Raw genomic sequence first — 56,093 nt, 5'->3', positions numbered from 1 at the left:
GCGGAGCACGGGTGGACCACGCGGCACGTCGGCGACGACCCCACGATCGACTCCGACGTCGACGAGGACGGCGTCGCCCCCGTCACGCTCCTCCGCCTCGACGCGGAGGACGGCACCCTGGCGGGCGTCACCCGCGCGCTGACCGTCGACGCCGGAGCGCTCCCCGCCGACGCCGGCAACGGCGTCGGACCCGTCGATCCACCGGTCGCTCCACCGGCCACTCCCGGTGACGGCGAGGGCGAGGGCGAGGGCGACCCCGAGGTCGTCGCACCCACCGAGCCCGGTGACAGCGGGAACGGAGGCGCGCCCGTGGTCGACCCGCCCGCCGCACCCGGCGACGGCGACGGGGACGGGGACGGGGACGGCGAGGGCGACGGGGACGGCGACGGCGACGGCGACGTGGTCACCGGACCGCTCCCGGATGACCGCCCGGGTACCGGGACGGCGGGCGGGACCGGCGCGGCGACGACCGCGGCGGCCGAGGCGAGCCCGCACCGGCAGCTCGCCTTCACCGGCGCCGCCGTCACGCTCGGCGCGGCGCTCGCCGCCTTGCTCGCCGTCGGCCTCGGCGGCCTGGCGGTCCTCCGTCGGCGCCGCGAGGGCTGACCGGCACCCCCTTGTCCACGGCCCGGCCACCCCCTCCCGGGGCGGCCGGGCCGTGGCCTGTCCGGAGCACCCGTCGGTAGGCTGGCGGCGGATCCGTGCCCCGGACCTCCTGGTCCTGATCGAAGGAGATGCCATGCCCGTCGCCACCCCCGAGCAGTACGCCGAGATGCTCGACCGCGCGAAGACCAAGGGGTTCGCCTACCCCGCCGTGAACGTCTCGTCGTCGCAGACCATCAACGCCGTGCTGCAGGGGCTCACCGAGGCCGGCAGCGACGGCATCATCCAGGTCACCACGGGTGGCGCCGACTACTTCGCCGGGCAGACGGTCAAGAACCGCGCCGCGGGAGCGTTGGCCTTCGCCCGCTTCGCGACCGAGGTCGCCAAGAACTACCCGGTCACCGTGGCCCTGCACACCGACCACTGCCCGAAGGACGCCCTCGACGGCTTCGTCATGCCGCTGATCGCCGCCTCCGAAGAAGAGGTCAAGGCGGGCCGCAACCCGATCTTCCAGTCGCACATGTGGGACGGTTCGGCCGTGCCCCTCGACGAGAACATCGAGATCGCGCAGCAGATGCTGAAGCGCACCGCCGCGATCAACGCGATCCTCGAGGTCGAGATCGGCGTCGTCGGCGGCGAGGAGGACGGCGTGCAGCACGAGGGCTCGAACGAGGCCCTGTACACGACCGTGGGCGACGTCGAGAAGGCCGTCGAGGCCCTCGGGCTCGGCGAGCACGGCCGCTACATCGCCGCGCTCACCTTCGGCAACGTGCACGGCGTCTACAAGCCCGGCAACGTCAAGCTGCGCCCCGAGCTGCTCGGCGAGATCCAGCAGGGCATCCAGCAGCGCTTCGGCACGGCAGAGAAGCCCCTCGAGCTCGTCTTCCACGGCGGCTCCGGCTCGACCGACGACGAGATCGCCCGCGCCGTCGCCAACGGCGTCGTGAAGATGAACATCGACACCGACACGCAGTACGCCTTCAGCCGGTCCATCGCCGACACCGTGCTCAAGAACTACGACGGCTTCATCAAGGCCGACGGCGAGGTCGGCAACAAGAAGCAGTACGACCCCCGCGCCTGGGGCAAGGTCGCCGAGTCGGCCATGGCCGCCCGCGTCGTCGCCGCGACGAAGCAGCTCGGCTCGCACGGCCAGTCCCAGAGCTGACGCCCGACGGCACGACGGAGCCCCCGCGACCAGGGTCGCGGGGGCTCCGTCGTGCCGTGCGTCGCCTAGGAGAACGGACCGGGAGGGGCGGGCATGGAGCGGAGCGCCTCGACGAAGGAAGCGTCGCCCATGACGACGGCGACGACCGCGACGGCCTGCGCGAGCGTGAACGCCACCCCCGCGACGAGGGGCACCCAGAACGCGAGGCGCCCCGCCCGGAGGCGGCGGCGCGCGACGACGACGGCCAGGACGAAGAGCGCGACCGCGAGCACGGCCGACAGCACCCCCACGCGCTGCAGGGCGTCCTGCGCCGTGAAGTCGTCCACCGGGAACCCACGGTCGCGCAGCAGTGCCAGCAGCGACACGGCGAACGTCGAGGCGCCCAGGACCGCGACGACGACGTTGTAGGCCCCCAGGCCGAACAGCACCATCGTGACGATCCGGTCCGCGCGCGATCCGGGGCGCTGCGTCGGGGAGGCGGCCGGCGCGGCGGGCCGGTCGGCGCCTCCTGCGGTCGGGACGGGCTCGGCGACCGCGACGGGCTCGACCGGGCTCACCCAGCCGGGAGGCGCGTACTCGCCGTACTGCGGGCGCGGCCGGTCACCGGCGCCCTCCGGCCCGCGATCGCGTGCGGTGCCGTCGGTCATCGGGTGCGGCCGCCCAGGGCGCGCTCGTCGACGGCCCCGGTGGAGTCCTTCCGGAGCTCCTTCGGGAGGGAGAACATGAGGTCTTCTTCCGCGGTCTTGACCTCGGAGACGTCGCCGTAGCCGGCGTCCGCGAGGTCGTCGAGGACCTCCTGCACGAGGACCTCGGGCACGCTGGCCCCCGACGTGACCCCGACCGTCTCGACGCCGTCGAGCCACTCCTGGCGGATCTCGCTCGCGTAGTCGACGCGGTAGGCGGCCTTGGCCCCGTGCTCGAGGGCGACCTCGACGAGGCGCACGCTGTTCGAGCTGTTCGCCGAGCCCACGACGATCACGAGGTCGGCGCCGACGGCGACCTTCTTGATGGCGACCTGTCGGTTCTGCGTGGCGTAGCAGATGTCGTCGCTCGGCGGGTTCTGGATCGACGGGAAGCGCTCGCGCAGACGGCGCACGGTCTCCATCGTCTCGTCGACGCTGAGGGTCGTCTGCGACAGCCACACGAGGTTCTCGGGGTCGTCGACGACGAGGTCGTCGACCTCGTCGGGGTTCTGCACGAGGGTGGTCCGGTCGGCCGCGTGGCCCATGGTGCCCTCGACCTCTTCGTGGCCGGCGTGGCCGATGAGGATGATGTGACGGCCCTGGCTGCCGAAGCGTACGGCCTCGCGGTGCACCTTCGTGACGAGGGGGCAGGTCGCGTCGATCGCCTGGAGCCCCCGGTCGGCGGCACCCTGGACGACGGCCGGCGAGACGCCGTGCGCGCTGAACACGACGTGCGAGCCCTCGGGGACCTCCTCGACCTCGTCGACGAAGATCGCGCCCTGGGACTCGAGGGTCGACACGACGTGCACGTTGTGCACGATCTGCTTGCGGACGTAGACCGGGGAGCCGTAGTGCTCGAGGGCCTTCTCGACGGCGATGACCGCGCGGTCCACTCCTGCACAGTAGCCGCGTGGTGCCGCGAGCAGCACCCGCTTGGGTCCGGGGACGGGGGTATCCTTTAGCCTGTTGCGCACCGCGGGCACGCGTGGAGTCGGCAGGTCGATGGCGAGGGCGCCGTTGGTGATGTGGCTCACCCCCCGATCCTAGGTGCGGCTGCATGGTCGTGCACTGAGAGGGTGCCGTTCCCGCCCCGTCCGCGGTGCCGGAGCGACCGCGCCGGACCGCCCCGAGCCACGCCGACCGACCAGACAGGAGCCGCGATGACGATCGTGCCGCCACCGCCCACGGCCGACGCTCCCTGGCCCGTGGGCCTGCTCGCCGCCAAGCTCCGCGACTGGATCGACCGCCTGGGCACCGCCTGGGTCGAGGGCCAGGTCACGCAGTGGAACGTCTCGGGCGGCAACGTCTACGGCAAGCTGCGCGACCTCGAACAGGACGTCACGGTCTCGTTCTCGATCTGGTCCAGCGTGCGCTCCCGGGTGCCCGCCGACCTCAAGCAGGGCGACCACGTCGTCGCCGCGGTGAAGCCCAACTACTGGCTCAAGGGCGGCACGCTGACCCTGCAGGTCTTCGACATGAAGCACGTCGGCCTCGGCGACCTGCTCGAGCGGCTGGAGCGCCTCCGGGCGCAGCTCGCCGCCGAGGGCCTCTTCGACGCTTCGCGCAAGCGACGCCTGCCGTTCCTCCCCGGCTGCATCGGCCTCGTCACCGGCAAGGACAGCGACGCCGAGAAGGACGTCGTCCGCAACGCGCAGTTGCGCTGGCCCTCCGTGGCGTTCCGGGTCGTGCACGCCGCCGTGCAGGGCGATCGCACCGTGGGCGAGGTCACGGCCGCGATCGAGGCGCTCGACGCCGACCCCGAGGTCGACGTCATCATCGTCGCGCGCGGCGGCGGCGACTTCCAGAACCTCCTCGGCTTCAGCGACGAGCGCGTCGTCCGGGCCGCCGCCGCCGCGACGACCCCGATCGTGAGCGCGATCGGCCACGAGGCCGACCGCCCCCTGCTCGACGAGGTCGCCGACCTGCGGGCCTCGACCCCGACCGACGCCGCCAAGCGGGTCGTGCCCGACGTCGGAGAAGAGCTCGCCCGCGTGCAGGAGGCCCGCAGCCGCCTGCAGCGACGGCTCACGATGCTCGTCTCCACCGAGATCGACCGCCTCGGCGCGGTCCGCAGCCGCCCCGTCCTCGCCTCGCCGCAGACCCTCGTCGACCAGCGCGCCGACGAGGTCGTGCGGTACGTCGCGCGGGGCGAGGAGCTCCTGGAGCGCACGATCGAGCGCGCTCGCACCCGGGTCTCGGAGCTCACCGCCCAGCTGCGCGCGCTGTCGCCGCAGGGCACCCTCAGCCGGGGGTACGCCATCGCCCAGCTTCCCGACGGCACCGCGCTGCGCTCGCCCGACGACGCCCCCGACGGCACGGCGCTCGTGCTCACGGTCGAGGGCGGCAGCGTCGACGCCGTGAGCCGCGGCGGTGCCGGCACCGCGCCTCCTGCCGGCCCGGCGCAGACCGGCGCCTCCCCCACCGTCCCGTCCGCCGACGCTCGATAGGATCCCCCCGTGGCACAGTCCCCCTCCCCCGAGACCACCAGCGACGCCCCCGCCGACGTCTCGACCCTCAGCTACGAGGCCGCCCGTGACGAGCTCGTGGCGGTCGTCGCCGAGCTCGAGCAGGGCGCCTCCACGCTCGAGCGCTCGCTCGCCCTCTGGGAGCGCGGCGAGGCCCTCGCCGGCCGCTGCGAGGAGTGGCTGCTCGGGGCCCGCGAGCGCCTCGAGGCCGCACGGCGTCAGGCGCCCGCCTCGTGAGCAGCCCCGCGGGCGGCCCGCCAGGCCGGGCCAAGCCCCCGCGCGTCGTCGCCGAGCTCGGGCGGCCCGAGACCCCCGCCGAGACGGCCGATCGCAAGGCCGAGGCCTCGCGCAAGCGCCGGGCGAACCAGACGGCCCGCAACCTCGGGCTCTCGCTCGCCGCCTCGCTGCTCATCGTGCTGGTGCTCGTGCTGGTCGTCGCCCGGCCCGACACCGACCTCACCGAGACGGTCGACCACCGCGCCGTCGCGCAGCAGGCGCAGGCCAGCCTCGACGTCCCGCTCGTCGAGCCCGATGTGCCCGACGACTGGTCGGCCAACGCCGCCGAGGTCCGTCGCGGCGGCGCCGACGGGGTGCCCGCGTGGTACGTCGGCTTCGTCACGCCCGAGCGGCAGTTCGTCGGCTACCTGCAGGGCGTCGACGCCAACCCGACCTGGCTGTCCCAGCAGGTGGAGCAGGCGCTCGTGACCTCGACCGTCGCGATCGGCGGCCTCACCTGGGACGTCCGTGACCGCCGCGAGGCCGACGCCACGGGCAACCACGCGTACTCGCTGACCACCACGCTCGGGCGGAGCACGTTCGTGCTCTTCGGCACCGCCGACGACGCCGAGTTCCGTACGATCGCCGAGGCCGTCGCCGCCGAGGCGCAGGCAGAGCAGGAGACCCCGTGACCACCGACGCCGTACCCGCGCCGCACCGCACCCCCGGCGAGACCTGGGAGCGCATGCTCGCCGGCAACGAGCGCTTCGTCTCCGGCACCCCTCAGCACCCGCACCAGGACAGCGACCGCCGGTCGTCGCTCGCGGGCGGCCAGCGCCCCGTCGCCGCGCTCTTCGGCTGCGCCGACTCGCGCCTCGCCGCCGAGATCATCTTCGACGCGGGGCTCGGCGACCTGTTCGTCGTGCGCAACGCCGGGCAGGTCGTGGGCGACACCGTCCTCGCCTCGCTCGAGTACGCCGTCTCGGTGCTCGAGGTGCCGCTCGTCGTCGTGCTCGGCCACGACAGCTGCGGCGCGGTCGCCACCGCGATCTCCAGCGTCGAGGGAGGTGCGGCCCCGGGGTCGCGCTACCTGCAGGGCCTCGTCGACATGATCCTGCCGTCCGTGCGCCGTGCGCGCATCGAGGGCGGACCCGTCGACGCGCTCGACCCGCGCGAGGTCGGCCGCTTGCACATCCACGCCTCCGTGGCCTCGCTCGTCGAGCGTTCGGAGCTCCTGTCGACCGCCGTCGCAGAGGGTAGGTTGGCCGTGGTCGGTGCGAACTACGACCTCGCCGACGGGCGGGTCGACGCGTCGACCGTCGTCGGCCGACTCTGACCCGACGACGAGGGCGCGGCACATCCCGCCGCGCGCCGCACGCCCAGTGCCCCCCGAGGGCCGACGGAAGGACCACGACGACGTGACCACGCCCGAGACCGAGTACCGCACCGAGCACGACACGATGGGCGAGGTGCGGGTCCCCGCGTCGGCGCTCTACCGTGCCCAGACGCAGCGCGCCGTGGAGAACTTCCCGATCTCGGGCTCGCGTCTCGAGGCCGCGCAGATCGTCGCCCTGGCGCGCGTGAAGCGGGCCGCGGCCGTCGTCAACGGCGAGATGGGGATCCTCCCCCCGGCGATCGCCGACGCCGTCGCCGCGGCGGCCGACCGCATCGTCGCGGGCGAGCACCACGACCAGTTCCCCGTCGACGTCTACCAGACCGGCAGCGGCACCTCGTCGAACATGAACATGAACGAGGTGCTCGCCACCCTCGCGGGCACGGTCGAGGGCACGGCCGTGCACCCCAACGACCACGTGAACGCCTCGCAGTCCTCCAACGACGTGTTCCCCACCTCGGTGCACGTCGCCGTGACGGGTGCGCTCCTCGAGCAGCTCGTGCCGAGCCTCGAGCACCTCGCCGAGTCGCTCGAGCGCAAGGCCGAGGCCTGGGCGGGCGTGGTCAAGGCGGGCCGCACGCACCTCATGGACGCCACCCCGGTGACGCTGGGGCAGGAGTTCGGCGGGTACGCCCGGCAGGTCCGCCTCGGCATCGAGCGGGTCCGGTCGACCCTGCCCCGCGTCGCCGAGGTCCCCCTCGGCGGCACGGCGACGGGCACCGGCATCAACACGCCCGTGGGCTTCCCGCAGCGGGTCATCGCGCAGCTCGCCGCCGACAGCGGGCTGCCGATCACCGAGGCCGAGGACCACTTCGAGGCCCAGGGTGCCCGCGACGGGCTCGTCGAGGCCTCCGGCGCCCTGCGCGTGCTCGCCGTGAGCCTCACCAAGATCGCCAACGACCTCCGCTGGATGGGCTCCGGCCCCAACACGGGCCTGGGCGAGCTGCACATCCCCGACCTGCAGCCCGGTTCGTCCATCATGCCCGGCAAGGTCAACCCCGTGATCCCCGAGGCCGTGCTCATGGTCGGCGCGCGGGTGGTCGGCAACGACGCCACCATCGCCTGGGCGGGCGCCTCGGGCTCCTTCGAGCTGAACGTCGCGATCCCCGTCATGGGCACGGCCCTGCTCGAGTCCGTCCGCCTGCTCGGCAACGCGTCCCGCGTGCTCGCCGACAAGACCGTCGACGGCCTCGTGGCCGACGTCGAGCGCGCGCGGGCCCTGGCCGAGTCCTCGCCCTCGATCGTCACGCCGCTCAACCGCGTCATCGGCTACGAGGCCGCCGCCAAGGTCGCCAAGCACGCGGTCGCCGAGAAGGTCACCGTCCGCGAGGCCGTCGTGGCCCTGGGCTTCGTCGAGCGCGGCGAGGTCACCGAGGAGCAGCTCGACGCGGCGCTCGACGTGCTCAGCATGACCCGTCCCGGCTGAGCCGGAGGGAGCAGGACCGCGTCACGGGGGCGCGACGATCGTGAGGACGGTCGTCGCGCCTCCTGCCGTCTCGGCCAGGGCCACGGCCCACCAGCCCGCCAGGAGCGCCGGGCCGTACGGGACGGCGAGCGACCGCGGCGGGTCCGGGAGGGCGCGTGCCGCCCGACGCCGGCCCCGCGCGGCGACGGCGACCGCGCTGACCCCACCGCAGACGGCGGTCACGAGCCCCGCGAGGAGCGGCCCGGCGGGGTCGAGCAGGGCGGCGGCCCCCGTGAGCACCGCGGCGAGCTTGGCGTCGCCCATGCCCAGGCCGCCGCAGATCGCCACGGCGACCAGCAGGACCCCGACCGCGGTCGCCGCCGCGACCGCCCTCAGCACGGTGACCGCTCCCCCCGGCGCCGCACCGAGCACCGCGAGGCACGAGGCGAGCAGCCCCAGTGCCCCGGAGGCCACGAGGGCGTTGGGGAGCCGACGCCGTCGCACGTCGGCGACGACGAGGGGCGGGGTGACGAGGGCCAGGGCGAGGACGACGGGCAGGAGCGAGGGGTGCACGCGGCCAGCGTCCCCGAGGGAGCCCCACCGCGGGTCGGCCTCCGCGCCGGTCGTGGACGGGGCCCCTCGCCGCCTCGCGGTGGAGGAGTCGAGGGACCCGTGCCGACGGACGGAAGGACGGACGGACGGTCGGATGGACGGTCGAGCGCCACTGGCCAGGCGTCAGGCCAGCTCGTTCGTCTCCAGCAGCTCCGTGACGAGCGCCGCGATGGCCGACCGCTCCGAGCGGGTCAGCGTGACGTGGGCGAAGAGCGGGTGGCCCTTGAGCGTCTCGATCACCGAGGCGATCCCGTCGTGCCGGCCGACCCTCAGGTTGTCGCGCTGCGCCACGTCGTGCGTGAGCACCACCCGGGAGTTCTGCCCGATGCGGCTCAGCACCGTGAGCAGCACGTTGCGCTCGAGCGACTGCGCCTCGTCGACGATCACGAACGCGTCGTGCAGCGAACGACCGCGGATGTGCGTCAGCGGCAGCACCTCGAGCAGGCCCCGCTCCACCACCTCTTCGACGACGTTCTGCGAAACGACCGCGCCGAGGGTGTCGAAGACCGCCTGGCCCCACGGGCCCATCTTCTCGCCCGCGTCGCCCGGCAGGTAGCCGAGGTCCTGCCCGCCGACGGCGTAGAGCGGACGGAACACCATGATCTTCTTGTGCTGCTGCCGCTCGAGCACGGCCTCCAGGCCGGCGCAGAGGGCCAGTGCCGACTTGCCCGTGCCGGCGCTGCCGCCGAGGGACACGATGCCCACCTCGGGGTCGAGCAGCACGTCGACGGCGAGCCGCTGCTCGGACGACCGGCCCTGGAGCCCGAAGACGTCCTTGTCGCCGCGCACGAGCTTCGCCTCGCCCCGGGCCACGACCCGGCCCAGCGCGCCGCCCCGCTCGGACCTCAGCACGAGGCCCGTGCCGACCGGCAGCTCGGCGACCGCGCGCGACGACAGCCGCTCGGTCTCCCACAGGGTCGCCATCTGCTCGGCCGAGACCTCGAGGTCGGCGAGGCCCGTCCAGCCGCTCGCGACGACCTGCTCGGCCCGGTACTCCTCGGCCGTCAGCCCGATCGAGGCCGCCTTGACGCGCATCGGGAGGTCCTTCGAGACGACCGTGACGTCGAGGCCGTCGGCCGCGAGGTTGGAGGCCACCGCGAGGATCCGCGAGTCGGCGTCGCCGCCCTGCAGCCCGCTCGGCAGCACCGACTGGTTCGAGTGGTTGAGCTCGACGCGCAGCGAGCCGCCGTCGCCCATGGGCACGGGGAAGTCCAGCCGGCCGTGCTCGGCGCGCAGGTCGTCGAGACGACGCAGGGCCTGCCGGGCGAAGTAGCCCAGCTCGGGGTCGTGCCGCTTGCCCTCGAGCTCGCCCACGACGACGACGGGCAGGACCACGTCGTGCTCGGCGAAGCGCGTCAGCGCGGCGGGGTCCGACAGGAGCACCGACGTGTCGACGACGTAGGTGCGCTGGCCCACCGACCGCGCCCTCCTGCCGTCCGTCGTCGCCTGCTGCTGCGGGGCCTGGGGGATGTCGAACGCGGTCACGACCACTCCGTCTCCGGGTGCCCGTGCACCCGTGTGCCTTCGGCAGGACGGCCGCGGTGCGTCTCGAGCCGAACGTGCGTGGCCGTCTCGACCGGGCGCGGTGCCCGGTGAGCCGAACCTACGACGTGGGGCGGTCCTCCTGTCGTCCCGACGCGCCGTCGCGCGTGGCCGGAGGGTGAACGATCGGCGACGCCGGAGCGCACGGACGCAGGACCGGGAGCGCTCAGCTGCCGTAACGGCGGTGCCGGAGCGCGTAGTCGCGCACGGCGCGGAGGAAGTCGACCTCGCGCAGGTCGGGGTAGAACGCCTCCACGAAGTAGAACTCGCTGTGCGCGCTCTGCCACAGCATGAAGTCGCTCAGCCGCTGCTCGCCCGAGGTGCGGATCACGAGGTCGGGATCGGGCTGGCCGCCCGTGTAGAGGTGGTCGGCGATGAGCTCGGGGGTGAGCACCTCGGCGAGGGCGTCGAGCGTGCCGCCGGCGGCGTCGTGCGCGCGGACGATGCTGCGCATGGCGTCGGCGATCTCGCGGCGCCCGCCGTAGCCGACCGCGAGGTTGACGTGCAGCCCCGCCTTGTCGGCGGTGCGCTCCTGGGCCGCGCGCAGCGCGTCGCAGAGCACCGGGGGCAGGCCGTCGGTCGCGCCGACGTGCTGCACGCGCCAGTCGCGCTGGCGGCTGAGGCCGTCGGCGACGTCGGCGATGATGCCGAACAGCTCGTCCAGCTCGCGCGACTGCCGGTTGCCGAGGTTGTCGGCCGAGAGGAGGTACAGCGTGACCACGCCGATGCCGAGGTCGTCGCACCAGGAGAGGAACTCGGCGATCTTCGCGGCCCCGGCACGGTGCCCGTGGGCCGCCGTCTCGAGCATGCGCAGCTTCGCCCAGCGGCGGTTCCCGTCGACGATCATGGCGACGTGGTGCGGCAGCTCGGCGCCCTCGAGGCTGCGGCGGATGCGCCGCTGGTACAGGCGGTAGAGCAGCCCGTCGCTCTGGGGCGGACGTCTGCGGGCTCTCACACGCCTACGGTAGCCCACCCGATCGGGGGCGTCGGTGCCGCCCGCGCGACCCGGCCGACTTCCCAGCCCGGGCCTCCTGCCGCTCGCCTAGGCTGCGAGCGTGACCGACCCCACGACCCCCCGTCGCGCTGCGGCCGAGGCGCCCGCCGAGCCCGACGACGGACCGGACCTGCCGAACCTGCCCCTGCTCGACGCGGCCGACGACGCGGCCCGCCGGGCCGCGATCGAACCGAAGCCGACCTGGCGCGGCTGGATCCACGCCGGCACCTTCCCCGTGGCGATCGCGACGGGCGTGGTGCTCGTGGTGCTCGCCCAGGGCGCCGCGGCGACGTGGGCCTGCGCCGTGTTCATGACGACGTCGCTGCTGCTGTTCGGCATCTCGGCCACCTATCACCGGTTCCCGTGGAGCCCGCGGGCCCGGCTGCTGCTGAAGCGGCTCGACCACTCGAACATCTTCCTGCTCATCGCCGGCACGTACACGCCGATCGCGGTGATCGCCCTGCCCCCGGCCAAGGGCACGCTGCTGCTCGTGCTGGTCTGGACGGGCGCCTTCTTCGGGATCCTCTTCCGCGTGTTCTTCGTGGGGGCGCCGCGTTGGCTCTACACCCCGCTCTACGTGCTGCTCGGCGTCGGCGCGCTGGGGTTCCTCGGCGACCTCTTCGCGGCGAACGTCGCCACGACGGTGCTGATCCTCGTCGGCGGGCTCTGCTACATCGTCGGGGCGACGTTCTACGCGCTGAAGGCGCCGAACCCGGCTCCGGGCCGGTTCGGGTTCCACGAGCTGTTCCACGCCCTCACCGTGGTCGCGTACCTCTGCCACTGGACCGCCGTGCTGCTCGTGGCCCTCGACCCGCCGAGGTTCTGACCCGAGGGGTCAGCGGCCCGCAGGAGGCGCGTCCGGCCCGTCGGGACCGCTCGCCCCGTCCGCGCCCCACGTCCCCGGCGCGTGCTCCTCGGGCCCGGCGTGCCCGACGCGCTCGTCGTGCTCACCGCGCTCGTCGTGCTCGGCGAGGGCATCGCGTTCCGCGCGCTCGGCCGCGATCCGTTCGCGCACCTCTCCCCGGTAGCGGGTGCGCCGTACGCGCCGGGTCATGTCGACGACGAGGAGCACGACGGCGATCGCCACGAGCGCCATGGCGACGAACCCGACCCAGCCGGGCGTGACCTGGGCCTCGTCGACGGTGCTGGGAGGCAGGGTGGGCGACGGCACGGGCTGGGCCAGCGCCCAGGCCACGACGCCGTCGGTGACGTGCGCGATCGGGCTCATCGGGCCTCCTGCCCTCGGGTGGCGTCGCCCGCCACGGGACGCTGCACGAGGCCGGCCAGGCCGTCGTCCTCGACGCCCGCGAAGAGGTCGTCCTCGTGCTCGGGCGCCTCGACGTGCGAGTGGACGAGCTGGAAGTCCTCCGTGGGCCAGGCCGCGACCTGCAGGTCGTTCGGCCAGAAGAAGAACGGGCTGTCGAGCGGCACCTGGCTCGCGTGGGCCCGGAGGGCCGCGTCGCGGACCGGGAAGTGCGCGGACACGTCGACGTGCGTCGTGGCGAGGTCGGGACGGCTGCCCATCCACTCGAGCATCTCGCCGAGGCGCTCGACGAGGGGCGACTCGGGCTGCTCGCGCTCGAGGTGCGCGAGCATCGCGCGCAGGCGCGCGACGTTCATGATGCGGTCGTAGTAGACCTTCTGCACCTGCCACGGCTCACCCGCGTCGGGGTAGCGGTCGGGGTCAGCGGCGGCGCGGTACGCCTCCATCGACGCCTCGTGGGCGCGGATGTGGTCGGGGTGCGGGTAACCGCCGTTCTCGTCGTAGGTGACGAGCACGTGCGGCTTGAAGCGGCGCACGATCGCGACGAGCGGCTCGGCGCTGGTCTCGAGCGGGATCGTCGCGAAGCCGTTGACGGCCACCGGCTCGCCCTCGGGCGGCAGGCCCGAGTCGGCGTAGCCGAGCCACAGGTGGTCGACGCCCATCGCCTCGCGGGCACGGGCCATCTCGTGCACGCGGAGGCCGGCGATGTCGCGCTCCGCGTGCGCACGAGCCTCGATCGCCTCGTTGAGGATCGACCCCTGCTCGCCGCCCGTGCAGCTCACGACGAGCACCTGGGCGCCCTGCTCGCGGTAGTGGGCGTAGGTCGCGGAGCCCTTGCTCGACTCGTCGTCGGGGTGGGCGTGGACCGCCAGCAGGCGCAGTGTCACGGGGGGTTCCTCGCTGTTCGCTCAGGAGAGCCGTTGCTACCCTGGGCCTCCAGGATAAACGGACGGAGCCTGACCGGATGCCCGAGGCCGACAGCACCGCCGCACGGCTCGACGCGCGGTACGGGCGCTCCCCCGACCGCCGACGCCGCCTGCGCCTCCTGGGCTGGACGGCCGGTGCGGCCGTGGTCGTCGTGTCGCTGCTCTGGGTCGTGTTCGTGGCCTTCGACGGCGACGGCAGCCGCCTCGAGGCGCGCGACACGGGCTACGAGATCGTCGACGACCGCGCCGTCGACGTGCAGTACACGATCAGCACCGAGCCCGGCACGCCGGTGCGCTGCGCCGTGCAGGCCCTCAACGACGTCCAGGCGATCATCGGCTGGAAGGTCGTCGACCTGCCCCCGACCGAGGCCCGCAGCACCACCTACACGACCTCGCTGGCGACCACCGAACGGGCCGTGACCGGGTTGATCTACCGCTGCTGGCTTCCGTAGACTCGGCCGGAACGCCATCCGAGACCGGCCGAGGGGCCGGTCTCCGTGTTCCTGTGGGCGATCTGTCCCGGCCCGACGCCCTGACGTCCGGCACCTGCGGCCTGCCGCAGCGGACGCATCGGCGCACCACGCGAACGGAGAGACGATGAACGACAACGACGCCACGACGTGGCTCACCACGGACGCCCGCGACCGGCTCCAGGCCGAGCTCGACCAGCTGAGCGGCGAGGGACGCCGCGAGATCGCCTCGCGCATCGAGGCGGCGCGCGAGGAGGGCGACCTCAAGGAGAACGGCGGCTACCACGCCGCGAAGGACGAGCAGGGCAAGATGGAGGCGCGCATCCGCACGCTGACCAACCTGCTCAAGCACGCCACGGTCGGCGAGGCCGACGGCGACGGCGGCGTCGTCACCCCGGGCACGGTCGTCACGGCGACCATCGCCGGCGACGAGAGCCGGTTCCTGCTCGGCAACCGCGAGATCATCGCCCCCGGCAGCGACCTCTCCGTCTACAGCGAGACGAGCCCGCTCGGCCAGGCCATCAACGGCCTCGCCGTGGGCACGGAGACGAGCTACACGGCCCCGAACGGTCGCGACATCGCCGTGCAGGTCGTCGCGGTCGAGCCGTACGTGCCCTGAGCCCGCACCGACCACGCCACGACGGCCCCGCCCCCCGAGGAGCGGGGCCGTCGTGCGTCGTGCCGGGGCGCAGGAGTCGCGGGCGACGCCCTAGAAGTCGGTCACGGGGTCGTACCCCGCCTCGCGCAGCCGCCGCAGCACCTCGTCGACGTGGTCGGGTCCGCGCGTCTCGACGCTGATCTCGAGCTCGACCTCGCTGATCTGCAGGCCGCGACCGTGCCGGGTGTGCAGGACCTCGACGACGTTGGCGCCGGCGTCGCTGAGGATCTCGGAGACGCGGGTGAGCTGGCCGGGTCGGTCGGGCAGCCCGATCCGCAGCCCCAGGTAGCGCTCGGCGGCGACGAGGCCGCGACCGATGACGCGTTCCATCATGAGCGGGTCGATGTTGCCGCCGCTGAGCACGATGACGGTCGTGCCGAGGTCGCGCAGCTCGCCCGTGAGCACGGCGGCGACGCCGACGGCGCCCGCGGCCTCGACGACGAGCTTGGCCCGTTCGAGCATGACGATGAGCGCCCGGGCCACGTCGTCGTCGTCGACGGTGACGACGCGCTCGACGGTGTCGCGCACGATCTCGAAGTTGAGCACCCCGGGCCGTGCGACGGCGATGCCGTCGGCGATGGTGGGCTGCGCGACGACGTCGGTCCGCTCGCCCCGCTCCATCGACAGGGCGAAGGGCGCCGCGGCGGCCACCTGGACCCCGATCACGCGGACGACCCTGCCCGTGCCCGCGGTGCGCTGCGCGACCGCGCTGGCGATGCCCGAGATGAGGCCGCCGCCGCCGATCGGGACCACGATCGTGTCGACGTCGGGCACCTGCTCGAGGATCTCGAGGCCCACCGTCCCCTGGCCGGCGATGACGTCCGGGTGGTCGAAGGGCGGGATGAAGACGGCCCCGGTCGTCTCCGAGAAGTCGCGCGCCGCGCGCAGGGCCTCCTCGACGGAGTGCCCGCTGAGCACGACGTCCGCGCCGTAGTGCTTCGTCGCCTGCAGCTTCGGCAGGGCCACGCCGACCGGCATGAAGATGGTCGCGGCGATGCCGAGCTCCTTCGCCGCGAGGGCCACCCCCTGGGCGTGGTTGCCGGCGGAGGCCGCGACCACGCCGCGCTCGCGCTCCTCCGCCGTCAGCTGCGACAGCCGGTTGACGGCCCCCCGGATCTTGTACGAGCCCGTGCGCTGCAGGTTCTCGCACTTGAGGTGCACGGCGGAACCGAGCACCTGGGCCAGGTACTGCGAGCTCTCCATGGGCGTGCAGCGCGTGACGCCGGAGACGCGCTCGCGCGCGGCCTCGAAGTCGGCGAGGGTGGGACCGGCGATCGTGGGCTCAGGCATCGGTGGCAGCTCCTGCGGTCTCGACGAGGGGTGGAGCGGGCGTCGTCGGGGCGGGCGCGCCGGGCTCGGAGCGCCACCGCCCGCCGGCGAGGTGGTCGACGACCTCGTGCACGACGGCGAGCACGGGCACGGCGAAGAGCGCGCCGGGGATCCCGGCGAGGAGGGCGCCCGCGGCGACGCCGAAGACCACGGCCAACGGGTGCACCTTGACCGCGCTGCCCATGACGAACGGCTGCAGGAAGTGCCCCTCCAGCTGCTGCACGATGATCACGACCGCGAGCATCGCGACCGCCACCACCCAGCCGTTGTAGACGAGGGCGATGAGCACCGCGACGGCTCCGGTCACGACGGCGCCGACCACGGGGACGAACGCGCCGAGGAACACCCCGATGGTCACCGGCACGACGAGCGGCAGCCCCAGGAAGAAGGCTCCGGCCCCGATGCCGATGGCGTCGACGGCCGCGACGAAGATCTGCACCTTGACGAAGTTGGTGAGGGTCGTCCACCCCGCTCGACCGGCACCGTCGACGGGCACGCGGGCGCTCTGCGGGAAGATCCGCACGAACCAGCCCCAGATGTCGCGACCGCCGACGAGCACGAAGATCGTGGCGAAGAGGGTGAGCACGAGCCCGGCACCGACGTGCCCGACGGTCGTGCCGACCGAGAGGGCGCCGCGCAGCAGCGGCGCGCTGTCCTGCTGCAGCGTCCGCAGCGCGTCGCCGAGGTAGCCGTTCAGCTGCGCGTCGGTGACGTGCAGGGGCGAGTCGAGCAGCACCTGCTTGAGGTCCGCGTAGGCGTCGATCGAACGGTCGCGGAGGTCCGGCCAGCCGTCGCGCACCTGCACGACGACCGCGTAGACGAGCCCCGTGACGATCGTGATCGTCCCGACGAGGGTGACCACCACGGCGAGCCACTTCGGCCAGCGGTGCCGTTGCAACCACGACGAGAACGGCACCAGCAGGGCCGAGACCAGCAGGGCCACCATGAACGGGATCACGATGATCCGCAGCTGCACCACGAGCCACACGAAGACCGCGACGACGGCCACGACGACGAGGATCCGCCACGACCAGGCCCCCGCGATGACCATGCCCCGCGGCACGGACGGGTCGACGAGGACGCCGGCCGGGGCCGAGGGCGGGGCCGGGGGCACGACGGGAGGGGGCGTGACGGGGGCGGGCGGGCCTCCTGCCGGGGGACCAGCGGGACGCTCGCCCTCGGGACGGGGCGCCAGGGCACGGCGCAGCCGGGACAGCCGCTTCATGGGGCCAGTGTAGGGCCGGGTCGATGCCTGACATGGCATGTGTCGGCGGCCCTCGCTAGGGTCGCCGTGTGGCCGTCGACCAGCTCTCCCTGCCCCTCGCCCGACGGGTCGCGCTGGCCGCCCAGGGCTTCGGCCGGCCGCGACCGGCCGCGGTCGGCACGCGCCAGCTCGTCGGCGCGGTGGGGCGGCTGGGCCTGCTGCAGATCGACTCCGTGAACGTCTTCGAGCGCAGCCACCACCTGCCCGTGCTGGCCCGGCTCGGCCCCTACGACCGGGCGCAGCTCGACGGCCTGGTCCTCGCCCCGCCCGGCCGCTTCGTCGAGTACTGGGCGCACGAGGCGGCCATCGTCCCCGTCGACACCTGGCCGCTGCTCCGCTGGCGCATGGACGCCTACCGCGAGGCCTGGTCGCAGGGCGACTCCTGGCTGTCGGCGAACCCCGGCACCGCGTCGTGGCTGCTCGCCGAACTGCGCGAGAAGGGGCCGCTGCCCGCGAGCCTCGTCGAGCACGACGCGAACGTGCGCACGGGCCCGTGGTGGGGCTGGGGCGACGTCAAGCGCGGCCTGGAGGCCCTCTTCCGCACGGGCGACCTCGTCAGCGCCGGGCGACGTCGCTTCGAACGGGTCTACGCCCTGCCCGAGCAGGTGCTGCCGCCCGAGGTCCTCGCGCGTCGGGTGAGCCGACAGGAGGCGCACCTCGCCCTGGTCGAGCACGCCGCCCGGGCGCACGGGGTCGGCACCGCGGACGACCTCGCCGACTACTTCCGCCTGCGGGCCGCCGACGTCGCGCCGGCCCTGCGCACGCTGACCGAGGCCGGCGTGCTGCGACAGGTCGCCGTCGAGGGCTGGAGCCGTCCGGCCTGGCTGCACGCCGGGGCACGGCTGCCGCGCGCGATCGACGCCGACGCCCTGCTCTCGCCGTTCGATCCGGTGGTCTGGCACCGGCCGCGGGCCGAGCGGCTCTTCGGGTTCCGCTACCGCATCGAGATCTACACCCCGCGGGAGCGCCGCGTGCACGGCTACTACGTGCTGCCCGTCCTGCAGGGCGACCGGCTCGTGGGGCGCGTCGACCTCAAGAGCGACCGTCAGGCCGGCGTGCTGCGCGTGCAGGCCGCCTGGCGCGAGCGCGACCTGCCGGTCGACGTCGGACGCGTCGTGCGCCTGCTCGACGAGGCGGCGGCGTGGCAGGGGCTCGGGGCGATCGAGGTCGTCGACCGGGGCGACCTGGCCGCCGAGCTGCGCTCCGCCGTCGCCGGCTCGCCCTGACGCCGCGTCAGAACTGGACGCGCGGTGGCTCGGCGATGGCCGACGGCTGGGACACCTCGAAGAACTCGCGCTCGGCGTAGGCCGGCCCCCGGGCGAACAGCTTCGCCGGGAACGACCTCGCACCCGCGTTGAGCTCGCGCACGCTGCCGTTGTACGAGCGGCGGGCGGCCTGGATGCCGTCCTCCGTCTCGACGAGCTCGGACTGCAGCCGGAGGAACGCCTGGCTCGAGAGCAGCTGGGGGTACGACTCGGCGACCGCGAACACGGCCTTGAGCGACGTCTGCACCTCCGCCTCGGCCACGCTGGCCTCGGTCGGCGTCGTGGCGCTGGTCGTCTCGTCGCGTGCCGTCAGGAGGCGCTCGAAGACCGCGGTCTCGTGGGTCGCGTAGCCGTGGACCGCCTCGACGAGGTCGGGGACGAGCGCTCCCCGGCGGGCGAGCTGCGTGGTGATGTCGCTCCAGGCGTCGTCCACCCGCACGCGGCGGGCGATCAACGTGGTGCGGGCGGACCAGAACCAGATCCCCACGATCACGGCCAGCAGGACGACGACGCCCACGGTCACGAGGATGCCGACGGTGGCGGGTTCCATGACTGATCACTCCCTCGGTGCGCAGGGCCTCCTGGTGGTGCGCCGTCGGATTCGGCGCGGGAGCCCCTCGAACACTGTAGGACAGCGCCCTCCGGGAGAACGGGACGAGACCCGTTCTCTGGGCGAACTCACGCCCTGCCGTGCGTCGCCCCGACCGCGACGGCGGACCTGTCCACCCTCCGAGGTCCTCCCTCCGACCGATTGACGTGACCCCCGGAGTGGGGCTGAATGGGAGGACGTGAACGAGACGCGCACCCCGACCACGCTCCGGACCGCACCTGCTGGTGCGACCCGGGACACGGTGCTGCCCGGCTCCCCCCGGGAGGTCCGCGGGCAGGCGCCAGGGGGCCTCCGGCGTCTCGTCGCGGGGCTGCTCCTCGCCCTGGTGCTGGCCTCGCCCGCGGTGCCGGCCTCGGCCGCGCCGTCCCCGCCGGCGCCCGCGCCCTCCTTGGGCGCGCCGACGCCGAGCCCGACCCCCACGCCGACGCCGACGCCGACGCCTCCGACGGTGGACCCGCCGGGCGACCAGCGGACCGGGACCGTCCGCCTCCGGGGCACGGCCGCGCCGGGCAGCCGGGTCCACGTGCTCGGTCCCGCCGGCACCGACGCGTGCACCGCCGCGACGACGCCCCTGGGCACCTGGAGCTGCGTGGCGACCCTCGGGACCGTCTCGCGCGGGACCGTGACCGTCCAGGACGTGACGCACCCGCGGCTCCTGCCCGTCACCTCGGCGCCCTTCTCGGTGCTCGTCCCGCCCACCGTGGAGGGCGGTGCGCTCGTCCTGGGCCGCCTCGGCGGGACGGCCGAGGCAGGGGCGACCGTCACGGTCGCCGCTCCGGGTCGGCCCACCGTGACCGCACGCGCCGCCGCCGACGGCCGCTGGACCACCCTGCTGCCGGCACGCGGCTGGCCCACCGGCACCGTCGTCGCGACCGCCACCCAGTCCACGCCGGCCGTGCCCGACGTGCCCGTGTCGGGAGAGGCCACCGCCACCGTCGTCCTCGATCGCGACGCACCCGCCGCGCCCGTGCTGACCGCCCCCGCGGCCGGCACGAGCGTCGGACGACAACCCGTGACGTTCGAGGGCACGGGCGAGGAGTCGGCCACGGTCACGGTCTACGTCGACGGCAGCGCGGTCTGCCAGTCGCCCGTGCTCGGCGGCACCTGGCGCTGCTCGTCGGAGGGCGCGCCCCTCCTCGTCGGCACGAGGAGCGTGCAGGCGGCCCAGATCGACGCCGCGGGCAACCAGGGCCCGCCCGGGGCGGGCGTCACGCTGCGCGTCGGCGCGGCTCCCCCGGGCGGCGCGGCGACCCCGCCCGGCACCCCGACCGAGCCGTCGGGTCCGGGAGCGAGCGCGCCCCCGGCGACCACGCCTCCGGGCGGGGCACCGGGCGCGCCCGGCGACGGCACGGACGACGGGGCCGGGGACGGGACCGACGACGCGGGCGCCGGCGCCGGCAGCGGCCCTCCCGGCGGCACGGGCCCCGGCAGCTCCGGCGGCGGCGAGCCCGACGGCACGGGGACCAGCGCCGACTCCGGCTGGACCGTGGCGACCGGGTTCGGCGACCAGCTCCCGAGCCCGAGCCAGGCGACCACGGGGCCCACCTGGCTGCTCGCTGCGGCCCTCGCCCTCGCGTTCCTGCTCGTCGCCGTCCTGCCGGCGCGGCTCGCTGCGGCCGCGGTGCGCGGTCGCCGGGCCGTGCACGCCCGCCTCACGGGCCGCAACCGCGCGCGCGAGGTCCCGACCTCGTTCAACGAGAAGGGCCTCGACCCGCGCGTGGCCACCGTCCTGACGGTGCTCGCCGGTGCGGCCGTGATCGCCCTCGCGGCCGGCGTCGACGGACAGCTGCGCTACGCGCGGCTCTTCGGCGGCATCGCCCTCGGGCTGCTGGTCGTGAACTCCGTCTGCCTCGTCCTGCCCGCCGTCGCCGTCGCCCGCCTCCGGGGTCGACGGTCGCTCCGCACGGTGGTGCGCGTGTCCCCCCGCCTCCTGCTCGCCGCGGCCGTCGCCGCGGGCGCCACGCGCCTCCTGTCGCTCGACCCGCCCTTCGTGCTCGGCGCACTGGTCACCGCGGCGGTCGTGCTGCGACCCGTCGACGGGACCGTGCCGGCCGACGAGCGCGCCGACGTGCGCACCCGTGGCCTGGCCGCGCTCGCCCAGCTCGCAGCCCTCGTCCTCGTGCCGATCGGCGCCTGGGCCCTGCACGGGGTCGTGGGGACGTCCCCGGGCTTCGGACCGCAGCTGCTCCGCGAGACGCTGGCGACGGTGTGCCTCGCCGGACTCGGCTCGCTCGTGCTGGGCCTGCTGCCCGTGGGAGCCGCGCCCGGGCGCGCGCTCTGGGCGTGGCACCGCCCGGCCCACCTCGCGACCGCGCTCGTCGGCGTGACGGCCGCCGCGGTGGTCTTCGTCGGCAACCCCGCCGCGGCGTTCCCGGTCGTGCCGGTCGTCGTGGCCGCGGCGCTCGTCACGGTGGTCGCCGTCGCCGCGTGGCTGTGGGTGCGCTTCGTGGAGCCGGTCACCGCGACGCCCTGACCGCCTCGCTCGCCGACCGCGTCGGGACCCGGTCGAGGGCAGGAGGACGGGCGTGCCCCCGCAGGGACTCGAACCCTGACTGAGGCGATTTTAAGTCGCCTGCCTCTGCCGATTGGGCTACGGGGGCCCTCGTCGAGGATACCGAGCCGCGAGGTGGTGCCGGCCGCGCGCGTGGCGTGACCCGCCGGGCACGACGACGCCCGTCCCTCCAGCAGGAGGGACGGGCGTCGGTGAAGACGACGGGCGGTCAGCTCGCGGCGACCGCGCCCTTCTTGGCGGTGCCGTCGTCCTCGACCGGGTTGGCGTAGGCGGGACCGGCCTCGCCGGCGGGCTGGCCGGGCGTCGGTGCCGGCGCGGCCGGGGCGGCCTCGGCGGCCGGCTTCGGGCGCGACGCGTAGCGCTCGAACGCGGCGCGGGGCTGCTCGCGGTCGTCGAGCGAGACGACGTCACGGCCGAACCAGAAGTTGTTCACCCAGCCGGTGACGACACGGAACTTGCGCTCGAACGAGGGCATGGCCATGCCGTGGTAGCCGCGGTGCGCGACCCAGGCCGGGAACCCCTTGAGGGCGAACTTGCCCGACTGGAACACGCCCGTGCCGATGCCGAGACCGGCGACGGCCCCGAGGTTGTCGTGGCGGTAGTCGACCAGCTCTTCGCCGCGCAGGTCGGCGACGATGTTCTTGGCGAGGCGCTTGCCCATGCGGACGGCGTGCTGGGCGTTCGGCACGCAGAAGCCGCCGACGCCCTTGCCCGTGAGGTCCGGGGTCGCCGCGACGTCGCCGCAGGCCCACGCGTCGGGCACAGCGACGTCGCCGTCGACGATGCGCAGGTCGGGGCGCACCGTGATGCGGCCGCGCTCCTCCAGCGGGAAGTCGGTGCTGCGCACCATGGGGTTGGCCATGACGCCGGCCGTCCACACGATGAGGTCCGACTCGAACGACTCGCCCGTCGACAGCTCGACGACGCCGCCGACCGCGGACTTCAGCTGCGTGTCGAGGTGCACCGTGGCGGCGCGCTCGGCGAGGTCCTTGAGCACCCAGTGGCTCGTCTCGAGCGACACCTCGGGCATGATCCGCCCCATCGCCTCGATGAGGTGGAAGTGCGTGTCGTCGATGGTGAGCGTCGGGTACTGCTGCAGCAGGTCGCTGGCGAAGCTGCGGAGCTCGGCGAACACCTCGATGCCCGCGAAGCCGCCACCGACGACGACGACCGTGAGCAGGCGGTCGCGCTCGGGGCCCGCCGGCAGGTTCGCCGCGGACGCGAAGTTGGTGAGCAGCTTGTCGCGGATCGCCGCGGCCTCTTCGATCGTCTTGAGCCCGATGGCCTCGTCGGCGACGCCCGGGATCGGGAACGTGCGCGACACGGCGCCCGCGGTCATGACGATCTGGTCGTAGGACTCCTCCCACGGCTCACCGACCTCGGGGGTGATGGTCGCGGTCCTCGTCGCGTGGTCGACCTTCGTGACCTTCGCCGTGACGACGCGGGTCTTCGTGAGGTGGCGACGGAGCGAGACGACCGCGTGGCGGGGCTCGATGGACCCGGCGGCGACCTCGGGGAGGAACGGCTGGTAGGTCATGTAGGGCAGCGGGTCGACGATCGTGACCGTCGCCTCACCCCTGCGCAGCCACTTCTCGAGCTTCCAGGCGGTGTAGAGACCGGCGTAGCCGCCGCCGACGATGAGGATGTTGGGCACGGTCGAGAACTCCTGGGCTCGGGGACGGACGCGCCGAGTTTACCCCTGTCGGCGGATCCTCATGACCTGCCGCCCGCCCGCCACCAGGACCGCCACCAGGGCGAGGCCGAAGCCGAGGAGCACGCCGAGCGGGACCAGCGTGCCGCGCACGGTCTCGACCGAGGGACGCAGCCCCGCGAGGGACGTGTCGTCCCCGGCCGCGGCCGTGGGGGCCGGGACGGGCTGCACCGGCGGCACGGTCGCCTGCACGGGGACGTCCGCGCGTCGGTGGAGGCGCACCCACTCGGCGAGGTCACCCATGGGGTTCGCACCGACCGGGGCCACGGTCGCGCTCACCGCGGCCGAGGCGTCGACGAGGCCGTGACCGTAGAGCGGGTCCGGATCGCTCGTGCCCCGGCTCTCGGCGGTCGCCACGACGCGCTCGATGACGTCGTCCGCGTCGAGCTCGGGGTGGGCGCTCCGCACGAGGGCGACGATGCCGGCCACGAGGGGCGTCGCACCGCTGGAGCCCTGCCAGAGGTAGTGCACGTCACCCGGCCCGACACCGACCAGGTCTTCCGCGGGGGCGGCGACGCCGATCGTGATGCCCTGGCTCGACGCGTCGAAGCTCGCCGTGCCCTGCCGGTCGACGCCCGCCACCGTGAGCACTCCCGGCATCGTGGCCGGGGCCCCCACCTCGGTCGTGCCGCTCCCCCGGTTGCCGGCGGCCGCCACGACGACGACGTCGTGCTCCATGGCGTACAGGAACGCGTCGTCCCAGCTCGTGGGCCAGTCGAGGGTGTTGCGGGTCAGCGACATGTTGATGACGTCGGCACCGGCGTCGACGCTCCACCGGACCGCGTCGGCGATCTGCTGGTCGCTGTCGGCGGCCGCGGCGCCGAAGCCCACGGAGACGCTCAGGAGCTCGGCCTCGGGGGCGACCCCCAGCACACCGTCCCCGGTGCCCGTGCCGCGACCGGCGAGCAACGAGCCGACGAGGGTGCCGTGGCTGGAGTCGTCACCGACGGGGCGCTGCCCGTCGGCCGACCCCTGGCCCGAGAAGTCGGTGCCGCCGACGACCGCGCCCTCCAGCTCGGCCACCGAGCCGTCGACGCCGGTGTCGACGACGGCGACCGTGACCCCGGCGCCGCGCGTCACCTGCCAGGCGTCGCGCACCCCGTAGTCGTCGAGCCAGTACTGCGCGTCACGGATCTGGTCCGCCGTGGCGGCCGCCGCGGGCACGAGCGCCGTGCCGAGCGCCACGACCGCCGCGAGGGCGACCGTGGCGGCACGTGCTCGGGAGGGCCGCACGCCGGGTCAGCTCCCCTGGCGGACCGGGGCGGCGGCGGCGCCGTCGGCAGCGGTGGCGCGCTCGTCCGACGCGGCGTCGGCGTCGGCGATGGCGCGCTCGTCGGACGCGGCGTCGGCGTCGGCGTCGGCGAGCCAGTCGGGGCACCGGCAGACGTCGGGGCTCCAGGAGGCGCGCTCCAGGGCCAGGTCGCCGAGCGGGTTGACGCCGGGGCCCGCGGCCAGGGCGTGTCCGACCAGCGCGTGCAGGCACTTGACGCGCTCGGGCATGCCACCGGCCGTCACGTGCGCGATCTCGGGCACGTGCTCGAGGCCCTCGCGGTCGGCGAGGTAGGCGTCGTGCGCGGCGCCGTAGCGCCTCCTGAGCTCGGGATCGTCGGCCAGGGCCTCGTTGTACTCGGTCATGACGCCCGTGGCCTCGAGCGTGGAGACCGCGGCCGTCGCACCCGGGTGGCACAGGTAGTAGAGCGTCGGGAACGGCGTGCCGTCGCTGAGCCGCGGCTTGGTGGCGACCACCGTGGGCGAGCCGCACGCGCACCGCGCGGCGATGCCCACGACGTCGCGCGCGGGGCGGCCGAGCTGGGCGGTCACGACGCGGACGTCGTGCTCGGTCACGGGGTCGAAGGGAGGGGTCGTCACTGCTGGTCGCCGTTCGTCGTGGATGATCCGGGAGCCTGCCCGCCGATGTCGGGCGCGACCAGCTCGGTCGCGACCCGGTCGCTGAGCCCGGCGTCGAAGAGGGACGAGGTCATGGCGCCCACCCAGTCGACCTCGGGGGTCTGCAGCTCGTCGCTGACCGGCACCCCATCGTCCGCCGTCGGGACGGTGTCGTCGCCCATCACGAGGTAGCTGTACTCGCCCGGGTAGACGTAGAGCAACCGGTCGCGGGCCTGCGCCTCGATGTAGGCCGGGTCGCTCCAGCGGGCGACGTCGCCCTGGAGCTCCTGCACGTCGTCCTCCTGCCGCTCGACCTCGTCGCGGAGGGACGCGATCTGCTGCTGCTGCTGGACCAGCGTGCGCAGCGACGGCGCGAGCACGACCACGAACAGCACGAGGATCACGAGCATGAGCGCGCTGAAGCCCGAGAAGCGGACGTGGCGCAGCCAGCCTCCTGCTCCGCCCTCGGTGACGGGCAGCGACACGGGGACTCGTCTCGTCCTGGGCTCACGGGGCATGCTCCGAGGGTAGACGACCCTCGCCGGGAACGACGGAGGCCCGCCCCTCGCGCGGAGGAGCGGGCCCGTCACCGTGGGCGCCGGGGCGCCGCGGGGACCGTCAGGCGGTGAAGCGCGGGAAGGCGCTGCGACCGGCGTAGACCGCGGCGTCGCCGAGCTCCTCCTCGATGCGGAGCAGCTGGTTGTACTTCGCGACGCGCTCGCTGCGCGCGGGGGCACCCGTCTTGATCTGACCGCAGTCGGTGGCGACGGCGAGGTCGGCGATGGTGGTGTCCTCGGTCTCGCCCGAACGGTGCGACAGCACGGCCTTGTAGCCGTTGCGCTGCGCGAGCGACACGGCGTCGAGCGTCTCGGTGAGCGTGCCGATCTGGTTGACCTTCACCAGGAGGGCGTTGGCGGCCCCCGCCTCGATGCCCCGCGCGAGGCGCGTGGGGTTGGTGACGAAGAGGTCGTCGCCGACGATCTGGGTCTTCGAGCCGATCTCGCCCGTGAGGTGCGACCAGCCCTCCCAGTCGTCCTCGTCCAGGGGGTCCTCGATGGTGACGAGGGGGTAGGAGGCGACGAGGTCCGCGTAGAAGGACGACATCTCGGCGGCGCTCTTGGTGCCGCCCTCGAAGGCGTAGGAGCCGTCGCGGAAGAACTCGCTCGACGCGACGTCGAGGCCCAGCGCGATGTCGGTGCCGGGGGTGAAGCCGGCCTTGGTGATGGCGGCGACGAGCAGGTCGAGCGCGGCGCGGCTCGACGACAGGTCCGGCGCGAAGCCGCCCTCGTCGCCGAGACCGGTCGACAGGCCCTGCGCCTTCAGCTCGGACTTGAGCACGTGGTAGGTCTCGGTGCCCCAGCGGAGGGCCTCGGAGAAGGACCCGGCGCCGATCGGCAGGATCATGAACTCCTGGATGTCGACGTTGCTGTCGGCGTGCGAGCCGCCGTTGATGACGTTCATCATCGGCACGGGCAGCGTGTGCGCGTTGGGGCCGCCCACGTAGCGGAACAGCGGCAGGTCGGCCGAGTCGGCCGCGGCGCGGGCGACGGCGAGCGAGACGCCCAGGATCGCGTTGGCGCCGAGGCGCTTCTTGTTGTCGGTGCCGTCGAGCTCGATCATGGCGCGGTCGACGAGGCGCTGGTCGGTGGCGTCGACGCCCTCGAGCTCGGGCCCGATCTCGTCGAGCACGGCGTCGACGGCCTTGAGCACGCCCTTGCCCGCGTAGCGGTCGGCGTCGCCGTCGCGCAGCTCGTACGCCTCGAAGGCGCCGGTGGACGCGCCCGACGGCACGGCAGCGCGCGACACCGTCCCGTCGTCGAGCAGGACCTCGACCTCGATGGTCGGGTTGCCACGGGAATCGAGGATCTCGCGGGCGCCTACGGCGTCGATCGTTGCCACGGTGGACTCCTTGGGGGTCGTGTGCACGGGGGACGCCGGGACGTGGCGCCACCCTCGATCCTAGCCGCGACCCCGGACCGGCAGGAGGCCCGCACGGCCCCGCGGGCCGCGTCGACCCGGTCGCGCCCCGCGTCGTCAGCCGCGCGCGGGCGACGTCAGTCGCGCACCAGCGGCTTCAGCTCGAGCTCGTCGAGCTGCTCGTCCCCGGTGCGGACGAAGGCGAAGCGTCCGTAGCCCGCACGGGTGAGGCCCTCGAGCTGCGCGCCGGTGTTCTTCGCACGACGGTCGAGGCGCACGCGCCCCCAGCGGGCGACGGCGTCGGTGCGGAGCCGGGCCAGCGCCGCGACGTCGACCTGGCGGTCGTGCAGCAGGACGACGCCGTCGCCCTCGTCGTCGTCGGGCAGCTCCACCAGGTCGACGATGCGCTCGAAGCCCAGCGAGAAGCCTGCCGCGGGGACGTCCTGGCCGAGGAACCTGCCGATCATCCCGTCGTAGCGACCGCCGCCGCCCAACGAGTAGCCGAAGTCCGGGTGCGCCACCTCGAAGATCGTGCCGGTGTAGTACCCCATGCCGCGCACGAGCGTGGGGTCGAAGCGCAGGTCGACGCCCGGGAGCGCGTCGCGCAGGGCCACGAGGGCGGCGAACGCCTCGGCGTCGAGCCAGGCGGCGGCGTCGCCGGACTCGCCCAGCTCCCACGTCGCGGTCTCGAGCTGTCGCAGCGACGCGCTGGAGACCTCGGCGGGCACGCCGAGCTCGACGAGCTCGGCGGCGACCCCGTCGACCCCGATCTTGTCGAGCTTGTCGACGACGACGAGGGCGGCGTCCGTGCGGTCCGCGGGCACGCCCCACGACGCGAGCAGCCCCGCCAGCACACGTCGGTCGTTGATGCGGATGTGCGTGCCCGTGAGGCCCAGGGCGTCGAGCACGGCCGAGGTCGCGCCGAGCAGCTCGACCTCGGCGAGCGGCCCGGCCTCGCCCAGGACGTCGATGTCGCACTGCACGAACTGGCGGTAGCGCCCCTTCTGGGGTCGCTCCGCGCGCCAGACCGGGGCGATCTGCACGGAGCGGAACACCGAGGGCAGCTCGGCCCGGTGCGAGGCGTAGAAGCGGGCGAGCGGGACGGTGAGGTCGAACCGGAGGCCCAGGTCGGCCAGCTCGAGGGCGGACCCGGCCGCGCGCAGGTCGTCCAGGTCGAGGCCGCGGCGGAGGACGGCGAAGACCTGCTTCTCGTTGTCACCGCCGAGCCCGGAGTGCAGGCGGGCGGAGTCCTCGACGACGGGCGTCTCGATCTCGTCGAAGCCGTAGGAGCGGTAGACGTCGCGGACGACGCCCAGCACGCGCTCGCGGCGACGCTTCTCGGTGGGCAGGAAGTCGCGCATCCCGCGCGGCGGGTTGACGGGTGACGGCATGGGGACATCCTCCCAGAGCAGAGGGGTGCCTGGCGGACTTGTCGCGCATGTGGAATGTCGCGTATCCTCGGCGCAGGCGTCGCGGATCGGGTTGCGTGGCGCCGACTGGTGGCCCTCCCTTCCCTGCGGGCAGGGCCGACGGGTCGGGCCCCCGCCCTCCGCGGGGGCCCGACCTGCCCTGACTGTTCCGCCCTCGCCATCGGGTTGACATCCAGCATTCCGACATGTCAGACTCGGCATGCCGTATGGTGCTCGTTCTGATCCCGAGCCCGACGCGGTGGCGTGTCACGCCTGGTGTGGTCGACGTTCCCCTCGTCCGATCCCGGGTCCACGTCGGGGCGGCCTCTCGTTCGGGTGGGCAGGCCGCCCCGCTCTCCCTCCCCGCCGCCCGCACGACGCGCGCTGTCGACCCTCCCGGGTCAGGCCTGCTGCTCGCCTCGCTGACGCGCGTCGGCCCGGACCCGCTCCTCCGCGCGCAGTACCTCCTCGCGTTCCCGGACCGCGGACCGGAGGGCGCGCTCGACGTCGAAGCCGCGGGCCTCGACGGCGTCGACCTCGGCCAGCAGGAGGCGCCCCCACTCGCGCTCGTCGGCCGCGGCGGACAACGCCCCTCCCGGACGAGGCGGGGACGGTTCACGGAGCCTGGCGTCCCCCGCCGCTCCGGACGCGGCGTCCCGGGCAGCCCGACGCCGCGCCTCGAGCTTCTGGGCTCGAGCGAGGGCCGGCATGGTCCGCGCGACGCCGTCGTAGGCGCTCTGCCGGGCCGCCTTCTCGACGGCCTTCGCGGCCGACCACACGTCGACGATGTCGTCCAGGCTCGCGGCACGGGCGTCGCCGAACACGTGCGGGTGCCGTCGCACGGTCTTCTCCCGCACCTCGTCGACGACCGCAGCGAGCGTCGTCCCCGACCCCGGACCTCCTGCCCCCTGGGCCCGCGCAGCGACCGCGGCGTGCAGCACCACCTGGTAGAGCACGTCGCCGAGCTCCTCGCGGACGTCGGCGGCCGTGCCGTCCTCGAGGGCCTCGACGAGCTCCGAGGCCTCCTCGACGAGGTAGGTGACGAGGCTCTGATGGTCCTGGGCCCGGTTCCAGGCGCACCCGCCCTCGTCGGCGAGCAGCTGGTCGACGACCACGACGAGGCGGGCGAGCGCCTCGCCCGCCTCGTCGGCCGCGGTGGTCACGTCGACCGCCCGTCAGCCCGCGCTCGAGGCGCTGCTGTCGACCTGCTCGGGTCGGACCGTCTCGACCCCGTAGAGATCGCGCAGCAACGACTCGACCCAGGCGATGAGCTCGTCGTCGGTGGGAGCCTCGCCGTGCCGCCGGGGCAGCGGCACGCTCACCGACGACGTCTGCGCGAACCAGCGCGCCCCCGGGTAGACCCGCTGCAGGCGCACCTGCACGCTGTCGGGCAGGTCGACCCCGGCCATGCGGAGATTGGTGCCCATGACGACGACCTCGCTGAGCCCGGCCTTCTGCGCGGCCCGGCGGAGGCGCGAGACCTCGACGAGGGCCAGCACGGGCCGGGGCGGTTCGCCGTAGCGATCCGTGAGCTCGTCGAGGACGAGGCCGATCTGGTCGTCGCCCGACGTCGGCGCACTGGCGGTCGAGAGCTTCTGGTAGGCCTCGAGGCGCAGGCGCTCGGACTCGACGTACTCCTCGGGGATGTGCGCGTCGACGGGCAGCTCGAGCCGCAGCTCGGTCTGCCCCTCGGCGACGTCGCCGCGGAACGCGCCCACGGCCTCGCCGATCATGCGGAGGTAGAGGTCGAAGCCGACGCCCGCGATGTGCCCGGACTGCTCACCGCCGAGCAGGTTGCCGGCCCCGCGGATCTCGAGGTCCTTGAGGGCCACCTGCATGCCCGCGCCGAGCTCGTTGTTCGCCGCGATGGTCTCGAGCCTGTCTTGTGCGGTCTCGCTCAGCGGCTTGTCGGCGTCGTAGAGGAAGTAGGCGTAGCCCCGCTCACGACCACGGCCGACGCGGCCGCGCAGCTGGTGCAGCTGGCTCAGGCCGTACTTGTCGGCGCGGTCGATGATGAGCGTGTTCGCGTTCGCGATGTCCAGCCCCGTCTCGATGATGGTCGTCGACACGAGCACGTCGAACTTGCGCTCCCAGAAGTCGACCATGACCTGCTCGAGCGTGGACTCGGCCATCTGGCCGTGCGCGACCGCGACCCGGGCCTCCGGCACCAGCTCGGCGAGGTGCGCCGCGACGCGGTTGATGCTCGACACCCGGTTGTGCACGTAGAACACCTGCCCCTCGCGCAGCAGCTCGCGCCGGATCGCCGCGGCGGTCTGCCGGTCGCTCTCGGGACCGACGAAGGTGAGGATCGGGTGGCGGTCCTCCGGCGGCGTCGCGAGGGTGCTCATCTCGCGGATGCCGGTCACGGCCATCTCGAGCGATCGCGGGATCGGCGTCGCGCTCATCGCCAGGATGTCGACGTTCGTCTTGAGCTTCTTCAGGGCGTCCTTGTGCTCGACGCCGAAGCGCTGCTCCTCGTCGATGATGACGAGGCCGACGTCCTTGTAGGAGATGGCCTCGCTGAGCAGGCGGTGCGTGCCGATCACCATGTCGACGGTGCCGTCTCCGAGCCCCTTGACGGTCTCGCGGGACTCCTTCGCCGACTGGAAGCGGCTCAGGCTGCGCAGGTGCACCGGGAAGCCCGCGAAGCGCTCGGAGAAGGTCGAGAAGTGCTGGCGGACCAGCAGGGTCGTCGGCACGAGCATGACGACCTGCTTGCCGTCCTGGATCGCCTTGAACGCCGCGCGGACGGCGACCTCGGTCTTGCCGTAGCCGACGTCGCCGGCGAGGAGGCGGTCCATCGGGATCGGCCGCTCCATGTCGGCCTTGATCTCGTCGATGGTCGTCAGCTGGTCGGGCGTCTCGGCGAAGGGGAAGGCCTCCTCGAGCTCGCGCTGCCACGGGGTGTCGGGGCCGAACGAGTGGCCCTTCGAGGCCATGCGCGCGGAGTAGAGCTTGACCAGCTCGACGGCGATGTCGCGCACCGCGCGACGCGCCTTGCCCTTGGCGGCGGCCCAGTCGCTGCCGCCCATCTTGCTGAGGCTGGGGGCCTCGCCCCCGACGTAGCGGCTGAGCAGGTCGAGCTGGTCGGTCGGCACGTACAGCTTGTCGCCGGGGTACCCGCGCTTGGACGGCGCGTACTCCAGCACGAGGTACTCGCGGCTGTGCTTGACGGCGCCGCGGCCGCCCGTGCTCACCTCGCGGCTCGTCAGCTCGAGGAACTTGCCGATCCCGTGCGTCGAGTGCACGACCACGTCGCCGGGCGCGAGCTGCAACGGGTCGACGACGGCCTTGCGACGGCTGCCGAGCTTCTTCACCTGACGGGAGTCGTAGGTGGCGCTCCGACCGTAGAAGTCGGTCTCGCCGAGCACCGCGAGCTTGCCCTCGGGCAGCTCGAAGCCGGCCTCGACGCCGCCGGTCACGAGGTGGACCACCCCGGGCTCGGGGTCGTCGGGCAGGGCGTCCTCCAGCCGCGCCGCGACCTCGTGCTCGCGCAGCACGTCGGAGGCACGCTCCACGAGGCCGCTGCCACGAGAGGTGACGACGACGGTCCAGCCGTCGCGGACGCGCTCGGCCACGTGCTGCACCGCACCCTCGGCGTGACCGCTGAAGCTCGGCACCGGGGCGGCCTGCACGCGGACGTAGTCGCCGGCGGACTCGACGGCCTCCTCGTCGGTGAGGACCTCGCCGGAGTCGAAGCCGCTGACCGTGAACCAGGTGCGCCCTGCCGAGGCGTCGCGCAGGGCGCGGAGGCTGAGGAAGTCCCCCGAGTCGAGGTCGATCGGGGCCTCGGCACCCGCGGTGGCGGCGTTCCAGGCCGCGGAGAGGAACTCGCGGTTCGTCTCCGCCAGGCTCTGGGCGCGCGACGTCACGCGCTCGGGCGAGAGGACGGCGATGGACGCGCCCTCGGGCAGGTAGTGGGTGACCGGGACGAGCGCGTGCACGAGGGCCGGTGCGAGCGACTCCATGCCCTCGACCGGGATGCCCTCGGCGATCTTGGCGAGCATCTGCGCGAGGCTCGGGAACTCGTGCTGCATCTCGCGGGCCCGCTGGCGCACCGGCTCGGTGAGGAGCATCTCCCGGCTCGGCGGCAGCTCGACCTCGGTCACGTCGCCCGCGATGCTGCGCTGGTCGGCGACCGAGAAGCGTCGGACCTGGTCGACCTCGTCCCCGAAGAAGTCGACGCGCACCGGGTGCTCGGCCGTCGGCGGGAAGACGTCGAGGATCCCTCCACGGACGGCGAACTCGCCGCGTCGCGTCACCATGTCGACGCGGGCGTAGGCCAGGTCGACGAGCCGCGTGGCGAGCGCCGAGAGCTCGTGGCCGCGGCCACCCGTGCGGAGCACCACGGGCTCGAGGTCGGCGAGGTTGTCGGCGACCGGCTGGAGCGCGGCACGCACCCCGGCCACGACCACGAGGTGCCGGGCCGTGTCGGGGTCGGCGTCGACCTCGGCCTGCCACGCGGCCAGGCGCCGCAGGGCGCGGATGCGCTTGCCCACGGTCTCGGCGCTCGGGCTGAGCCGCTCGTGCGGCAGGGTCTCCCACGCGGGGAGCTCGAGGATCTCGGCCTCGGGCAGATAGCTCGACAACGAGCCACGGACCGCCTCGGACTCGCGGCCGGTCGCCGTGACGACGAGCATGGCCTGCGGCCCCCCGCGCCGCGCGAGCAGCCCCGCGAGCAGGGGCACGCGGAGGCCGTCGACGGCCGAGAAGTCGGTGTCGGTGCGCGCGCGGTCGAGCGCGGCGGAGAACGTGGAGGCGCGCGAGAGCGCGGGGATCATGCCCGAGAGGATCACGCCGACGAGTGTAGTTGCGGCCCCCGACACCGGTACGGCCTGATCGCTCAGGGCGCAGACGGCCGGGCGTCAGCCCGCGGTGTGGAACTTGAGCTGCGTGGGCGTGACGCCCTGCGCGGCGATCATCTCGACCGCGTCGGCGGCGTCCCCGAGCAGCACGGGGAGGTTCGTGCGCTCGGTCGACGTGAAGTCGCGCAGCACGAAGTCGGCCGCGGGCTGGCGGCCGGGCGGACGGCCGATGCCGACGCGGACCCGCGTGAAGTCGGGCGACCCGGTCGCGGCGATGATGTCACGGAGGCCGTTGTGGCCACCGTGCCCGCCGCCCTGCTTGATGCGCAGGGCGTCGAAGGGGATGTCGAGCTCGTCGTGCACGACGATCAGCCGCGAGACGTCGAGGTCGTAGAAGCGCAGGAGCTGCGACACCGGCCCGCCCGACACGTTCATGAACGTGTCGGGCTTGGCCAGGACGAGGCGGGGGCCGCCGGGGACGGCACGGCCCTCCGCCACGCTCGCTGCCGTGCGGTGGTTCTTGAAGCTCGCCGACAGGCGGTGCGCCAGGTCGGCGAGCACCATCTGTCCGACGTTGTGCCTGTTGCCGGCGTAGCCGGGCCCGGGGTTGCCGAGCCCGACCACGAGCCACTGATCGTCCGCCATGGGATCTTCGCGTGCAGCGCCGGCGAGGACCGGACTACTCCGAGCGCTCTTCGTCCTCGATCGAGGGCACGTCGCCCTCGGCCTGCTCGTCGCCCTCGACCGCGTCGGTCTCGAGGTCGAGCTGCGGCACGGTGATGTTGAGCACGAGGGTCTCGGGGTCGGTGACCAGCGAGGCGCCCTGGGGCAGCGTCACGTCGGCGGCGGTGATCTGCGCGCCCTCCTCGAGGCCGTCGATGCTGACGACGACGTTCTGCGGGATGTGCGTGGCCTCGACCTCGAGCTCGAGGGTCGTGGTCTCGACGACGTTGATCGTGCCGGGAGCCGACTCGCCCTCGACGTGCACGGGGACCTCGACCGAGACCTTCTCGCCGCGACGGACCGAGATGAGGTCGACGTGCTCGATGACCTGGCGGACCGGGTCGCGCTGGATGTCCTTGACGAGCGCGAGCTCGGTGCGGCCCTCGACGTCGAGCGTGATGACGGCGTTGGCGCGACGGACGATGAGCATCGTCTCGTGGCCGGGCAGCGTCAGGTGCTGGGGGGCCTCGCCGTGGCCGTAGAGCACGGCGGGGATCTGGTCGGCGGCGCGGATCTTGCGCGCGGCACCCTTGCCGAAGCTGGTGCGGACCTTCACGGACAGGTTGTTCTCGTCGGCCATCGTGGCTCTCCTCTGTGGTGGGTGGTGTCGACTCGCTGGACGCCCGGGAGACTGCACGTCTGCCTACCGCGTCGATCACGGGCACGTGCGTGCCCCTCGCCGAAGTTCAGCGGCCCACACTACCGGAACCCGGGCGCGTCGCGCACCGGTCGGTTCAGCGGCGCTCGAGCTCCTGGACGATCTCGCCCACGATCTCGTCCGGTCCCGGCGCCACGTCGACCTCGAACCCCTCGCCCTCGCCGAGCGGCTCCAGGGTCGCGAACTGCGACTCCATGAGACCCGGCGGCATGAAGTGCCCGACGCGCTCCCTCTGCCGACGGGCGACGAGGTCGCGCACGCCGGTGAGGTGCGCGAAGCGGAGGCGGTCGTCACCGGTGCGGAGGACGTCGCGGTACGACCGCTTGAGCGCGGAGCAGGCGACGACCACCCCCTCCTCCGCCCCCTCGGCGATGCGCCGGGCGACGATCTCGAGCCAGGGGGCACGGTCGTCGTCGTCGAGCGGGTGGCCGGCGGCCATCTTCTCGCGGTTCGCGGCGGGGTGCAGGTCGTCGGCGTCGACGAACGGGACCCCCAGCGACGTGGCGAGGAGCTCTCCGATCGTGGACTTGCCCGACCCGGACACCCCCATGACGACGACGGGCGGGAAGGCGGAACGGCTCACGGTGGTCCTCTCGATCTGGTCCTCCACCCTAGGCGGGGAGGAGGCGGTCTCCCCACGTCCTGATCACGCTGGGTGCGCCTCCTGCGCCCCGGCCTACTGTCGGGCACGTTCCCCGAACCGAAGGAGGCACCGTGGCCGAACACGGAAGCACCACCGGCACCGCGAACATCGGCGTGGTCGGACTGGCCGTCATGGGCTCGAACCTGGCCCGCAACCTCGCGAGCCGCGAGGGCAACACCGTCGCGGTCCACAACCGCTCCCCCGAGCGCGTCGACGCCCTCCTGAGCGAGCACGGCGACGCGGGCTTCGTGGCGTCGAAGAGCATGGAGGACTTCGCCGCGTCGCTCGCGAAGCCGCGCACCGCGATCGTCATGGTGCAGGCCGGCAGGGGCACCGACGCCGTCATCGACCAGCTCGCCGACCTCTTCGAGGAGGGCGACATCATCGTCGACGGCGGCAACGCGAACTTCCACGACACGAGGCGCCGCGAGGCCGCCCTCGCGGAGCGCGGCCTGAACTTCGTCGGCGCCGGCATCTCCGGCGGCGAGGAGGGCGCCCTCAAGGGGCCGTCGATCATGCCCGGCGGGTCGAAGGAGGCCTACGAGACCCTCGGACCGATCCTGGCCTCGATCGCGGCGGTGGCGGAGGGCGAGCCGTGCGTCACCCACGTGGGCGCCGACGGTGCCGGGCACTTCGTCAAGATGGTCCACAACGGCATCGAGTACGCCGACATGCAGCTCATCGCCGAGTCGTACGACCTGCTGCGCCGGGTCGGCGGGCACGAGCCCGCGGCCATCGCCGAGGTGTTCGACGAGTGGAACCGCGGCGACCTCGAGTCGTACCTCATCGAGATCACGGCCGAGGTGCTCCGCCAGGTCGACGAGAAGACCGGCGGGCCGCTCGTCGACTCGATCGTCGACGAAGCGGGCTCCAAGGGCACCGGGGTCTGGACGGTGCAGAACGCCGTGGGGCTCGGCGTGCCGGTCGGCGGCATCGCCGAGGCCGTCTTCGCGCGCGCCGTGTCGAGCAAGCCCGAGCAGCGCGCCGCCGTCCGGGCGACGCTGCAGGGCCGCCCCGAGGTGCAGGAGGCCGGCGACGGCTTCGAGGACGACGTGCGCACCGCGCTCTACGCGTCGAAGGTGATCGCCTACGCCCAGGGCTTCGACGCCATCGTCGCCGGGGCGGACGAGTACGGCTGGGACATCGACAAGGGCGCGATCGCGAAGATCTGGCGCGGGGGCTGCATCATCCGCGCGCAGTTCCTCGACCGCATCGTCGAGGCCTACGAGAAGGACGCCAGCATCGCGACCCTCCTCGAGGACGACTACTTCGCCGGTGCCGTGCGCGACGGCGAGGCCGCCTGGCGCCGCATCGTCGCGAAGGCCGCCCTGTCGGGGATCCCCGTGCCCGGGTTCGCCTCCGCGCTCAGCTACTACGACTCGCTGGCCTCCGAGCGCCTGCCCGCCGCGCTCGTGCAGGCACAGCGCGACTTCTTCGGCGCGCACACCTACCGGCGCGTCGACGGCGACGGCGTGTTCCACACGCTGTGGTCGGGCGACCGGTCCGAGATCGAGACGGAGCCGTCGACGCACTGACGCGGCCTCGGCGGCGGGACGGCCGTGGTCGGGTCCGACCCGGTCACGGCCGTCTCGTGCTCGGAGTGCGACCGTGCCCGGGGGCCCCGTCGGCTGCGCCTACCGGTCCGACGGCTCCGCTACGCGGCGCCGTCGAACATCGACGTGACGCTGCCGTTGTCGAACACCTCGTGGATCGCGCGGGTGATGAGCGGGGCGATCGGCAGGACCTCGAGGCCCTCGAAGCGCTGGTGCTCGGTGAGCGGCAAGGTGTCGGTGACCACGACGGAGTCGATCGACTCGCTCGCGAGGATCTCGGGGGCGGGGTCGCTGAACACGGCGTGCGTGGCCGCCACGACGACGCCGATCGCGCCGGCGGCCTTGAGCGCCTCGGCGGCCTTCACGATGGTGCGGCCCGTGTCGATGAGGTCGTCGACGAGCAGGCAGACGCGGCCCTCGACCTCGCCGACGATCTCGTGCACGGTGACCTGGTTCGGCACGAGCGGGTCGCGGCGCTTGTGGATGATCGCGAGCGGTGCGCCGAGCTTCTCGCTCCAGATGTCGGCGACGCGCACGCGGCCCATGTCGGGCGAGACGACCGTGAGCGTCTCGGGGTCGAGCTTGGAGCGGAAGTGCTCGAGCAGCACCGGCATGGCGAAGAGGTGGTCGACGGGGCCGTCGAAGAAGCCCTGGATCTGCGGCGCGTGCAGGTCGACGCTCATGATGCGGTGCGCTCCGGCCGCCTTGAAGAGGTCGGCGACGAGGCGGGCCGAGATGGGCTCGCGGCCGCGCCCCTTCTTGTCCTGGCGAGCGTACGGGTAGAACGGCGCCACGACGGTGATGCGCTTCGCCGACGCGCGCTTGAGGGCGTCGACCATGATGAGCTGCTCCATGAGCCACTCGTTGATCGGCGCGGAGTGCGCCTGGATCACGAACGCGTCGGCACCGCGGACGCTCTCGTCGAAGCGGGCGTACAGCTCGCCGTTCGCGAAGGTGCGGGCATCGGTCGGGATGAGCTCGCTGCCCAGCTCTGCCGCGATCTGCTCGGCCAGCTCGGGGTGCGCGCGACCCGAGACGAGGACGAGCCGGTTCTCTCCGGTGATCTTGATTCCGGACACGTCACTCGCTCTCCGGCCCGCGGGCCATGCCGACTCTCAGGGGGGTCAGTCGGTCGATCAGGTGGTGGTCGGCGCGTCGGTGGCCCGCGCCGCGGCGTCGGCCGCGGCGGACCCGGGGCGGTTCGCCTCGACCCAGCCGCTGGCGTTGCGCTGGGGAGCGACACTGATGGCCAGGGCACCGGCAGGGACGTCCTTGCGGATGACCGTGCCCGCGCCTGAGTACGCTCCGTCGCCAATCCTAACGGGGGCGACGAAGACGTTGTGCGACCCGGTGCGGACGTGCGACCCGACCTCGGTGCGGTGCTTGACGACCCCGTCGTAGTTCGCCGTGATGGTGCCGGCGCCGATGTTCGACCCCTCGCCGATCTCGGTGTCGCCGACGTAGCTGAGGTGCGGCACCTTGCTGCCCGCGCCGATCTCGGCGTTCTTCGTCTCGACGAAGGTGCCGATCTTGCCGCCGGCCCCGAGGAGGGTGCCCGGCCGGAGGTACGCGAACGGACCGACGGTCGCGCCGGCCCCGACGACGGCGAGCGTCGCGTCGGTCCGCTTGACCGTCGCCCCCTCGCCCACCTCGGTGTCGACGAGCGTGGTGTCGGGCCCGACGACCGCGCCCGTCGCGATGGAGGTCGCCCCGCGCAACTGCGTGCCGGGCAGGATCTCGGCGTCCTGGCCGATCGAGACGTCGCGGTCGATCCAGACGGTCTGCGGGTCGGTGATCGTGACGCCCTCGCGCTGCCAGTGCTGCACGATGCGGTCGTTGAGGCGGCGTGCGGCCGCGGCGAGCTGGACCCGGTCGTTGATGCCCTCGATGCGCCACGCCTCGTCGACGGCGAGGGCGCCGACGCGCTGGCCGGAGGCCGTGATCAGCCCGACGACGTCGGTCACGTACTTCTCGCCCTGGGCGTTGGCGCTGCCGACGCTCGGCAGGTGCGTGCGCAGCGCGGCGACCGTGAAGGCGTAGGTGCCGGAGTTGATCTCGGCGATGGCGCGCTGCGCGTCGGTGGCGTCCTTGTGCTCGACGATGGCCTCGACGCCGCCGTCGGCGTGTCGCACGACGCGGCCGTAGCCGGTCGGGTCGGGCACGACGGCCGAGAGCAGGGTCGCGCCCGCGCCGTCGGTGCGGTGCTGCTCGAGGAGCTCGCCGAGGGTGCGGTGGTCGATGAAGGGCACGTCGGCGCTCACGACGACGACGTCGCCCTCGAAGTCGACGGGGAGCGCCGCGACGGCCTGCTCGACCGCGCGCCCCGTTCCCGGGACCTCGTCCTGGTCGACGACCACGGCCTCCGGCGTCGTCTCGAGCACCGACGCGACCACGCGGTCGCGCTCGTGGCGCACCACGGCGACCAGGTGCTCGGGGCGCAGCCCGGCGGCGCTCTCGAGCACGTGCTGGACCAGGGGCAGGCCCGCGAGCCGGTGCAGCACCTTGGGGGTGCTCGACTTCATGCGGGTGCCCTGGCCTGCGGCGAGGACGACGACGGCGAGGGGGCGGTGGCTCATGCTGCTCCTGGGGTCGGACGGATCACCCGAGTCTAGGGACCGACCGGTGCTGCCCGTCGGCCCCCGGACGGCGATCCCGTCAGGCGCGGCGGCGACCGGCCCGGCGCACGACCACCGTCGAGCCGACGATCGCGAGGGCGTCCTCGGCGAGCGCCACCACGGGGTCGGGCAGCCCGGTCCGCGAGGCGACCGCAGCACGCGCGCGCATCAGGACGACGCTGCCGACGAGCGCACCGACAGCGCCCAGGACGGCGCTGCTCGCGCGACGGTCGCGGCCGGAGGTCGTGGTCGCCACGGCGAGGCCGGCGACGGCACCCGACACCGCGCGGCCGGTCAGGGCACCGCGAGTCGTCCGGCTCGGGGTCATCGGCAGCTTGTCGCCCACCAGCTCACCGAGCATCGCCGCGACCAGGAGGCCCCGGCCCAGCCGCGAACGGAACACCGGCCAGCCGCGCCACGCGCCCCGCGCCTCCGGCCGGCCGTGGTGCAGCGCGAGGACCCCGAGCGGCGTGGCCGAGCGCGAGCCCGACAGGACGCCGAGCAGGAAGGCGGGGCGCGACGGGGACGCGGTGCGGGCGGGGGCGTGCAGGGTGGCGACGGCGGTCTTGGCCATGACGGGCTCCTCGGGAGGGGGACGTGGAGGCCCAAGGCTACGCGCGGGTCGCTGCTCCGCCTCCAGGATTCGAACCCGGACCACACGGCACCAAAGGCCGGAGTGCTGCCGTTACACCAAGGCGGAACGTGCCCGGAGGCACCAGACGAGTATCCCAGGTCCGGCCGGGGGTCGTGCCCGCCCTGGCCGCCCTCGCCCGGCTGCCATGATGGGCGCATGGCTCAGCAGGACGAGGTCGACCGCATCGTCGACGCGTGGGAGCGCGAGCGACCCGACCTCGACTTCGCCCCGCTGCACGTGCTGTCGCGCGTCGCCCGGCTCTCGAAGCACCTCGACCGCGCCCGCCGCGCCGCGTTCACGGCGAGCGCCCTCGAGTCGTGGGAGTTCGACGTGCTCAGCGCCCTGCGCCGCGCGGGCTCGCCCTACCGGCTCAGCCCGAAAGCGCTGCTGCAACAGACGCTCGTCTCGAGCGGCACCATGACGAACCGCATCGACCGGCTCGTCGAGCGCGGCCTCGTCGAACGACGCACGGACCCGCACGACGGTCGCGGGATCCTCGTCACCATGACCGACGCCGGTTGCGACACCGTCGACGCCGCCATCGAGCGGCTCGTGGCTGCCGAGACGGACCTGCTCGCCGACCTGGGCGACGACGAGCGCGAGCACCTCGCCCGCCTGCTGCGGGCGCTCAGCCTCACCGTCGGCGCGTAGGGCGACGCGGCGCCAGCGGCCAGCGGCCGGCGGCCGGCAGCCCGAGCGCACCCGCCCACCGGCCCCGTGAGACCCGGCCCCTAGCCCTCCAGCTTCTCGCTCAGCTCCAGCCACTCCGCCTCGAGCGCCTCGAGCTTCGCGTCGACGTCGGCGAGCTGCTGCTGCAGCGCGGCGAGGCCCGCGTAGTCGTCGTGGTCGTGCGCCGCGAAGGCGTCGAGCAGGCGCTGACGCTCCGTCGCCGACTTCGCCATCTTGCGGTCGGCACTCGCGAGCGCCTTCTCGGCGGTGCGGCGCTCACCTCCGCTGAGGCCCGAGGACGCGGCCGCCGCGGCCACGGCAGACTGCGGGCCGCGGGCGGCCGTCGGGCGGTCGGTCGCGCCTCCTGCCGCACCCGTCGCGACGCGACGCAGCTCGAGGTACTGCTCGACGCCGCCGGGCAGGTGCCGGAACGCACCGTCGAGCACGGCGTACTGCTGGTCGGTGACCCGCTCGAGCAGGTACCGGTCGTGCGAGACGACGAGCAGGGTGCCGGGCCAGGAGTCCAGCAGGTCTTCCATCGCCGCGAGCATGTCGGTGTCGAGGTCGTTGGTGGGCTCGTCGAGCACGAGCACGTTCGGCTCGTCGAGCAGGATCAGCAGGAACTGCAGGCGGCGCTTCTGCCCGCCCGAGAGGTCCTTGATGGGCGTCTGCAGCTGCGCGCTCGTGAAACCCAGGCGCTCGAGCAGCTGGCCGGGCGTCATCTCCTTGCCGCCCGCCACGTAGGAGGTGCGCTGGCGGCCGATGACGTCGTTCACGCGCTCGTGCGCGACCTCGTGCAGGTCGGCGAGCTGCTGGTCGAGGACGGCGAACTTGACGGTCTTGCCCTGCTTGACGCGGCCCGTGGTCGGCGCGAGCTCGCCCGTGACGAGGCGCAGGAGGGTCGACTTGCCGGCACCGTTGACGCCGAGGACGCCGGTGCGCTCCCCCGGCGCGATCCGCCACTCGACGTCGTGCAGGATCGTCCGGCCGCCGAGCTCGACGCCCGCGTCGATGACGTCGACGACGTCCTTGCCCAGGCGCGCCGTCGCCATCTGCGACAGCTGCACCTGGTCGCGCACGGGCGGCTCGTCGGCGATGAGGTCGTTGGCGGCGTCGATGCGGAACTTCGGCTTCGCCGTGCGGGCCGGGGCGCCACGGCGCAGCCAGGCGAGCTCCTTGCGCATGAGGTTCTGGCGCTTCGACTCGCTCGCCGCGGCCATGCGGTCGCGCTCGACGCGCTGCAGCACGTACGCCGCGTAGCCGCCCTCGAAGGGCTCGACGATGCCGTCGTGCACCTCCCACGTGTCGGTCGACACCTCGTCGAGGAACCACCGGTCGTGGGTCACGACGACGAGCGCGCCCTGGCTCGGCGACCAGCGGCGGCGGAGGTGCTGCGCGAGCCACGCGACGCCCTCGACGTCGAGGTGGTTGGTGGGCTCGTCGAGGAAGAGGAGGTCCCAGTCGCCGACGAGCAGCGCGGCGAGCGCGACGCGACGACGCTGCCCGCCGGAGAGGTCGGCGACGTCGGCGTCCCACGGGACGTCCGAGACGAGGCCCGAGATGACGTCGCGGATGCGCGAGTCGCCCGCCCACTCGTGCTCGGCACGGCCGCCGACGACGAGCTCGCCGACCGTGGTGCCCTCGGCGAGCGCGTCGCGCTGGTCGAGCATGCCGATGGTGAGGCCGCGACGGCGGGTGACGCGGCCGGAGTCGGGCTCCTGCCGGCCGGCGAGCACCGACATGAGGGTCGACTTGCCGTCGCCGTTGCGCCCGACGACGCCGATGCGCGACCCCTCGTCGATGCCGAGGGTGATGCCGTCGAGCACCACCTTCGTCGGGAACTCGAGTCGGATGTCTTCTGCGCCGAGGAGATGTGCCACCCGACGAGCGTAGTCGCGACCGGCCGGGCGTCCGTCGGGTGGCGGGCGGGTAGCGGAGAGCCGGCCGGACGGGGCGGGGCGGGGCGGGGCGGGAGGTCCGGCGCGGGCCCGCGCGCCTCCTGCCTGCCGTGTCCCCGCCGAACGCGACAGATCGGCGGCGACACGCCGCCCGGGCGGCCCCTCACGAGCGCGTGCGAGCCCTGCTGGTCGCCTTTTCCGCCGCGAGCCGCAGGCGGGGCGCGCCGGGAGGTCCGGGGCGGACGCGAACGCGCCTCCTGCCTGCCGGATGCGACAGATCGGGGGCGACACGCCGCCGGGACAGCCCGACACTCCGGCGCGCGAGCCCTGCTGGTCGCCTTATCCGCCCGGAGGACCACCAGGGGCGGGTGCAGCAGGAGGGGCGGGTGCGGCAGGAGGGGCGGGTGCGGTGGGCGGGGTCAGCCCAGGGAGGCGGTCCACTCGTCGGTGCCGTCGGTGAAGGCCTGGCGCTTCCAGATGGGGACCTCGGCCTTGAGGTCGTCGACGAGGGCTGCACAGGCGGCGAACGCGTCCGCGCGGTGGGCGCTCGCCACTGCGCAGGCGAGCGCGACGTCCCCGACGACGAGGTCGCCCGTGCGGTGCTCGACGGCGATCGTCACCGCGGGCCAGCGCTCGGCGACGGCCGTCGCGACGCGGTGCAGCACGTCGGCCGCCGACGGGTGCCCCTCGTAGTGCAGCGCGGTGACGCCGCGTCCGTCGTCGTGGTCGCGCACGACCCCCTCGAAGGTGACGACCGCGCCCGAGGCGGGCCCCGCCACGAGCGCGGAGCACGCGGCGACCGACAGCGGCTCGCCCGTGACGCGGGCGAGGAGGACCCGGGTGCCGGGACCGGACGGGTCGCCGGCAGCAGCGGCAGCGGCAGCGGCAGCGGCAGGAGCGCCGGCAGCAGCGGCAGCGGCAGCGGCGACGGCAGCAGTGGCAGGAGCGACGGCGTCGGGGCCGGCGGGCTCAGCCATGCGCGCCTCCTGCGAGCTGGTCGACGACGTGGTCGAGGAGGTCGTCGAGCACGGCGAGCCCGTCGCGGACCCCGCCGCGCGAGCCGGGCAGGTTGACGACGAAGGTGCGCCCGGCGACGCCGGCGAGGCCGCGCGAGAGCACGGCGGTCGGGGTCGAGGCGACGCCTCGGCGGCGGAGCTCCTCGGCGATGCCGGGCAGCTCGCGGTCGAGCAGCGGGGCGGTGACCTCGGGCGTCTGGTCGGTGGGCGAGACGCCCGTGCCGCCCGTGGTGACGACGGCGTCGACGCCCCAGTCGAGCGCGGCCTCGAGCACGCTGCCGACGGGCTCCCCGTCCGCGACGACGACCGGTCCTTCGACGACCCAGCCGCGGGCCGTGAACCAGTCGCGGATCATGGGGCCGGTCTCGTCGACCCGGGTGCCGGTCGCCGCACCGGTCGAGGCGACGACGACCACCGCGCGACGGGGCGGCGGCGCGTCGTCGGGCGCGAGCGCGTCGGCAGCGAGCGCGTCAGCAGCACGCCCGTCGGCCGCGAGCGCCTCCGCGGCGGACCCCTCAGCAGCGGGCTCGTCGCTCATCGCGACCAGTCCCCGCTCTTGCCGCCCTGCTTGGCGAGCACGGCGACGTCGCCGATCACGGCGAGCGGGTCGACGGCCTTGACCATGTCGTAGAGGGTCAGCGCGGCGACGGTGGCGGCGGTGAGCGCCTCCATCTCGACGCCGGTGACGCCCCGGGTCGAGACGGTCGCCAGCACCGTGACCGCGTCCGACCCGACCTCGAAGTCGACCGTGACGCTGCCGATCGGCAGCGGGTGGCAGAGCGGGATGAGCGCGGGCGTCTGCTTCGCGGCCATGATGCCGGCGATCCGCGCCGTGCCGAGCGCCTCGCCCTTGGGCAGCGACCCCTCGGCGAGCTGGGCGACGACGTCGGCCCGGGTCGTGAGCACGGCGCGCGCCGTGGCGACCCGCTTCGTCTCGGCCTTGGCGGTCACGTCGACCATGTGGGCGGAGCCGTCGTCGCGGACGTGGCTGAGGGCGCGGGCGCCGGTCGCCCCGGCCGGGCTGTCATCGGTCATCGAGGCCCCACACTACGACCTCGTCGCCCTCGTCGAGGCGGTCGACCCCGACGGGCACGTGCACGAGCACGGTGGCGTCGGCGAGCGCCGAGAGCAGGTGCGAGCCGGGTCCGCCGACGAGGTGCACGCGACCGTCGTCGTCGAGCACGCCGCGCCGCAGCTGGTGCTTGCCGACGGGACTCTCGGCGGCCTCGGCCATGGGGGCGGTGCCGTGCCGTCGCGGCCGTCCGGCGCCGGTGGCCCGCTGCAGGGCGGGGCGCAGGAACGCCTCGACCGAGACGAGGCAGCTCACCGGGTTGCCGGGCAGGCAGACGACGGCGACGTCGCGGCCGCCGAGCGGCACGGTGCCCCAGCCCTGGGGCCCGCCGGGCTGCATCGCGACCGACCCGAAGGCGACGCCGCGCGGCTCGAGCGCGTCGCGCACGACCTCGTAGGCACCGGCGCTCACCCCGCCGGTCGTGACGACGAGGTCGACCGAGGCGGCGTGGGCCTCGAGCACGGCGGTGAAGGCGTCGGCGTCGTCGCGGACGCGCTCGGTCGTCACGGCCGCGCCCACCTCGGCGAGCGCCGCGGCGAGGGCCGTGCCGTTGGCGTCGTGGATCTGCCCGGGTCCGAGCGGCTCACCGGGAGCGGCGAGCTCCTCCCCCGTCGACACGAGCAGCACCCGCGGTCGGGGCACGACGTCGACCGCGACGAGGCCGGCGGCCGCGAGCACGCCGAGACGGGCGGGCGTGAGGCGGTCGCCGGCGCGCGCCAGCACGGCACCGGCGACGACGTCGCTGCCGGCGGCACGGACGTACGTGCCGGGGGCGACCGGACCGGGCACGGCGACCCGGGCCTCCTGCCCGCCGGGCGTGCCGACGGACTCGGGCCAGAAGGCAGGAGGGTCGACCCGCTCGATCGGGACGACCGCGTCAGCGCCGTCGGGCAGCGGTGCACCGGTCATGACAGGGGCCGCGGTGCCGGGCAGGAGCGGCGGCGCGGCCCGACCGGCCGGGACGCGGGCGGCGACGGCGAAGGTGGCCCCCTCGCCGACCTCGTCGCTGCGGACCGCGTAGCCGTCCATCTGCGAGTTGGCGAAGGGCGGCAGGGCGATCGGGGCGACGACGTCGACGGCCAGGCGGCGGTCGGTGCCGGCGGCCCCGGCGGCCGCCACGGACGCCGGGTCGAGGCGCAGCGGCTCGGGCGCCCGGCCCGCGAGGGCTCCGGCGACGAGCCGGTCGATCTCGGCCGCGTGCTGGTCGACGGTGCGCACGTGCTCCTCCGTGGTCGTGGTCCAGGACCCCCGGGGGTCACGGTCGGTAGCGTACGGGAGAGCCGGTGCGGACCCGCCCGGCTGATCGACCCTCGGGAGCACCATGACCGACCCCACCGCCTCCTCCCCCGCGACGCCCCGCGTCGACGTCGCCGTCATCGGCGGCAGCGGCCTCTACTCGCTGTTCGGGGAGGGCGAGTCGACCAGCCACGTCGTGGACACCCCCTACGGCCGCACCTCGAGCGAGGTCACGATCGGGACCCTCGGCGGCAAGCGGGTCGCGTTCCTCACCCGCCACGGCAAGGGCCACAGCGTGCCCCCGCACCGCATCAACCACCGCGCGAACGTCTGGGCGCTCGCCTCGCTCGGCGCCAGGGCCGTCGTCTCGTCGTCGGCCGTGGGCGGCGTCAGCCCGGACGTTCCCCCGGGCACCCTGGTCGTCACCGACCAGTTCATCGACCGCACGTGGGGCCGCCCCGACACGTTCTTCGACGAGGACGGCGGCGTGCAGCACCTCGTCGCGGCCGACCCGTTCGACCCCGAGCTGCGCCGCCACGCGATCGCGGCCCTCGAGGCGCAGGGCGACCCGTTCTCGCCCGTCGGCACCTGCGTCGTGATCCAGGGCCCCCGCTTCTCGACCCGCGCCGAGTCGCGCTGGTTCCGCGCCGCGGGCGCGCACACCGTCAACATGACGATGTACCCCGAGGTGCCGCTCTCGCTCGAGCTCGGCCTGGGCACCGTCAACCTCTCGTTCGTCACCGACAGCGACGCCGGCCTGGCGCCCGAGGAGGGCGAGGACGCCGACGCCGTGAGCCACCAGCTCGTGCTCGAGCGCCTCGCGGCCGCCCAGCCGCGCATCGTCGCCGCCATCGAGGCGATCGTGGCGGCCCTGCCGGACGACTACGCGCCTCCTGCGTCGATCCCGGCCGAGGCCGTGGCCGAGGTCCTCGCGCGCCCCGTGTCGGGGTCGGCCTCGTGAGCCTCCTGCTCGTCACGGGCGGCGCGGGCTTCATCGGCTCGCAGGTCGTCGCCCAGGCCCTCGACGCCGGCTGGTCGGTGCGCGTGCTCGACTCGCTGCGCTCCGACGTGCACGGCGGCACGCCCGAGCTCGACCCCCGCGTCGACCTCGTCGTCGGCGACGTGCGCGACGCCGCCACGGTCGACGCGGCGCTCGACGGCGTCACGGCCGTGAGCCACCAGGCCGCGAAGGTCGGCCTGGGCGTGGACTTCCAGGACGCCCCCGACTACGTCGGCAGCAACGAGCTCGGCACGGCGGTGCTGCTCGCCGCCATGGACCGCGCGGGGGTCGACCGGCTCGTCGTCGCCTCGTCGATGGTCGTCTACGGCGAGGGCAGCTACCGGGGCCCGCACGGCACCGTCCGCCCCGCCCCCCGGCGCATCGCCGACCTCGACGCGGGCGTCTTCGACCCGCGGGACGACCACGGCGACCTCCTCGAGCCGCAGCTCATCGCCGAGGACGCCCCCCTCGACCCGCGCAACGTCTACGCCATCTCGAAGCTCACGCAGGAGCACCTGGCCACGTCGTGGGCGCGCTCCACCGGCGGTCGGGTCGCCGCCCTGCGCTACCACAACGTCTACGGGCCCGGCATGCCCCAGAACACGCCCTACGCGGGCGTCGCGTCGCTGTTCCGCTCGGCGGTCGAGCGCGGCGAGGCCCCGCGCGTGTTCGAGGACGGGGCCCAGCGCCGCGACTTCGTGCACGTGCGCGACATCGCCTCGGCGAACCTCGCGGCACTGCGCTGGACGGGCGAGCAGTCCGCCGACACGTCGCGCGCCTTCAACGTCGGCAGCGGCCAGGTGCACACCATCGGGGACCTCGCCGAGGCCCTCGCCCGGCACGCCGGCGGCCCGGCCCCGGTCGTCACGGGCGAGTACCGCGCGGGCGACGTGCGGCACGTCACGGCGTCGTCCGAGCGCCTGCGCACCGAGCTCGACTGGACCCCCTCGGTGACCTTCGAGGAGGGCGTCCGCGAGTTCGCGAGCGCCCCCCTGCGCGCCTCCGTCTGACGGTCCCCGGCGGGGCCGGAGCACCGCCGGGCGCCCGTTCCCCGTTCGGGGGGACGCGCTCGGGGGCCGCTCACGTCACTTTCATGGCTTGCCGTCCGTAAGCTCGGCAGGATGACCCAGACCGTCGACGTGGTGCTCCCCTGTCTCAACGAGGCCGGAGCACTGCCCTGGGTGCTCGGCCGCCTCCCCGAGGGCTGGCACGCCGTCGTCGTCGACAACGGATCGACCGACGGCTCGGCCGAGATCGCGGCCGCGCACGGCGCCACGGTCGTGCAGGAGTCGCGCCGCGGCTTCGGCAGCGCCGCGCACGCCGGCCTCGAGGCCGCCACGGCGCCGTACGTGGCGTTCTGCGACGCCGACGCCTCCATGGACCCCCGCGACCTCGCCGCCCTCGCGGCCCCCGTGCTCGCCGGGGAGGCCGACCTCGTGCTCGGCCGCCGCCGTCCCACGGCCCGGCACGCCTGGCCGTTCCACGCCCGCGTGGCGAACTGGGTCCTCGCCCGGCTCATGCGCCGCGCGAGCGGCCTGCGGCTGCACGACCTCGGCCCGATGCGGGTGGCCCGCCGGGAGGACCTCCTGGCCCTCGACCTGCGCGACCGCCGCAGCGGCTACCCGCTCGAGATGGTGCTGCGGGCCTCCGAGGCGGGCTGGCGCATCCGCGAGCTCGACGCCCCGTACTCGCCGCGCGTCGGCAAGAGCAAGGTCACCGGCACCGCCAAGGGCACGTGGGTGGCCGTCCAGGACATGTCCGCACTGTTGAGGGAGGCGGGCCGGTGACGACGCTCGTGATCATCTGCAAGGAGACCCTGCCCGGCAAGGTCAAGACCCGGCTGCACCCGCCGCTGAGCCTCGAGCAGGCCGCCGAGGTCGCGGCCGCGGCGATCGCCGACACCATCGCCGCGACCGACGCCCTGCCCGCCACGCGACGCGTGCTGCTCTTCGACGGCAACCGCACGCCCGTCGGCTCCGAACGCTTCGACGTGATCCCCCAGATCGGCGGCGGCCTCGACGCACGGCTCGGCGCCCTCTTCGACGAGGTCGACGGGCCCACCGTGCTCGTCGGCATGGACACCCCGCAGCTCGACGCGGCCGTCCTGGCCCCGGCGTTCGAGGCGTGGCCGGACGACGTCGACGCGTGGTTCGGCCCCGCGAACGACGGCGGGTTCTGGGCCCTCGGCCTGCGCGAGCCCAGCGGCGACCTGCTCCGCGGCGTCCCCATGTCGCAGGACGACACGGGCGCCCACCAGCTGGCCCGGCTCGCGGAGGCCGGCCTCCGCGTCGCGATGCTCCCCGAGCTCGTCGACGTCGACACCATCGACGACGCCCGCCAGGTGGCGGCCGTCGCCCCCGACGGCGCCTTCGCGCGGGCCCTGCTCGCCGCCGATCCCGCCTCCGCCCCTGCGACCGACGGGAGTCCCGCGTGACCCTCACCCCCGACGCCCTCTCCCCGGCCGGCACGAGTGCCGACGCGACCTTCGGCTCGGGCGGCGCCGAGCCGTACGCGCGGGCCCTCCGCCGCGACGGCCGGCTCCGCATGGTGCGCAGCGGCGACGCCGGCGCCCGGCTCGAGCACGACGACGACGCCTTCGACGTCGCCAAGTGGAGCGCCGATGCCGACCGTGCCGATCTCAGCACCCTCGACGGCGCCTCCTCGGTGCTCGACGTCGGCTGCGGCCCGGCGCGCATGGTGCGCGCGGCCGTGGCGCTGGGCCTGCGGGCGTTGGGGGTCGACGTGTCGCCCGTCGCCGTGGAGCTGGCCCGCGCCGCGGGCCTGCCGGTCGTCGCGGGCAGCGTGTTCGACGCCCTGCCCCACGAGGGCGACTGGGACGCCGTGCTGCTGCTCGACGGCAACATCGGCATCGGCGGCGACCCGACCGCCCTCCTGGTCCGCTGCGGCGAGATGGCCTCGGCGGCGGGCGGCGTGGTCGTCGAGACGGCCGACGACGCCGCGCTCGACGACGTCTACCTCGCCCGGATGGTCGACGACCGTGGGTCCGAGAGCGATCCCTTCCCGTGGGCCGAGGTCGGTGCCGGCGCGCTCGTCGAGCACGCGCGCCGGGCAGGCCTCTCGGTCGTTCAGACCTGGGTCGTCGACGGGCGCACGTTCTGCCGCCTGGCCCGCACCAGGTAGGCCGCGACCGCGGCGGCCGTGAGACCGGCGAGCACGAGCCAGAGCACCGCGAGGCGCGTGCCGTAGTCGAACGGCAGCACGGTGTCGTTGCGCGGGCCGAGCGTCTTCGCGACGATCTCGGGCACGACGACGAGCGTCGCGACGACGCCGACGACGACCGCCGCCTGCACGATCACGAGGACGCCAGGGGGCACGCGCCGCCCGGTCCGCCGGGCGACCTGGCTGGCGACGACGAGCAGGGGCGCCAGCACGGCGTCGTGCGCCAGGACGGCGCCGACCAGCCAGAGCAGCAGCCCCGAGTAGCGCGTGGGCGCGACGGTGTCGACGAGCACCCAGGCCCCGAGGGCGAGCAGCAGCACCCCGACGACGACGAGCACGGTGCGCGCCGCGCGCTGGCCCCGGGCGGGCCGGGGGGTGACGGGCACGCTCATCGGAGCACCTCCAGGGTCGAGAGCCACTTGGTCTGCAGCACGCCCGGGCGACCGGGCGCGATGATGCGCGCCGGGTAGCCGTGGTCGATGCTCAGGCGTTCGCCGTTGAGCTCGAGCGCCACGAGCGTGAGCGGGTCGGCGACGTACTCGCCACCCATCTCGGTCACCCGGTAGCCGCCGCGTTCCTCGAGGCTGGTGAGGCGCAGCCCGGCGCCCGCCGGGGCACCCACGAGCGCCACGAGGTCGGCGAGGCGCACGCCCCGCCACGACCCCGTCTGGCTCCAGCCCTCGACGCACGAGATGGGCAGGTCGGCGTCGACCTGCGTCATGGCGGTGAGGTCGGCGGCGCTGAAGGCGACGCTGCGGTCGCCGTTCACCACCGTGAGCTCCCACGCGGGGTCCATCGCCGACTCCAGCACGCGCGCCGCCGCGGCGGTGCGGTTGATCGGCAGGTCGTTCGGCCCGAGGCCGCGCTGTCGCGGGGCGAAGGCGTTGAGGGGCTCGAGGGGCGCGAACGACTGCCCGGCGGTGAGGGCCACGACGCCGCCCGTCGACACGCCCACGGCCGCGAAGAACCCGCGCCGCGAGAGCCGTTCCCGCCGCGCGGCCTCGGCCTCGTCGACCGCGGGCGGCCGGCTCGGGTCGCGGTCGATCCAGCGCTGCAACCGCCCGACGACGCCGCGCGCCTCGGGACCGGCGGCGGCGGTGCCGACCGCGCGCCTCCTGCGCAGCTCGGTCTCGGCCGTGAACTCGGCGGCGACGGGGTCGAGCTCGGCGGCGGGCTCGACGAACCGGCCCGCGTCGTCGTAGCTGTCCCGGCGGCGCCAGTAGCGCGCGATGAGCGGCAGCTTCACGCCGATGTGCACGGCCAGCGACCCGACGATGACGAACGACAGCGCCCAGTGCACCTGACGGAACGGGAACGGCCACGGGTACCACTGGTACGTGTTCAGGAGGCCCGTCCCGAGCTGCAGGATCGACGTCGCCACGAACAGCGCGATGGACGCGCGCTCGAGCACGTCGACCGGGCGCCGCACCGGCGGCGACTGGAAGAGCTGCGGGAAGACCGCGTGCAGCTTGCCCAGCAGCAGCGGGACGCACGCGATGCCGGCCGTGATGTGGACGCCCTGCGTGAGCTGGTAGAGCCAGACCGGCCGGGTCGGGAAGGTCATCCACGACGCGGGGTCCTGCAGGAAGTGGCTGTAGAGGCCCGTGAGCAGGCAGACCACGAAGCCGAGGCCCAGCAGGCGGCCCAGCACCACGGCGGACCGGGCGTTGCGGCTCGGCGACGTGGCCGCGGACCGGAGGGCGTGGAGGAGGGCGTGCACCCTCGAAGTGTGTCGCATGTGGCTGCTCCTCGCCCCCTGGGACGGGCATCGTGCAGGGTCCGTCCGCCAGGATGGGTCCGTGCGCATGGTGTTCGCGGCGGTGGCCGTCCTCGGATTGGCCGCGACGATCGCGTGGGGGCTGCTCGAGCTGCCCTTCCTCGAGAAGGACGCCCGCGGGTCGTACGTCGGCTGGGCGACGATCTGCTGGTCGCTCTTCGCCGTGTCCGTGCTGGCCCTGCGCCTCGTGCCCACGCGCCGCGTCGCCGCGGTCGTGCTCGTCGGCACCACCGTGCTCTGCGGTGCCGCCCTCGCGAGCGGTCAGCCGAACACGAGCACCGACCCGGCCCGCTACGCGTGGGACGGCATCGTGCAGACCCAGGGCGTCTCCCCCTACCAGTACGTGCCGAGCGATCCCACGCTGGCCCACCTGCGTCCCGAGTGGATCTTCCCGACCCCCGAGGCGACCGCCGACGGCGGCATCCGCTGCGACGACGGCTACCGGCAGCTCGCACGCGGCACCGACCTCGGCACCGAGGACCGCTTCTGCACCGCCATCAACCGCGCCGACGTGCCCACCATCTACCCGCCCACGGCCGAGCTGACCTTCTGGGGCGTGCGGGCGATCGTGGGGCCCGAGGCCCGGTACCTCCCGCTCATGGTGCTCGGCGCCGGGCTCGTGCTCGGCACGACGGCGATGCTGCTGCGCGTCCTGCGCCGCCGTGGCCTCGACCCGCGCTGGGCCGCACTCTGGGGCTGGTGCCCGCTCGTCCTCGCCGAGGGCGTCACGAACTCCCACGTCGACCTCCTCGGCGCCGTGCTCGTCGTGGCGGCCTCGCTGCTCGTCGCCACCCGGCGGCGCTGGTGGGGCGGCGTGGCCCTGGGCGCCGCGATCGCGACCAAGCTGATCCCCGTCATCGCGGCTCCTGCGCTGTTGCGGCGCGAGCCGTACAAGGTCGTGATCGGCGCGGTCGTCACGTTCGTCGCTCTCTACGTGCCCTACGTGGCGATGACCGGGATCGGCGTGCTCGGCTACCTGCCGGGGTACCTCACCGAGGAGGGCTACGAGGACGGCTCGCGGTTCGCCCTGGCCTCCGGCTGGCTGCCCGACGCCCTCTCGACCCCGCTCGTCGCGCTCGTGCTGCTCGTCACGGCCGTGCTCGTGTGGCGCCGCACCGACCCCGACGACCCCTGGCTGGGCCAGCTCGTCATGATCGGCGTGACCCTGATCGCGGTCAGCCCGCGCTACCCCTGGTACGCCCTGCTGCTCGTCCCGTTCATCGCCCTCACCGGCCGCGTCGAGTGGATGGCCGTGCCCGTCGCCCTCTACGTGCGCCAGTTCGAGCCGGGCATCGCCCTGCAGCGCTCCTCGCTGGCCACGGCGGCCCTGGTGATCCTGCTCGTGTCGCTCTGGCGCCACCTCGAGCGCGTGCACGGCCGCGGCTGGCTGCTCGCGCCGTGGCGGCCCCGGCTCGCGCCGAGCCCCGTGGGCGTGCCCGGGCGGCAGCCGTGAGGGTCCCGGGCAGGAGCCGCACCCGGCCCCCGCGCCTCCCCCGCGCCCTGCTCGGGCTCGCGCTCGTGCCCGCCCTCGCGCTCGTCGGCTGCACCGGGGCGGGTGGCGCGCCCGGCGCCTCCGGCGACCCCTCCGCCGACGGCGCCACCTCCCCCGCGGGCGACCTCACGGGCGACGTGACCGTGCTCGCGGCCGCCTCGCTCACGGGGACCGTCGCGGAGCTCGTCGACGCGTTCGAGGCCGAGCACCCGGGCGCCTCGGTCACGGTCAGCTCGGGCGGCAGCTCGGCGCTGGCGCAGCAGGTCGTGGCCGGTGCGCCCGCCGACCTCTTCCTCAGCGCGAGCACCGCCACGATGGCCACCGTCGTCGACGCCGACCTCGTCGACGGCGCGCCGGTGACGTTCGCGCGCAACCGGCTCGAGATCGCCGTCGCCCCCGGCGACCCCGAGGGCGTCACGGGGCTCGCGGACCTCGCCCGCGACGACCTCGCCGTGGCCCTCTGCGCCGAGCAGGTGCCCTGCGGGGCCCTCGCGCGCACGGTGCTCGACGACGCGGGCGTCGCCGTGACGCCGGTCACGCTCGAGCCCGACGTCACGAGCACGCTCACGAAGGTGCGGCTCGGCGAGGTCGACGCGGCCCTCGTCTACGCGACCGACGTGCGGGCGGCCGGCGACGCCGTCACGGGCGTGCCGCTCGGTGCCGAGGGCACCGCGATGACCGACTACGAGGCCGCCCTGCTCGCGGACGCGCCCTCGCCGGCCGCGGCGCGCGCGTTCCTGGACCTCCTGCTCTCCGACGAAGGACGACAGGTGCTGGCCGATGCCGGATTCGTCGTCGACTGACCGCCGCGGGCGCCGCCGCCTGCCGCTGCTCGCGCTCGTGCCGGCCCTCGTCGGGCTCGCTCTCCTCGTGCTGCCCGCCGTCGCCCTGCTGGTCCGGGCGCCGTGGCCCACCCTCGGCGAGCGGCTCGCGAGCGAGGCCGTGCTCGACGCGCTGCGGGTCAGCGTGACGAGCGCCGTCCTCGCCACGGTCGTGAGCCTCCTGCTCGGGGTGCCGCTGGCCTGGCTGCTCACGGCGGCCGACTCCTGGGCACGGCCCTGGCGGCGCCTGCTGCGGGCCGTGGTCACGGTGCCGCTCGTGCTGCCGCCCGTCGTCGGCGGCCTGGCGCTCCTCTACCTGCTGGGCCGGACCGGCCTGCTCGGGCGACCGCTCGAGGCGCTCACGGGGGTCACGGTGCCCTTCACGCTGGGCGCGGTCGTGCTGGCGCAGACCTTCGTCGCCATGCCGTTCCTCGTGCTCAGCGTCGAGGGCGCCCTGCGCGGCGTCGACCCCGGGCTGCAGGTCGCGGCGGCGACGCTGGGGGCCTCGCGCGCGACGGTCTTCCTGCGCGTCACCCTGCCCCTGGTCGCCCCGGGCGTCGCGGCGGGCGCCGTGCTCTGCTTCGCCAGGGCCCTCGGCGAGTTCGGCGCCACCATCACCTTCGCGGGGACCTTCCCCGGGCGCACCCAGACCCTGCCCACGAGCGTCTACCTCGCCCAGCAGTCCGACCCCGAGAGCGCCGTCGCGATCTCGCTCGTGCTGCTCGCGGTCGGCGTCGGGGTGCTCCTGCTGCTGCGCGACCGCTGGCTCACCGGTGCGACGGTGGGGCGATGAGCGGCGCGGGCCGGGCGGACGCGGGAGCGGCAGGGACCTCGGTCCCGTCGGACGCCCCCGGTCTCGTGGCCCGCGTGCGCGTCCCGCGCGCCGCGTTCGAGGTGGCCGCCGACCTGACCGTCGGACCGGGCGAGGTGCTCTGCCTGCTCGGTCCCAATGGTGCCGGCAAGTCGACCGTGCTCGCCGCCCTCGCCGGGCTGGTCGCGGGGCCCGGCACCCGCGTGCAGCTGGGCGACGAGCTGCTCGACGACGTCGACGCCGGTCGCCACGTCGCCCCGCCGGACCGCCGCGTGGGCCTCGTCTTCCAGGACCACCGGCTCTTCCCGCACCTCACCGCCCTCGAGAACGTCGCCTTCGGGCTGCGCGCCACGGGCACCCGGCGGCAGGAGGCGCACCGCACCGCCGCCGAGGAGCTCGCCCGGGCGGGCCTCGCCCCTCTCCGCGACCGGCGCCCCTCCGCGCTCAGCGGCGGGCAGGCCCAACGCGTCGCCCTGGCCCGCGCCCTCGTGGTCCGGCCCCGCCTGCTGCTGCTCGACGAACCGCTGGCCGCGCTCGACGCCGAGGCACGCGTGGCGACGCGCGCCGTGCTGCGCGAGGTGCTCGCCGGGCAGCCGACGCCGACGGTGCTCGTGAGCCACGACCCCGTGGACGCGGTCGCGCTGGCCGACCGGGTGCTCGTGCTCGACCGGGGGCAGGTCGTCCAGGGCGGCCCGCCCGCCGCCGTGCTGGCCGACCCGTGGTCGCCGTACGTCGCGAGCCTCGCGGGCGGCGCCGTGTGGCGGCCGGAACGCGTCGACCGTGATGACGAGGGATGGGTCGCCACGCTGGCAGGAGGCGCGCGCGTCCGGTCCGTGCGCCGTGCCCCCGGCGGTCCCCCGCGCGTCGTCGTGCCCGCGTCGGCGGCCCGGCTGCTCGTCGAGGGAGCGGCCACGGGAACGGACGCGCTCGACGGCGACGTCCTGCGGCTCGAACCGCGCGTGACCCGCCTGGCCGTGACGGTGCGGTTGCGGCAGGGCGGGCACGAGCTCACGGTCGAGGCCGACTGGAGCGACGGGGCCGCCGTGCGGCTCCTGCCCGGTGACCGCGTCGGGGTGCTGCTCGACCCGCTGCAGGTCACGGTCGGGTAACGGACCAAACCGATCGGCGTCCGGTGGCGAACCCCTTCTACCTCACCAGGGAACGCACACCACAGCAAAGGACCTGATCAT

At 74.4% G+C, this 56,093-nt stretch carries 53 protein-coding genes, 2 tRNA genes and 2 pseudogenes (1 of these 57 running past the window's edge); 23 read left to right on the top strand and 34 right to left on the bottom strand.

Going from position 1 to position 56,093, the window contains the following annotated elements:
* Together ACYVHQ_RS00285 and fbaA are read left to right on the top strand one after the other, a co-directional pair.
* Positions 1-606: the 3' portion of an SdrD B-like domain-containing protein gene (locus ACYVHQ_RS00285; RefSeq protein WP_460509811.1), read on the top strand. Its footprint begins 2,964 nt before the window's first position; the window shows 606 of its 3,570 coding nt (coding positions 2,965-3,570); its start codon lies beyond the left edge, outside the window; its stop codon occupies positions 604-606.
* 133 nt (positions 607-739) lie between these two features.
* Complete coding sequence (gene fbaA / locus ACYVHQ_RS00280; protein WP_460509809.1) at positions 740-1,768, top strand: class II fructose-bisphosphate aldolase; 1,029 nt, start codon at positions 740-742, stop codon at positions 1,766-1,768.
* Between the two features lie 65 nt (positions 1,769-1,833).
* Here fbaA and ACYVHQ_RS00275 read toward each other — a convergent pair whose 3' ends face one another.
* Complete coding sequence (locus ACYVHQ_RS00275; protein WP_460509807.1) at positions 1,834-2,415, bottom strand: DUF6264 family protein; 582 nt, start codon at positions 2,413-2,415, stop codon at positions 1,834-1,836.
* Entirely contained in the window at positions 2,412-3,425 is a 1,014-nt protein-coding gene (locus tag ACYVHQ_RS00270) for a 4-hydroxy-3-methylbut-2-enyl diphosphate reductase (protein ID WP_460511199.1), read from the bottom strand. The genes ACYVHQ_RS00275 and ACYVHQ_RS00270 overlap by 4 nt, the downstream gene beginning before the upstream one ends.
* 186 nt (positions 3,426-3,611) lie before the next feature.
* Between ACYVHQ_RS00270 and xseA the strand changes: the two genes are divergently transcribed.
* From xseA to ACYVHQ_RS00245, 5 genes are all read left to right on the top strand, one after another.
* Positions 3,612-4,898 carry an exodeoxyribonuclease VII large subunit gene (gene xseA / locus ACYVHQ_RS00265; protein WP_460509805.1) on the top strand — a complete coding sequence of 429 codons (1,287 nt, stop codon included), beginning with the start codon at positions 3,612-3,614 and terminating at the stop codon, positions 4,896-4,898.
* 9 nt (positions 4,899-4,907) lie between these two features.
* Entirely contained in the window at positions 4,908-5,153 is a 246-nt protein-coding gene (locus ACYVHQ_RS00260; RefSeq protein ID WP_460509803.1) for an exodeoxyribonuclease VII small subunit, read from the top strand.
* The gene (locus ACYVHQ_RS00255; RefSeq protein ID WP_460509801.1) at positions 5,150-5,824 is read left to right on the top strand and encodes a DUF4245 domain-containing protein; all 675 of its coding nucleotides are present in this window, start codon (positions 5,150-5,152) and stop codon (positions 5,822-5,824) included. Before ACYVHQ_RS00260 ends, ACYVHQ_RS00255 begins: the two co-directional genes overlap by 4 nt.
* Positions 5,825-5,877: 53 nt before the next feature.
* Positions 5,878-6,468 (top strand): carbonic anhydrase, encoded by a 591-nt coding sequence (locus ACYVHQ_RS00250; protein WP_460511198.1) that lies wholly within the window; start codon positions 5,878-5,880, stop codon positions 6,466-6,468.
* 82 nt (positions 6,469-6,550) lie between these two features.
* Entirely contained in the window at positions 6,551-7,951 is a 1,401-nt protein-coding gene (locus ACYVHQ_RS00245; protein ID WP_460509799.1) for a class II fumarate hydratase, read from the top strand.
* A gap of 21 nt (positions 7,952-7,972) precedes the next feature.
* Here ACYVHQ_RS00245 and ACYVHQ_RS00240 read toward each other — a convergent pair whose 3' ends face one another.
* From ACYVHQ_RS00240 to ACYVHQ_RS00230, 3 genes are all read right to left on the bottom strand, one after another.
* Positions 7,973-8,503 carry a prepilin peptidase gene (locus ACYVHQ_RS00240; protein ID WP_460509797.1) on the bottom strand — a complete coding sequence of 177 codons (531 nt, stop codon included), beginning with the start codon at positions 8,501-8,503 and terminating at the stop codon, positions 7,973-7,975.
* A 162-nt stretch (positions 8,504-8,665) separates the two neighbouring features.
* Entirely contained in the window at positions 8,666-9,958 is a 1,293-nt protein-coding gene (locus ACYVHQ_RS00235) for a PhoH family protein (RefSeq protein WP_460511197.1), read from the bottom strand.
* A gap of 292 nt (positions 9,959-10,250) precedes the next feature.
* Entirely contained in the window at positions 10,251-11,039 is a 789-nt protein-coding gene (locus ACYVHQ_RS00230; RefSeq protein WP_460509795.1) for an isoprenyl transferase, read from the bottom strand.
* A 100-nt stretch (positions 11,040-11,139) separates the two neighbouring features.
* Here ACYVHQ_RS00230 and trhA point away from each other — a divergent pair, with 100 nt between their 5' ends.
* A complete protein-coding gene (trhA, locus tag ACYVHQ_RS00225) occupies positions 11,140-11,904 on the top strand; it encodes a PAQR family membrane homeostasis protein TrhA (RefSeq protein ID WP_460509793.1) in 765 nt (254 codons plus the stop codon).
* A gap of 9 nt (positions 11,905-11,913) precedes the next feature.
* Here trhA and ACYVHQ_RS00220 read toward each other — a convergent pair whose 3' ends face one another.
* Both ACYVHQ_RS00220 and mca read right to left on the bottom strand, forming a co-directional pair.
* Positions 11,914-12,306, bottom strand: a complete 393-nt coding sequence (locus ACYVHQ_RS00220; RefSeq protein ID WP_460509791.1) for a hypothetical protein — start codon at positions 12,304-12,306, stop codon at positions 11,914-11,916.
* Positions 12,303-13,229, bottom strand: coding sequence for a mycothiol conjugate amidase Mca (gene mca / locus ACYVHQ_RS00215; RefSeq protein WP_460509789.1), 927 nt, complete (start codon positions 13,227-13,229; stop codon positions 12,303-12,305). Before mca ends, ACYVHQ_RS00220 begins: the two co-directional genes overlap by 4 nt.
* Before the next feature lie 77 nt (positions 13,230-13,306).
* On the opposite strand from mca, the gene ACYVHQ_RS00210 reads away from it, so the two are divergent.
* Both ACYVHQ_RS00210 and greA read left to right on the top strand, forming a co-directional pair.
* Positions 13,307-13,720, top strand: coding sequence for a DUF4307 domain-containing protein (locus ACYVHQ_RS00210; RefSeq protein ID WP_460509787.1), 414 nt, complete (start codon positions 13,307-13,309; stop codon positions 13,718-13,720).
* 145 nt (positions 13,721-13,865) lie between these two features.
* Positions 13,866-14,357, top strand: coding sequence for a transcription elongation factor GreA (gene greA, locus ACYVHQ_RS00205; protein ID WP_460509785.1), 492 nt, complete (start codon positions 13,866-13,868; stop codon positions 14,355-14,357).
* Positions 14,358-14,447: 90 nt separating this feature from the next.
* Here greA and ilvA read toward each other — a convergent pair whose 3' ends face one another.
* Together ilvA and ACYVHQ_RS00195 are read right to left on the bottom strand one after the other, a co-directional pair.
* Positions 14,448-15,686, bottom strand: coding sequence for a threonine ammonia-lyase (gene ilvA, locus ACYVHQ_RS00200; RefSeq protein WP_460509783.1), 1,239 nt, complete (start codon positions 15,684-15,686; stop codon positions 14,448-14,450).
* Complete coding sequence (locus ACYVHQ_RS00195; RefSeq protein ID WP_460509781.1) at positions 15,679-16,950, bottom strand: AI-2E family transporter; 1,272 nt, start codon at positions 16,948-16,950, stop codon at positions 15,679-15,681. Before ACYVHQ_RS00195 ends, ilvA begins: the two co-directional genes overlap by 8 nt.
* Before the next feature lie 68 nt (positions 16,951-17,018).
* On the opposite strand from ACYVHQ_RS00195, the gene ACYVHQ_RS00190 reads away from it, so the two are divergent.
* The gene (locus ACYVHQ_RS00190) at positions 17,019-18,215 is read left to right on the top strand and encodes a winged helix-turn-helix domain-containing protein (RefSeq protein WP_460509779.1); all 1,197 of its coding nucleotides are present in this window, start codon (positions 17,019-17,021) and stop codon (positions 18,213-18,215) included.
* Between the two features lie 7 nt (positions 18,216-18,222).
* On the opposite strand, the gene ACYVHQ_RS00185 is transcribed toward ACYVHQ_RS00190, so the two are convergent.
* Positions 18,223-18,804 (bottom strand): LemA family protein, encoded by a 582-nt coding sequence (locus tag ACYVHQ_RS00185; RefSeq protein ID WP_460509777.1) that lies wholly within the window; start codon positions 18,802-18,804, stop codon positions 18,223-18,225.
* 238 nt (positions 18,805-19,042) lie between these two features.
* Here ACYVHQ_RS00185 and ACYVHQ_RS00180 point away from each other — a divergent pair, with 238 nt between their 5' ends.
* On the top strand, positions 19,043-21,337 hold the full coding sequence (locus ACYVHQ_RS00180) for a hypothetical protein (RefSeq protein WP_460509775.1): 2,295 nt from the start codon (positions 19,043-19,045) through the stop codon (positions 21,335-21,337).
* A gap of 53 nt (positions 21,338-21,390) precedes the next feature.
* Here ACYVHQ_RS00180 and ACYVHQ_RS00175 read toward each other — a convergent pair.
* The 12 genes from ACYVHQ_RS00175 to ACYVHQ_RS00120 all read right to left on the bottom strand — a co-directional run bounded on the left by ACYVHQ_RS00175 (position 21,391) and on the right by ACYVHQ_RS00120 (position 35,069).
* Positions 21,391-21,464 (bottom strand) — tRNA-Leu (locus ACYVHQ_RS00175).
* A gap of 120 nt (positions 21,465-21,584) precedes the next feature.
* Positions 21,585-23,030 (bottom strand): NAD(P)/FAD-dependent oxidoreductase, encoded by a 1,446-nt coding sequence (locus ACYVHQ_RS00170; protein ID WP_460509773.1) that lies wholly within the window; start codon positions 23,028-23,030, stop codon positions 21,585-21,587.
* Positions 23,031-23,069: 39 nt separating this feature from the next.
* Complete coding sequence (locus ACYVHQ_RS00165) at positions 23,070-24,320, bottom strand: S8 family peptidase (RefSeq protein ID WP_460509771.1); 1,251 nt, start codon at positions 24,318-24,320, stop codon at positions 23,070-23,072.
* 6 nt (positions 24,321-24,326) lie between these two features.
* Positions 24,327-24,956 (bottom strand): DUF501 domain-containing protein, encoded by a 630-nt coding sequence (locus ACYVHQ_RS00160; RefSeq protein WP_460509769.1) that lies wholly within the window; start codon positions 24,954-24,956, stop codon positions 24,327-24,329.
* Positions 24,953-25,492, bottom strand: a complete 540-nt coding sequence (locus ACYVHQ_RS00155; RefSeq protein WP_460509767.1) for an FtsB family cell division protein — start codon at positions 25,490-25,492, stop codon at positions 24,953-24,955. The genes ACYVHQ_RS00160 and ACYVHQ_RS00155 overlap by 4 nt, the downstream gene beginning before the upstream one ends.
* 100 nt (positions 25,493-25,592) lie before the next feature.
* Entirely contained in the window at positions 25,593-26,873 is a 1,281-nt protein-coding gene (gene eno / locus ACYVHQ_RS00150) for a phosphopyruvate hydratase (RefSeq protein ID WP_460509765.1), read from the bottom strand.
* Between the two features lie 155 nt (positions 26,874-27,028).
* Positions 27,029-28,282, bottom strand: a complete 1,254-nt coding sequence (gene hisS / locus ACYVHQ_RS00145; protein WP_460509763.1) for a histidine--tRNA ligase — start codon at positions 28,280-28,282, stop codon at positions 27,029-27,031.
* A 419-nt stretch (positions 28,283-28,701) separates the two neighbouring features.
* Positions 28,702-29,463: a MazG nucleotide pyrophosphohydrolase domain-containing protein gene (locus ACYVHQ_RS00140; protein WP_460509761.1), complete on the bottom strand. Its 762-nt coding sequence runs from the start codon at positions 29,461-29,463 to the stop codon at positions 28,702-28,704.
* 12 nt (positions 29,464-29,475) lie between these two features.
* A complete protein-coding gene (mfd, locus tag ACYVHQ_RS00135) occupies positions 29,476-33,096 on the bottom strand; it encodes a transcription-repair coupling factor (protein ID WP_460509759.1) in 3,621 nt (1,206 codons plus the stop codon).
* A gap of 69 nt (positions 33,097-33,165) precedes the next feature.
* On the bottom strand, positions 33,166-33,750 hold the full coding sequence (gene pth, locus ACYVHQ_RS00130) for an aminoacyl-tRNA hydrolase (protein WP_460509757.1): 585 nt from the start codon (positions 33,748-33,750) through the stop codon (positions 33,166-33,168).
* 34 nt (positions 33,751-33,784) lie between these two features.
* Positions 33,785-34,408 (bottom strand): 50S ribosomal protein L25/general stress protein Ctc, encoded by a 624-nt coding sequence (locus ACYVHQ_RS00125; RefSeq protein ID WP_460509755.1) that lies wholly within the window; start codon positions 34,406-34,408, stop codon positions 33,785-33,787.
* 154 nt (positions 34,409-34,562) lie between these two features.
* Positions 34,563-35,069: a gluconokinase gene (locus ACYVHQ_RS00120; RefSeq protein ID WP_460509753.1), complete on the bottom strand. Its 507-nt coding sequence runs from the start codon at positions 35,067-35,069 to the stop codon at positions 34,563-34,565.
* A 191-nt stretch (positions 35,070-35,260) separates the two neighbouring features.
* On the opposite strand from ACYVHQ_RS00120, the gene gndA reads away from it, so the two are divergent.
* Positions 35,261-36,664 carry an NADP-dependent phosphogluconate dehydrogenase gene (gene gndA, locus ACYVHQ_RS00115; protein WP_460511196.1) on the top strand — a complete coding sequence of 468 codons (1,404 nt, stop codon included), beginning with the start codon at positions 35,261-35,263 and terminating at the stop codon, positions 36,662-36,664.
* Positions 36,665-36,783: 119 nt separating this feature from the next.
* On the opposite strand, the gene ACYVHQ_RS00110 is transcribed toward gndA, so the two are convergent.
* The 4 genes from ACYVHQ_RS00110 to ACYVHQ_RS00095 form a co-directional block, all read right to left on the bottom strand.
* On the bottom strand, positions 36,784-37,761 hold the full coding sequence (locus ACYVHQ_RS00110) for a ribose-phosphate diphosphokinase (protein ID WP_460509751.1): 978 nt from the start codon (positions 37,759-37,761) through the stop codon (positions 36,784-36,786).
* Positions 37,762-37,818: 57 nt separating this feature from the next.
* Entirely contained in the window at positions 37,819-39,258 is a 1,440-nt protein-coding gene (gene glmU / locus ACYVHQ_RS00105; protein WP_460509749.1) for a bifunctional UDP-N-acetylglucosamine diphosphorylase/glucosamine-1-phosphate N-acetyltransferase GlmU, read from the bottom strand.
* Positions 39,259-39,337: 79 nt separating this feature from the next.
* Positions 39,338-39,871 carry a DUF4126 family protein gene (locus ACYVHQ_RS00100; RefSeq protein WP_460509747.1) on the bottom strand — a complete coding sequence of 178 codons (534 nt, stop codon included), beginning with the start codon at positions 39,869-39,871 and terminating at the stop codon, positions 39,338-39,340.
* A gap of 54 nt (positions 39,872-39,925) precedes the next feature.
* Positions 39,926-39,997: transfer RNA gene (locus ACYVHQ_RS00095), tRNA-Gln, on the bottom strand.
* Positions 39,998-40,087: 90 nt separating this feature from the next.
* On the opposite strand from ACYVHQ_RS00095, the gene ACYVHQ_RS00090 reads away from it, so the two are divergent.
* The gene (locus tag ACYVHQ_RS00090) at positions 40,088-40,582 is read left to right on the top strand and encodes a MarR family winged helix-turn-helix transcriptional regulator (protein WP_460509745.1); all 495 of its coding nucleotides are present in this window, start codon (positions 40,088-40,090) and stop codon (positions 40,580-40,582) included.
* Between the two features lie 80 nt (positions 40,583-40,662).
* Here ACYVHQ_RS00090 and ACYVHQ_RS00085 read toward each other — a convergent pair.
* From ACYVHQ_RS00085 to ACYVHQ_RS00060, 6 genes and pseudogenes are all read right to left on the bottom strand, one after another.
* Positions 40,663-41,517, bottom strand: a pseudogene (locus ACYVHQ_RS00085) (ABC transporter C-terminal domain-containing protein); the annotation flags it as partial.
* A 494-nt stretch (positions 41,518-42,011) separates the two neighbouring features.
* Positions 42,012-42,426, bottom strand: a pseudogene (locus tag ACYVHQ_RS00080) (ATP-binding cassette domain-containing protein); the annotation flags it as partial.
* 491 nt (positions 42,427-42,917) lie between these two features.
* The gene (locus ACYVHQ_RS00075; RefSeq protein WP_460509743.1) at positions 42,918-43,475 is read right to left on the bottom strand and encodes a molybdenum cofactor biosynthesis protein MoaE; all 558 of its coding nucleotides are present in this window, start codon (positions 43,473-43,475) and stop codon (positions 42,918-42,920) included.
* Positions 43,468-44,052 carry a MogA/MoaB family molybdenum cofactor biosynthesis protein gene (locus ACYVHQ_RS00070; protein ID WP_460509741.1) on the bottom strand — a complete coding sequence of 195 codons (585 nt, stop codon included), beginning with the start codon at positions 44,050-44,052 and terminating at the stop codon, positions 43,468-43,470. Before ACYVHQ_RS00070 ends, ACYVHQ_RS00075 begins: the two co-directional genes overlap by 8 nt.
* Positions 44,049-44,549 (bottom strand): cyclic pyranopterin monophosphate synthase MoaC, encoded by a 501-nt coding sequence (moaC, locus tag ACYVHQ_RS00065; RefSeq protein WP_460509739.1) that lies wholly within the window; start codon positions 44,547-44,549, stop codon positions 44,049-44,051. Before moaC ends, ACYVHQ_RS00070 begins: the two co-directional genes overlap by 4 nt.
* Positions 44,539-45,804 carry a molybdopterin molybdotransferase MoeA gene (locus ACYVHQ_RS00060; protein WP_460509737.1) on the bottom strand — a complete coding sequence of 422 codons (1,266 nt, stop codon included), beginning with the start codon at positions 45,802-45,804 and terminating at the stop codon, positions 44,539-44,541. Before ACYVHQ_RS00060 ends, moaC begins: the two co-directional genes overlap by 11 nt.
* A 103-nt stretch (positions 45,805-45,907) precedes the next feature.
* Here ACYVHQ_RS00060 and ACYVHQ_RS00055 point away from each other — a divergent pair, with 103 nt between their 5' ends.
* The 5 genes from ACYVHQ_RS00055 (at position 45,908) to ACYVHQ_RS00035 (ending at position 49,963) form a co-directional block, all read left to right on the top strand.
* Complete coding sequence (locus ACYVHQ_RS00055; protein WP_460509735.1) at positions 45,908-46,783, top strand: MTAP family purine nucleoside phosphorylase; 876 nt, start codon at positions 45,908-45,910, stop codon at positions 46,781-46,783.
* Positions 46,780-47,832: an NAD-dependent epimerase/dehydratase family protein gene (locus ACYVHQ_RS00050; protein WP_460509733.1), complete on the top strand. Its 1,053-nt coding sequence runs from the start codon at positions 46,780-46,782 to the stop codon at positions 47,830-47,832. Before ACYVHQ_RS00055 ends, ACYVHQ_RS00050 begins: the two co-directional genes overlap by 4 nt.
* Before the next feature lie 111 nt (positions 47,833-47,943).
* Positions 47,944-48,609, top strand: coding sequence for a glycosyltransferase family 2 protein (locus tag ACYVHQ_RS00045; RefSeq protein ID WP_460509731.1), 666 nt, complete (start codon positions 47,944-47,946; stop codon positions 48,607-48,609).
* Positions 48,606-49,256, top strand: coding sequence for a TIGR04282 family arsenosugar biosynthesis glycosyltransferase (locus ACYVHQ_RS00040; protein ID WP_460509729.1), 651 nt, complete (start codon positions 48,606-48,608; stop codon positions 49,254-49,256). Before ACYVHQ_RS00045 ends, ACYVHQ_RS00040 begins: the two co-directional genes overlap by 4 nt.
* Entirely contained in the window at positions 49,253-49,963 is a 711-nt protein-coding gene (locus tag ACYVHQ_RS00035; RefSeq protein WP_460509727.1) for a class I SAM-dependent methyltransferase, read from the top strand. Before ACYVHQ_RS00040 ends, ACYVHQ_RS00035 begins: the two co-directional genes overlap by 4 nt.
* On the opposite strand, the gene ACYVHQ_RS00030 is transcribed toward ACYVHQ_RS00035, so the two are convergent.
* Entirely contained in the window at positions 49,909-50,394 is a 486-nt protein-coding gene (locus tag ACYVHQ_RS00030) for a hypothetical protein (protein WP_460509725.1), read from the bottom strand. The genes ACYVHQ_RS00035 and ACYVHQ_RS00030 overlap by 55 nt on opposite strands.
* Positions 50,391-51,722 carry a molybdopterin-dependent oxidoreductase gene (locus ACYVHQ_RS00025; protein ID WP_460509723.1) on the bottom strand — a complete coding sequence of 444 codons (1,332 nt, stop codon included), beginning with the start codon at positions 51,720-51,722 and terminating at the stop codon, positions 50,391-50,393. Before ACYVHQ_RS00025 ends, ACYVHQ_RS00030 begins: the two co-directional genes overlap by 4 nt.
* A gap of 85 nt (positions 51,723-51,807) precedes the next feature.
* On the opposite strand from ACYVHQ_RS00025, the gene ACYVHQ_RS00020 reads away from it, so the two are divergent.
* The 4 genes from ACYVHQ_RS00020 to ACYVHQ_RS00005 are packed head-to-tail and all read left to right on the top strand — an operon-like array spanning position 51,808 to position 56,012.
* A complete protein-coding gene (locus ACYVHQ_RS00020) occupies positions 51,808-53,232 on the top strand; it encodes a glycosyltransferase family 87 protein (RefSeq protein ID WP_460511195.1) in 1,425 nt (474 codons plus the stop codon).
* Positions 53,229-54,074: a molybdate ABC transporter substrate-binding protein gene (modA, locus tag ACYVHQ_RS00015; protein ID WP_460509722.1), complete on the top strand. Its 846-nt coding sequence runs from the start codon at positions 53,229-53,231 to the stop codon at positions 54,072-54,074. Before ACYVHQ_RS00020 ends, modA begins: the two co-directional genes overlap by 4 nt.
* Positions 54,052-54,885: an ABC transporter permease gene (locus ACYVHQ_RS00010; protein WP_460509720.1), complete on the top strand. Its 834-nt coding sequence runs from the start codon at positions 54,052-54,054 to the stop codon at positions 54,883-54,885. The genes modA and ACYVHQ_RS00010 overlap by 23 nt, the downstream gene beginning before the upstream one ends.
* The gene (locus ACYVHQ_RS00005) at positions 54,882-56,012 is read left to right on the top strand and encodes an ABC transporter ATP-binding protein (RefSeq protein WP_460509718.1); all 1,131 of its coding nucleotides are present in this window, start codon (positions 54,882-54,884) and stop codon (positions 56,010-56,012) included. Before ACYVHQ_RS00010 ends, ACYVHQ_RS00005 begins: the two co-directional genes overlap by 4 nt.
* Positions 56,013-56,093 lie beyond the last annotated feature (81 nt).

This window comes from Frigoribacterium salinisoli (assembly GCF_054781095.1).
The sequence above is the reverse complement of the archived record's forward strand: the minus strand, read 5'-3'. Positions and strand labels throughout refer to the sequence as shown.

Bases quoted from the DNA above. Each gene is read 5' to 3' on its own strand.
- fbaA (WP_460509809.1), top strand. From the start codon at position 740: ATGCCCGTCGCCACCCCCGAGCAGTACGCCGAGATGCTCGACCGCGCG.
- ACYVHQ_RS00275 (WP_460509807.1), bottom strand. From the start codon at position 2,415: ATGACCGACGGCACCGCACGCGATCGCGGGCCGGAGGGCGCCGGTGAC.
- xseA (WP_460509805.1), top strand. From the start codon at position 3,612: ATGACGATCGTGCCGCCACCGCCCACGGCCGACGCTCCCTGGCCCGTG.
- ACYVHQ_RS00250 (WP_460511198.1), top strand. From the start codon at position 5,878: ATGCTCGCCGGCAACGAGCGCTTCGTCTCCGGCACCCCTCAGCACCCG.
- ACYVHQ_RS00220 (WP_460509791.1), bottom strand. From the start codon at position 12,306: ATGAGCCCGATCGCGCACGTCACCGACGGCGTCGTGGCCTGGGCGCTG.
- ACYVHQ_RS00210 (WP_460509787.1), top strand. From the start codon at position 13,307: ATGCCCGAGGCCGACAGCACCGCCGCACGGCTCGACGCGCGGTACGGG.
- greA (WP_460509785.1), top strand. From the start codon at position 13,866: ATGAACGACAACGACGCCACGACGTGGCTCACCACGGACGCCCGCGAC.
- ilvA (WP_460509783.1), bottom strand. From the start codon at position 15,686: ATGCCTGAGCCCACGATCGCCGGTCCCACCCTCGCCGACTTCGAGGCC.
- ACYVHQ_RS00195 (WP_460509781.1), bottom strand. From the start codon at position 16,950: ATGAAGCGGCTGTCCCGGCTGCGCCGTGCCCTGGCGCCCCGTCCCGAG.
- ACYVHQ_RS00185 (WP_460509777.1), bottom strand. From the start codon at position 18,804: ATGGAACCCGCCACCGTCGGCATCCTCGTGACCGTGGGCGTCGTCGTC.
- ACYVHQ_RS00155 (WP_460509767.1), bottom strand. From the start codon at position 25,492: ATGCCCCGTGAGCCCAGGACGAGACGAGTCCCCGTGTCGCTGCCCGTC.
- hisS (WP_460509763.1), bottom strand. From the start codon at position 28,282: ATGCCGTCACCCGTCAACCCGCCGCGCGGGATGCGCGACTTCCTGCCC.
- pth (WP_460509757.1), bottom strand. From the start codon at position 33,750: ATGGCGGACGATCAGTGGCTCGTGGTCGGGCTCGGCAACCCCGGGCCC.
- ACYVHQ_RS00125 (WP_460509755.1), bottom strand. From the start codon at position 34,408: ATGGCCGACGAGAACAACCTGTCCGTGAAGGTCCGCACCAGCTTCGGC.
- gndA (WP_460511196.1), top strand. From the start codon at position 35,261: ATGGGCTCGAACCTGGCCCGCAACCTCGCGAGCCGCGAGGGCAACACC.
- glmU (WP_460509749.1), bottom strand. From the start codon at position 39,258: ATGAGCCACCGCCCCCTCGCCGTCGTCGTCCTCGCCGCAGGCCAGGGC.
- ACYVHQ_RS00100 (WP_460509747.1), bottom strand. From the start codon at position 39,871: ATGGCCAAGACCGCCGTCGCCACCCTGCACGCCCCCGCCCGCACCGCG.
- ACYVHQ_RS00090 (WP_460509745.1), top strand. From the start codon at position 40,088: ATGGCTCAGCAGGACGAGGTCGACCGCATCGTCGACGCGTGGGAGCGC.
- ACYVHQ_RS00075 (WP_460509743.1), bottom strand. From the start codon at position 43,475: ATGGCTGAGCCCGCCGGCCCCGACGCCGTCGCTCCTGCCACTGCTGCC.
- ACYVHQ_RS00070 (WP_460509741.1), bottom strand. From the start codon at position 44,052: ATGAGCGACGAGCCCGCTGCTGAGGGGTCCGCCGCGGAGGCGCTCGCG.
- moaC (WP_460509739.1), bottom strand. From the start codon at position 44,549: ATGACCGATGACAGCCCGGCCGGGGCGACCGGCGCCCGCGCCCTCAGC.
- ACYVHQ_RS00055 (WP_460509735.1), top strand. From the start codon at position 45,908: ATGACCGACCCCACCGCCTCCTCCCCCGCGACGCCCCGCGTCGACGTC.
- ACYVHQ_RS00045 (WP_460509731.1), top strand. From the start codon at position 47,944: ATGACCCAGACCGTCGACGTGGTGCTCCCCTGTCTCAACGAGGCCGGA.
- ACYVHQ_RS00030 (WP_460509725.1), bottom strand. From the start codon at position 50,394: ATGAGCGTGCCCGTCACCCCCCGGCCCGCCCGGGGCCAGCGCGCGGCG.
- ACYVHQ_RS00020 (WP_460511195.1), top strand. From the start codon at position 51,808: ATGGTGTTCGCGGCGGTGGCCGTCCTCGGATTGGCCGCGACGATCGCG.
- ACYVHQ_RS00010 (WP_460509720.1), top strand. From the start codon at position 54,052: ATGCCGGATTCGTCGTCGACTGACCGCCGCGGGCGCCGCCGCCTGCCG.
- ACYVHQ_RS00005 (WP_460509718.1), top strand. From the start codon at position 54,882: ATGAGCGGCGCGGGCCGGGCGGACGCGGGAGCGGCAGGGACCTCGGTC.